This is a genomic window from Nocardia wallacei, from assembly GCF_014466955.1.
Taxonomy (GTDB): domain Bacteria; phylum Actinomycetota; class Actinomycetes; order Mycobacteriales; family Mycobacteriaceae; genus Nocardia; species Nocardia wallacei.
Genome location: NZ_AP023396.1, coordinates 3,684,715 through 3,740,708 on the forward strand (window position 1 = coordinate 3,684,715; position 55,994 = coordinate 3,740,708).

52 protein-coding genes and 1 tRNA gene (1 of these 53 running past the window's edge) are annotated in these 55,994 nt (G+C 71.9%); 25 read left to right on the forward strand and 28 right to left on the reverse strand.

Translation table 11 applies throughout. The features are described 5' to 3' along the window. Positions 1–74: 74 nt before the first annotated feature. Both NWFMUON74_RS16330 and NWFMUON74_RS16335 read right to left on the reverse strand, forming a co-directional pair. Entirely contained in the window at positions 75–1,439 is a 1,365-nt protein-coding gene (locus NWFMUON74_RS16330) for an MFS transporter (protein WP_232111060.1), read from the reverse strand. A 99-nt stretch (positions 1,440–1,538) separates the two neighbouring features. Continuing rightward, a complete protein-coding gene (locus tag NWFMUON74_RS16335; protein WP_187689208.1) occupies positions 1,539–2,807 on the reverse strand; it encodes an MFS transporter in 1,269 nt (422 codons plus the stop codon). 391 nt (positions 2,808–3,198) lie between these two features. Between NWFMUON74_RS16335 and fadD11 the strand changes: the two genes are divergently transcribed. The 4 genes from fadD11 (at position 3,199) to NWFMUON74_RS16355 (ending at position 7,992) form a co-directional block, all read left to right on the forward strand. Beyond that, complete coding sequence (gene fadD11 / locus NWFMUON74_RS16340; RefSeq protein WP_187688626.1) at positions 3,199–4,989, forward strand: fatty acid--CoA ligase FadD11; 1,791 nt, start codon at positions 3,199–3,201, stop codon at positions 4,987–4,989. A 175-nt stretch (positions 4,990–5,164) separates the two neighbouring features. Next, the gene (locus NWFMUON74_RS16345; RefSeq protein WP_187688627.1) at positions 5,165–5,653 is read left to right on the forward strand and encodes a DUF6069 family protein; all 489 of its coding nucleotides are present in this window, start codon (positions 5,165–5,167) and stop codon (positions 5,651–5,653) included. 257 nt (positions 5,654–5,910) lie between these two features. Then, the gene (locus tag NWFMUON74_RS16350; protein ID WP_187688628.1) at positions 5,911–6,597 is read left to right on the forward strand and encodes a Pr6Pr family membrane protein; all 687 of its coding nucleotides are present in this window, start codon (positions 5,911–5,913) and stop codon (positions 6,595–6,597) included. 300 nt (positions 6,598–6,897) lie between these two features. After that, positions 6,898–7,992 (forward strand): methyltransferase, encoded by a 1,095-nt coding sequence (locus tag NWFMUON74_RS16355; protein ID WP_232111061.1) that lies wholly within the window; start codon positions 6,898–6,900, stop codon positions 7,990–7,992. A gap of 27 nt (positions 7,993–8,019) precedes the next feature. Here the strand turns inward: NWFMUON74_RS16355 and NWFMUON74_RS16360 are convergent, their stop codons facing one another. The 6 genes from NWFMUON74_RS16360 to NWFMUON74_RS16385 form a co-directional block, all read right to left on the reverse strand. Next, positions 8,020–10,950, reverse strand: coding sequence for a crotonase/enoyl-CoA hydratase family protein (locus NWFMUON74_RS16360; protein ID WP_232111062.1), 2,931 nt, complete (start codon positions 10,948–10,950; stop codon positions 8,020–8,022). Between the two features lie 126 nt (positions 10,951–11,076). Continuing rightward, on the reverse strand, positions 11,077–12,315 hold the full coding sequence (gene mshC / locus NWFMUON74_RS16365) for a cysteine--1-D-myo-inosityl 2-amino-2-deoxy-alpha-D-glucopyranoside ligase (RefSeq protein ID WP_187688630.1): 1,239 nt from the start codon (positions 12,313–12,315) through the stop codon (positions 11,077–11,079). Between the two features lie 149 nt (positions 12,316–12,464). After that, positions 12,465–13,325: an SCO1664 family protein gene (locus NWFMUON74_RS16370; RefSeq protein WP_187688631.1), complete on the reverse strand. Its 861-nt coding sequence runs from the start codon at positions 13,323–13,325 to the stop codon at positions 12,465–12,467. Positions 13,326–13,329: 4 nt separating this feature from the next. After that, the gene (locus tag NWFMUON74_RS16375) at positions 13,330–13,914 is read right to left on the reverse strand and encodes a DUF3090 domain-containing protein (protein ID WP_187688632.1); all 585 of its coding nucleotides are present in this window, start codon (positions 13,912–13,914) and stop codon (positions 13,330–13,332) included. A gap of 24 nt (positions 13,915–13,938) precedes the next feature. Beyond that, a complete protein-coding gene (locus NWFMUON74_RS16380) occupies positions 13,939–14,700 on the reverse strand; it encodes a histidine phosphatase family protein (protein ID WP_187688633.1) in 762 nt (253 codons plus the stop codon). Between the two features lie 52 nt (positions 14,701–14,752). Continuing rightward, positions 14,753–15,688, reverse strand: a complete 936-nt coding sequence (locus NWFMUON74_RS16385; RefSeq protein WP_187689210.1) for an undecaprenyl-diphosphate phosphatase — start codon at positions 15,686–15,688, stop codon at positions 14,753–14,755. A 236-nt stretch (positions 15,689–15,924) separates the two neighbouring features. Here NWFMUON74_RS16385 and NWFMUON74_RS16390 point away from each other — a divergent pair, with 236 nt between their 5' ends. The 4 genes from NWFMUON74_RS16390 (at position 15,925) to NWFMUON74_RS16405 (ending at position 20,506) form a co-directional block, all read left to right on the forward strand. Beyond that, the gene (locus NWFMUON74_RS16390) at positions 15,925–16,887 is read left to right on the forward strand and encodes an aldo/keto reductase (protein ID WP_187688634.1); all 963 of its coding nucleotides are present in this window, start codon (positions 15,925–15,927) and stop codon (positions 16,885–16,887) included. Between the two features lie 49 nt (positions 16,888–16,936). Continuing rightward, on the forward strand, positions 16,937–18,016 hold the full coding sequence (locus NWFMUON74_RS16395) for a heme/hemin ABC transporter substrate-binding protein (RefSeq protein ID WP_187688635.1): 1,080 nt from the start codon (positions 16,937–16,939) through the stop codon (positions 18,014–18,016). Beyond that, on the forward strand, positions 18,013–19,227 hold the full coding sequence (locus NWFMUON74_RS16400) for a FecCD family ABC transporter permease (RefSeq protein ID WP_197987025.1): 1,215 nt from the start codon (positions 18,013–18,015) through the stop codon (positions 19,225–19,227). The genes NWFMUON74_RS16395 and NWFMUON74_RS16400 overlap by 4 nt, the downstream gene beginning before the upstream one ends. 442 nt (positions 19,228–19,669) lie before the next feature. Further along, a complete protein-coding gene (locus NWFMUON74_RS16405; protein ID WP_187689212.1) occupies positions 19,670–20,506 on the forward strand; it encodes a heme ABC transporter ATP-binding protein in 837 nt (278 codons plus the stop codon). A gap of 280 nt (positions 20,507–20,786) precedes the next feature. Here the strand turns inward: NWFMUON74_RS16405 and NWFMUON74_RS16410 are convergent, their stop codons facing one another. The 4 genes from NWFMUON74_RS16410 to NWFMUON74_RS16425 all read right to left on the reverse strand — a co-directional run bounded on the left by NWFMUON74_RS16410 (position 20,787) and on the right by NWFMUON74_RS16425 (position 24,403). Next, complete coding sequence (locus NWFMUON74_RS16410; RefSeq protein ID WP_187688636.1) at positions 20,787–20,948, reverse strand: hypothetical protein; 162 nt, start codon at positions 20,946–20,948, stop codon at positions 20,787–20,789. A 51-nt stretch (positions 20,949–20,999) separates the two neighbouring features. Continuing rightward, the gene (locus NWFMUON74_RS16415; RefSeq protein WP_425300417.1) at positions 21,000–23,075 is read right to left on the reverse strand and encodes an MMPL family transporter; all 2,076 of its coding nucleotides are present in this window, start codon (positions 23,073–23,075) and stop codon (positions 21,000–21,002) included. A gap of 26 nt (positions 23,076–23,101) precedes the next feature. Continuing rightward, a complete protein-coding gene (locus tag NWFMUON74_RS16420) occupies positions 23,102–23,635 on the reverse strand; it encodes a WKL family lipoprotein (RefSeq protein ID WP_187688637.1) in 534 nt (177 codons plus the stop codon). Between the two features lie 429 nt (positions 23,636–24,064). After that, positions 24,065–24,403 (reverse strand): hypothetical protein, encoded by a 339-nt coding sequence (locus tag NWFMUON74_RS16425; protein WP_187688638.1) that lies wholly within the window; start codon positions 24,401–24,403, stop codon positions 24,065–24,067. 213 nt (positions 24,404–24,616) lie between these two features. Between NWFMUON74_RS16425 and NWFMUON74_RS36570 the strand changes: the two genes are divergently transcribed. The 3 genes from NWFMUON74_RS36570 to NWFMUON74_RS16440 are packed head-to-tail and all read left to right on the forward strand — an operon-like array spanning position 24,617 to position 26,990. Next, a complete protein-coding gene (locus NWFMUON74_RS36570; protein ID WP_269475338.1) occupies positions 24,617–25,651 on the forward strand; it encodes a YncE family protein in 1,035 nt (344 codons plus the stop codon). Continuing rightward, the gene (locus tag NWFMUON74_RS16435) at positions 25,651–25,905 is read left to right on the forward strand and encodes a DUF5703 family protein (RefSeq protein ID WP_187688639.1); all 255 of its coding nucleotides are present in this window, start codon (positions 25,651–25,653) and stop codon (positions 25,903–25,905) included. The genes NWFMUON74_RS36570 and NWFMUON74_RS16435 overlap by 1 nt, the downstream gene beginning before the upstream one ends. A gap of 5 nt (positions 25,906–25,910) precedes the next feature. Further along, positions 25,911–26,990, forward strand: coding sequence for a quinone-dependent dihydroorotate dehydrogenase (locus NWFMUON74_RS16440; RefSeq protein ID WP_187688640.1), 1,080 nt, complete (start codon positions 25,911–25,913; stop codon positions 26,988–26,990). 9 nt (positions 26,991–26,999) lie between these two features. On the opposite strand, the gene NWFMUON74_RS16445 is transcribed toward NWFMUON74_RS16440, so the two are convergent. Then, positions 27,000–27,395, reverse strand: a complete 396-nt coding sequence (locus NWFMUON74_RS16445) for a hypothetical protein (protein WP_187688641.1) — start codon at positions 27,393–27,395, stop codon at positions 27,000–27,002. Between the two features lie 622 nt (positions 27,396–28,017). Here NWFMUON74_RS16445 and NWFMUON74_RS16450 point away from each other — a divergent pair. From NWFMUON74_RS16450 to NWFMUON74_RS16460, 3 genes are all read left to right on the forward strand, one after another. Beyond that, positions 28,018–29,523, forward strand: a complete 1,506-nt coding sequence (locus NWFMUON74_RS16450) for a PfkB family carbohydrate kinase (RefSeq protein WP_187688642.1) — start codon at positions 28,018–28,020, stop codon at positions 29,521–29,523. A gap of 169 nt (positions 29,524–29,692) precedes the next feature. Continuing rightward, positions 29,693–30,418, forward strand: a complete 726-nt coding sequence (locus tag NWFMUON74_RS16455) for a GTP cyclohydrolase II (RefSeq protein ID WP_232111066.1) — start codon at positions 29,693–29,695, stop codon at positions 30,416–30,418. Positions 30,419–30,600: 182 nt separating this feature from the next. Beyond that, positions 30,601–32,436 carry an AMP-dependent synthetase/ligase gene (locus tag NWFMUON74_RS16460; protein WP_187688643.1) on the forward strand — a complete coding sequence of 612 codons (1,836 nt, stop codon included), beginning with the start codon at positions 30,601–30,603 and terminating at the stop codon, positions 32,434–32,436. A gap of 105 nt (positions 32,437–32,541) precedes the next feature. On the opposite strand, the gene NWFMUON74_RS16465 is transcribed toward NWFMUON74_RS16460, so the two are convergent. The 3 genes from NWFMUON74_RS16465 to NWFMUON74_RS16475 form a co-directional block, all read right to left on the reverse strand. Next, complete coding sequence (locus NWFMUON74_RS16465; protein ID WP_187688644.1) at positions 32,542–33,078, reverse strand: YbhB/YbcL family Raf kinase inhibitor-like protein; 537 nt, start codon at positions 33,076–33,078, stop codon at positions 32,542–32,544. A 21-nt stretch (positions 33,079–33,099) separates the two neighbouring features. Continuing rightward, positions 33,100–34,413, reverse strand: a complete 1,314-nt coding sequence (locus NWFMUON74_RS16470; RefSeq protein ID WP_232111176.1) for a M20/M25/M40 family metallo-hydrolase — start codon at positions 34,411–34,413, stop codon at positions 33,100–33,102. Between the two features lie 118 nt (positions 34,414–34,531). Continuing rightward, positions 34,532–34,888, reverse strand: coding sequence for a winged helix-turn-helix transcriptional regulator (locus tag NWFMUON74_RS16475; RefSeq protein WP_187688645.1), 357 nt, complete (start codon positions 34,886–34,888; stop codon positions 34,532–34,534). Between the two features lie 152 nt (positions 34,889–35,040). On the opposite strand from NWFMUON74_RS16475, the gene NWFMUON74_RS16480 reads away from it, so the two are divergent. From NWFMUON74_RS16480 to NWFMUON74_RS16495, 4 genes are all read left to right on the forward strand, one after another. After that, positions 35,041–36,159, forward strand: coding sequence for an alpha/beta hydrolase (locus NWFMUON74_RS16480; RefSeq protein WP_187688646.1), 1,119 nt, complete (start codon positions 35,041–35,043; stop codon positions 36,157–36,159). A 191-nt stretch (positions 36,160–36,350) separates the two neighbouring features. Continuing rightward, the gene (locus NWFMUON74_RS16485) at positions 36,351–36,968 is read left to right on the forward strand and encodes a chemotaxis protein CheB (RefSeq protein WP_187688647.1); all 618 of its coding nucleotides are present in this window, start codon (positions 36,351–36,353) and stop codon (positions 36,966–36,968) included. A 116-nt stretch (positions 36,969–37,084) separates the two neighbouring features. Continuing rightward, positions 37,085–38,491 carry an amidase gene (locus NWFMUON74_RS16490; protein ID WP_187688648.1) on the forward strand — a complete coding sequence of 469 codons (1,407 nt, stop codon included), beginning with the start codon at positions 37,085–37,087 and terminating at the stop codon, positions 38,489–38,491. Positions 38,492–38,547: 56 nt separating this feature from the next. Next, complete coding sequence (locus NWFMUON74_RS16495; protein WP_187688649.1) at positions 38,548–39,297, forward strand: glutamine amidotransferase; 750 nt, start codon at positions 38,548–38,550, stop codon at positions 39,295–39,297. 10 nt (positions 39,298–39,307) lie between these two features. Here the strand turns inward: NWFMUON74_RS16495 and NWFMUON74_RS16500 are convergent, their stop codons facing one another. Continuing rightward, positions 39,308–39,604, reverse strand: a complete 297-nt coding sequence (locus tag NWFMUON74_RS16500; RefSeq protein ID WP_187688650.1) for a hypothetical protein — start codon at positions 39,602–39,604, stop codon at positions 39,308–39,310. A 175-nt stretch (positions 39,605–39,779) separates the two neighbouring features. Here NWFMUON74_RS16500 and NWFMUON74_RS16505 point away from each other — a divergent pair, with 175 nt between their 5' ends. After that, positions 39,780–40,427, forward strand: coding sequence for a response regulator transcription factor (locus tag NWFMUON74_RS16505; RefSeq protein WP_187688651.1), 648 nt, complete (start codon positions 39,780–39,782; stop codon positions 40,425–40,427). A 10-nt stretch (positions 40,428–40,437) separates the two neighbouring features. Here NWFMUON74_RS16505 and NWFMUON74_RS16510 read toward each other — a convergent pair whose 3' ends face one another. The 3 genes from NWFMUON74_RS16510 to NWFMUON74_RS16520 all read right to left on the reverse strand — a co-directional run bounded on the left by NWFMUON74_RS16510 (position 40,438) and on the right by NWFMUON74_RS16520 (position 42,523). Next, complete coding sequence (locus NWFMUON74_RS16510) at positions 40,438–40,800, reverse strand: ArsR/SmtB family transcription factor (RefSeq protein ID WP_187688652.1); 363 nt, start codon at positions 40,798–40,800, stop codon at positions 40,438–40,440. Between the two features lie 4 nt (positions 40,801–40,804). After that, a complete protein-coding gene (locus tag NWFMUON74_RS16515; protein WP_187688653.1) occupies positions 40,805–42,049 on the reverse strand; it encodes an MFS transporter in 1,245 nt (414 codons plus the stop codon). Between the two features lie 111 nt (positions 42,050–42,160). Further along, positions 42,161–42,523, reverse strand: a complete 363-nt coding sequence (locus NWFMUON74_RS16520; RefSeq protein WP_187688654.1) for an ArsR/SmtB family transcription factor — start codon at positions 42,521–42,523, stop codon at positions 42,161–42,163. A gap of 80 nt (positions 42,524–42,603) precedes the next feature. On the opposite strand from NWFMUON74_RS16520, the gene NWFMUON74_RS16525 reads away from it, so the two are divergent. Further along, positions 42,604–44,595, forward strand: coding sequence for a heavy metal translocating P-type ATPase (locus tag NWFMUON74_RS16525; protein ID WP_187688655.1), 1,992 nt, complete (start codon positions 42,604–42,606; stop codon positions 44,593–44,595). Here the strand turns inward: NWFMUON74_RS16525 and NWFMUON74_RS16530 are convergent. Continuing rightward, on the reverse strand, positions 44,573–45,442 hold the full coding sequence (locus NWFMUON74_RS16530; RefSeq protein WP_187688656.1) for an SGNH/GDSL hydrolase family protein: 870 nt from the start codon (positions 45,440–45,442) through the stop codon (positions 44,573–44,575). The genes NWFMUON74_RS16525 and NWFMUON74_RS16530 overlap by 23 nt on opposite strands. Before the next feature lie 430 nt (positions 45,443–45,872). On the opposite strand from NWFMUON74_RS16530, the gene NWFMUON74_RS16535 reads away from it, so the two are divergent. Further along, positions 45,873–46,838, forward strand: coding sequence for a TIGR03557 family F420-dependent LLM class oxidoreductase (locus NWFMUON74_RS16535; RefSeq protein ID WP_187688657.1), 966 nt, complete (start codon positions 45,873–45,875; stop codon positions 46,836–46,838). A 13-nt stretch (positions 46,839–46,851) separates the two neighbouring features. On the opposite strand, the gene NWFMUON74_RS16540 is transcribed toward NWFMUON74_RS16535, so the two are convergent. Further along, on the reverse strand, positions 46,852–47,679 hold the full coding sequence (locus tag NWFMUON74_RS16540; RefSeq protein WP_187688658.1) for an SDR family oxidoreductase: 828 nt from the start codon (positions 47,677–47,679) through the stop codon (positions 46,852–46,854). Between the two features lie 49 nt (positions 47,680–47,728). Further along, entirely contained in the window at positions 47,729–48,493 is a 765-nt protein-coding gene (locus NWFMUON74_RS16545) for a hypothetical protein (RefSeq protein WP_187688659.1), read from the reverse strand. Between the two features lie 402 nt (positions 48,494–48,895). Here NWFMUON74_RS16545 and NWFMUON74_RS16550 point away from each other — a divergent pair, with 402 nt between their 5' ends. Continuing rightward, positions 48,896–49,414, forward strand: coding sequence for a hypothetical protein (locus tag NWFMUON74_RS16550; RefSeq protein WP_187688660.1), 519 nt, complete (start codon positions 48,896–48,898; stop codon positions 49,412–49,414). A gap of 45 nt (positions 49,415–49,459) precedes the next feature. On the opposite strand, the gene NWFMUON74_RS16555 is transcribed toward NWFMUON74_RS16550, so the two are convergent. Beyond that, entirely contained in the window at positions 49,460–50,398 is a 939-nt protein-coding gene (locus NWFMUON74_RS16555; RefSeq protein WP_187688661.1) for a TIGR03620 family F420-dependent LLM class oxidoreductase, read from the reverse strand. A gap of 72 nt (positions 50,399–50,470) precedes the next feature. On the opposite strand from NWFMUON74_RS16555, the gene NWFMUON74_RS16560 reads away from it, so the two are divergent. Both NWFMUON74_RS16560 and NWFMUON74_RS16565 read left to right on the forward strand, forming a co-directional pair. Continuing rightward, complete coding sequence (locus NWFMUON74_RS16560) at positions 50,471–51,028, forward strand: TetR/AcrR family transcriptional regulator (protein WP_187688662.1); 558 nt, start codon at positions 50,471–50,473, stop codon at positions 51,026–51,028. A gap of 87 nt (positions 51,029–51,115) precedes the next feature. Continuing rightward, a complete protein-coding gene (locus tag NWFMUON74_RS16565) occupies positions 51,116–52,573 on the forward strand; it encodes an amidase (RefSeq protein WP_187688663.1) in 1,458 nt (485 codons plus the stop codon). A 44-nt stretch (positions 52,574–52,617) separates the two neighbouring features. Here the strand turns inward: NWFMUON74_RS16565 and NWFMUON74_RS16570 are convergent, their stop codons facing one another. Both NWFMUON74_RS16570 and NWFMUON74_RS16575 read right to left on the reverse strand, forming a co-directional pair. Beyond that, entirely contained in the window at positions 52,618–54,030 is a 1,413-nt protein-coding gene (locus NWFMUON74_RS16570; protein WP_187688664.1) for an MFS transporter, read from the reverse strand. Positions 54,031–54,272: 242 nt separating this feature from the next. Then, positions 54,273–54,776, reverse strand: a complete 504-nt coding sequence (locus NWFMUON74_RS16575) for an SgcJ/EcaC family oxidoreductase (protein ID WP_187688665.1) — start codon at positions 54,774–54,776, stop codon at positions 54,273–54,275. 62 nt (positions 54,777–54,838) lie between these two features. Between NWFMUON74_RS16575 and NWFMUON74_RS16580 the strand changes: the two genes are divergently transcribed. Further along, the gene (locus NWFMUON74_RS16580; RefSeq protein ID WP_187688666.1) at positions 54,839–55,489 is read left to right on the forward strand and encodes a TetR/AcrR family transcriptional regulator; all 651 of its coding nucleotides are present in this window, start codon (positions 54,839–54,841) and stop codon (positions 55,487–55,489) included. A 311-nt stretch (positions 55,490–55,800) separates the two neighbouring features. On the opposite strand, the gene NWFMUON74_RS16585 is transcribed toward NWFMUON74_RS16580, so the two are convergent. After that, positions 55,801–55,886: transfer RNA gene (locus NWFMUON74_RS16585), tRNA-Leu, on the reverse strand. 101 nt (positions 55,887–55,987) lie between these two features. After that, positions 55,988–55,994, reverse strand: the final stretch of a protein-coding gene (gene mihF / locus NWFMUON74_RS16590) for an integration host factor, actinobacterial type (protein WP_187688667.1). 308 nt of this gene lie beyond the right edge of the window; 7 of the gene's 315 nt are visible here — the last part of the coding sequence; its start codon lies beyond the right edge, outside the window — the gene reads right to left on this strand; its stop codon occupies positions 55,988–55,990.

The window sequence follows — 55,994 nt, forward strand, 5'->3', positions numbered from 1 at the left end:
TCGTCCCGGCGCACCGGGTGGGGTCGCGGCCGCCTGCTCGGCCGTGTCGGGGCTGGGAACAGGCAGCGCGCGGTTCAGGTGGTGGTGACCGGGTAGGTGGTGCGGGTGTGTTCCTCGGGCGCGTCGATCGGGGAATCGGTGGAGGTTTCGCGCATGAACCAGTAGGTGATCAGCGAGATGAGGATGGTCGCCGAGACGTACCAGAAGAACACCGACTCGTGCCCGATCTTCTTCAGCCACAACGCCAGTGATTCGGCGGTGCCGCCGAATACGGCCGCGGTGAGCGCGTACGGCAGGCCGACGCCCAGGGCGCGGACCTTGGTGGGGAACAGTTCGGCTTTGACGATGGCGTTGATGGAGGTGTAGCCGGTGATGATCAGCAGCGCGGCCATCATCAGCGCCCAGGCGGCGACGGGGTTGGTGGTGTGACCGAGGACGGTCATGATCGGCACTGTCGCGAGGGTGCCCGCGACACCGAAGAACACCAGCAGTTTGCGGCGTCCGACGCGATCGGACAGCGCGCCGGCGATCGGCTGCAATACCACGAACACCAGCAGGGCGCAGAAGTTGATCCAGGCCACCGTCGATTTGCTGATGCCCGAGGTGTTGATCATGTATTTCTGCATGTAGGTGGTGTAGGTGTAGAACGCGATGGTGCCGCCGAGGGTCAGCCCGACCACGAGCAGGCATTCGCGCGGGTACTGCAGCAGCACGCGCAGCGAGCCGCGCCCGGGGTCGGTGGCGGGGGTGTCCGGTGCGGCGGCGGCGCGGAAGGCCGCGGATTCGTCCATGCCGCGGCGCAGGATCATCACGATGATCGCCCCGGCCGCGCCGATCACGAACGGGATGCGCCAGCCCCAGGTGTCCAGTTGCGTGGTGGTGAGGAATTGCTGCAGCACGATCTGCACCGCGAGCGCGACCAGTTGCCCGCCTACGAGGGTGACGTACTGGAAACTCGAGTAGAAGCCGCGTTTGCCCTGCGAGGCGACCTCGGACAGATAGGTGGCGCTGGTGGCGTATTCGCCGCCGACCGACAAGCCTTGCAGCAGGCGGGCGATCAGCAGCATCGCGGGTGCGGCCAGTCCGATGCTCTGGTAGCCGGGGGTGGCGGCGATGAGCAGGGAGCCCGCGGCCATCACGGTGACCGACAGGGTGAGCGCGGCGCGGCGGCCGAATCGGTCGGCGTAGCGGCCCAGCGCCCAGCCGCCGATCGGGCGCATCAGGAACCCGACCGCGAACACGGCCGCGGTCGAGAGCAGTTGCGCGGTCGGATCTCCTTGGGGGAAGAAGGTTTTGGCGAAGTAGACGCTGAACGCCGCGTAGACGTACCAGTCGTACCATTCGACGAGGTTGCCGATGGAGCCGCGCAGGACGTTGGCGACGACTCGGCGTTCGCTGCCACGGCCCGGCGCACCGTGGCTCGGCTGTGTCGTGGGCACAGGGATCTCCTTCCCGACGCGGCATCGCATCGTTCGCAGACCACTGTGTCGGCAGTCACAGGTCTCGCGACAGTGTCGCGGCCGTTTTCTAACAGTCGCTTAGGACGTTCGGACCTTGGGCACCTTGGGGATCTCGTCGGTGCGCGGGACCTCGGTGCCGCGCAGGGAGGCGCCGACGGTTTCGCGGAGGAACAACCAGGCGATCAGGCCGATGAGGCAGGCGCCGACCATGTAGTAGGCGGGGAACAGGTGCCATTCGGTGCGGTCGATGATCCATTCGTTGATCAGGGGTGCGGTGCCGCCGAACGCGGCGGTGGACACGTTGTAGGCCAGGGCGAATCCGGCGTAGCGGACCTGGGTGGGGAAGATCGCGGGGAAGGTCGCGGAGATGGTCGACAGCTGCGGCACATACAGCAGGCCCAGGATCACGAATCCGAGGATGGCCCAGCCCAGGCCCTGGCCCATCAGCCAGTACAGCGGCACCGACAGCACCGCGAGCGCGGTCAGCGAGAACAGCCACATCGGGCGGCGTCCCCACAGGTCCGACAGGCCGCCGCAGATCGGCAGCACCAGCGCCATCACCAGCTGCCCGATCAGGACCATGGCGGTGGTCTGGGAGTCGCCCAGGCCGATGGTCTTGTTCAGGTAGGTGGGCATGTAGGCCAGCAGTGTGTAGTTGACGACGTTGAGGGCGATGACCAGGCCGCCGAGGGTGAGCAGTTCGCGGCGGTATTTGGTGATCAGTTCGATCAGGCCGGTTTTCGGGTGCTGTTGCTCGGCGACCTCGGTGAACACCGGGGATTCGTCGAGTTTGTTGCGCAGGTACCAGCCGACCAGGCCCAGCGGCACGGCCAGCAGGAACGGCACCCGCCAGCCCCACTGGTCCATCTGGGTGTCGTCGAGCAGTACCTGCATCAGCAGCACCACCGCGGAGCCGCCGATGAAGCCGGACAGGGTGCCGAATTCCAGGAAGCTGCCCATGAAGCCGCGGCGGCGGTCGTCGACGGATTCGGCGAGATAGGTGGCGGCGCCGCCGTATTCGCCGCCGGTGGAGAAGCCTTGGACGACGCGCAGCAGGATCAGCAGGATCGGGGCGGCGACGCCGATGCCGGCGTGGCTGGGCAGCAGCCCGATCAGGCCGGTGGCGCCGGCCATCAGCAGAATGGTGGTGGCGAGGACGGCTTTGCGGCCGATCTTGTCGCCCAGCGGGCCCCACACCATGCCGCCGAGGGGGCGCAGCACGAACGAGATCGCGAAACCGAGCAGCGTGCCCAGGGTGCCGAGGCTGCCGGGGAAGAAGGCGTCTGTGAGGTATCCGGCGGTGGCGGCGTAGGCGCCGTAGTCGTACCACTCGGTGGCGTTGCCCATGGCGGCGGCGGCTACGGATCGGCGTTGCTGTGGTTGCGGGTCGGCGCTCGTCACGCGCGCTCCTCTCCCCTGTTCCTGGTGGTGGCCGGCTCGGGTCCGGCGGTGGACACGAGCGCGAAGTCCGTGGGTACCCGATTGCGGGTGCGGGCAAACGGGGCGTTATCGATGCGGGCCGGTGGGGAAGGCGGGCTGAACTGGCGGGCTGAACGGCACCGACGAAGCTCAATGTGTTTGGTATCACATTGTTTTCGGGTGGGCAACTGTGCATGCGTGGCGTGCCGTCGGGCCGCCACCGGAATCGCCGATTCCGCCCGCCCGTGCCGCCCGCGCGTTCTACCGTCGAGAACAACTGCTGCGACAACAGCGGCGGCCGGGTGGAACGAGGCCTGTGATGAGCGAACCGATCACCTCCTGCGCCGCGTTCCAGCGCGTCGCCGCCATCGACCCCGACGCGGTCGCCGTCCGCTCGGTCGGCGGCGACCGGTCGCTGACGTGGCGCGAGTACGCCGCGCAGGTGCGGGCGGTGGCGGCGGGACTGGCCGCGCTGGGTGTCGGGCGCGGGGACACCGTGGCGCTGATGATGGCCAACCGGGTCGAGTTCTATCCGCTCGAGGTCGGGGTCCAGCACACCGGCGCCACCTCGTTCTCGGTGTACAACACGCTGTCGGCCGAACAGCTCGCCTACGTGTTCACCAACGCCGGGAACCGGGTGGTGATCTGCGAGGCCCGCTACGTCGACACCGTGCGTGCGGCCGGGGTGGCGATGGACACCCTGGTGTGCCTGGACGATCCGGTGCCCGGCACGGTCGGCGTGGCGCAGCTGATGTCGATGGGGCGACCCGATTTCGACTTCGACGCGAGCTGGCGGGCGGTGCGCGCCGACGATGTCCTCACCCTCTGCTACACCTCGGGTACCACCGGCAATCCCAAAGGTGTCGAACTCACCCACGCCAACCTGGCCGCCGAGGTGTACTCCTACGCGTCGGTGATGCCCGTGGCGTTCGGCGACCGGCAGACCTCCTACCTGCCCAGTGCGCACATGGCCGACCGGCTCACCGCCCTGTACCTGCACGAATACTTCGGCACCCAGATCACCGCGGTCCCCGACCGCGCGCAGCTGCCCGCGGCGCTGGCAGACGTGCATCCCACCATCTGGGGTGCGGTGCCGCGGGTGTGGGAGAAGTTCAAGGCCGCCATCGAGTTCTCGGTCACCGCCGAACCCGACCCGGGGCGGCGCGCCGCGCTGGAGTGGGCGCTGGAGGTGGCGCGGCGCAAAGCCGCCGCGCAGCTGGCCGGGCAGCCGCCGGATACCGAACTGGCCGCCGAGTGGGCGCGCGCCGACGCGACGGTGCTCTCGGCGCTGCGCACGAAAATCGGCCTGGACCAACTGAAATGGGCGTTGTCGGGGGCGGCGCCGATCCCGCCGGAGACCCTCGGATTCTTCTTCGGGCTGGGCATCCCCATTTCCGAGGTGTGGGGCATGTCGGAGCTGACCTGCGTGGCCAGTGTCAGCCCGCCCGGCCAGGCACGGCTGGGCACCGTCGGGCGGCTGCTGCCCGGACTGGAGGGCCGCATCGCCGACGACGGCGAATTCCTGGTGCGCGGCCCGCTGGTGATGCGCGGCTACCGCGGCGAACCGGACAAGACCGCCGCCGCCGTCGACGCCGAGGGCTGGCTGCACACCGGTGACATCCTCACCCGCGACGAGGACGGCTACTTGCGGGTGATCGACCGCAAGAAGGAATTGATCATCTCCAGCGGCGGCAAGAACATGTCCCCGGCCAACATCGAGAACGCCGTCAAAGCCGCCACCCCGCTGATCGGAGCGCTCGCCGCGATCGGTGACAACCGGCCCTACAACACGGCCCTGATCGTGCTCGACGCCGAATCGGCGGTCCCCTACGCCGCCCAGCACGGGCTGCCCGACGCCTCCGCCGCCGCGCTCGCCGCCGACTCCGGCGTGCTCGCCGCCATCGCCGCCGGTGTCGCCGCGGGCAACGCCACTCTGTCGCGGGTCGAGCAGATCAAACGCTTCACCGTCCTGCCGGTGTTCTGGGAACCCGGCGGCGACGAGGTGACCCTGACGATGAAACTGCGCCGCAAACCCATCGCCGCCGAGATCGACGCCCTCTACGCCGAACACCCCGGCCCTGCCGTCTGCGAACCGGCCGCCACGGCCTGACCCGCCGGGGGGTTCGGAGTAGAACACCAGATCACCGTGTCGTCCGGGGTCGAGGACACCGCTGCCCGGGTCGCTGATCAGGGCCTGCTCACTCGGCGGACCGGCCGTGACCGGTCCCGTCGCGGGGGCGTGTTCCACGACCGGAATCGCGCGGTCCGGGAGTACGGTCGGGGGTATGGGCGACTACAACGAGCCAGGTCGCGACTACTACTCCCCGCAGCCGCAGCCGCGGCCGGGCGGGCCGCGGGTCGATTTCGCCAGACTGTGGGCCGGTGGCGTCGGCGCCGCGATCGTGGTGGCCCTGGTCATCATCGTCGGTGTGCTGCTGGTGCGGGGCGTGCTCGGGTACGGGCTGCTCGCTCCCGAAGGCGACGGCACCTACGGCAACGCCGGCACCACCGGGTACGCGATCGGCGGCGCGGTGGTGGCGTTGCTGGCGACCGCGCTGCTCACCGTGCTGCTGCTGTTCATGCCCAATCCGCTGACCCTGTTCACCTGGATCGTCGCCCTGTGCACCGCGGTGGCGGTACTGCTGCCGTTCACCCTCACCGCCGACCACGGCGCCCAATTCGCTACCGCCGCAATCAATCTCGTCGCCGGAGTAGCGCTCGCCTCGGTCCTCGGGTCGGCCGCGCGCGCCTCCCTGGACAGCTCCGCGCGCTGAGCGGACCGCATACCGGCGCGGGGCGTGAACCGGTGCACCGCGGCTTCGGCGACGTTGTCGCCGGTGCGGCCACGGCCGGGTGTTCGCGCCGGTCTGGTGACCACACGCGCGCATCCCCGGCCGGGCGCAGGCGCGCCGCCGCGTCGATCGCCGGGCCGGGCGTGGCGTCCGCGCCGCGGCGGATCCGCCGGTTCGCCCGGTCCGTGTCCGGATGGGTAGTTTGTCCAGCGGTGCCGAGGAACGGAGGTGGCTGGGCCGTGTGGAACCGACCGGCATGGTGGTGGCGTGCGCTGATCGTGCTCTCGGCCGGGGCGGGGCTGGTCACGGGGACGAGTTCGCTGGTGTACTTCACCATCGACAGCAACGTCCTCGCGCTGGGCTACTACCTCGGCGCCCTCTACTGGATGACCCGCCGCGCCACCACCGCCGCGCCCGCACCACGGCTGCGCGGCGCGGTCGTGCTCTACACCACCATCACCGGGCTGGTCGCGCACTTCGTCCTCCAGCACGGCGCCAGCCCACTCCCCGGCCTGCTGCACGGGCCCGACCGGCTCGGTCACTGGTCGGACTTCCTGCTGCACTACCTCACCCCCACCCTCGTGCTGCTGGACTGGCTGCTGCTCGCGCCGCGGGGCGCCGCCCGGTGGCGCGATGTGCCGCTGTGGCTGTGCTTCCCGATCGGATACACCGCGCTCGTGCTCGTGCGCGGGGCGCTGTTCCCGGCGTTCCCGCACCGCTACCCGTACCCGTTCCTCGACCCCACCACCCGCGGCTACGGCGCAGTGGTACGCGAAATCCTCACCCTCACCGTCGAATTCGTGCTGCTGGCGCTCGCCGTCGTGGCCGCCGACCGGCTCGGGAGCCGTCTGCGCCCGGATCCGGACGCGGGCCGCGACTCCCGCGGCGACACCACCGCGCCGGACTGCCGCACCCCCGCCTCGTAAGCGGGCGCCGTCCGCGAGAGCACTGCCGGGCCACCGAGTACCAGCGCGGCACGGAAACCGCTGGGCGGCACCACGGCAGCCATACCCGCACCCCGGCCGACCGGCCGGTGCGCCCGGCCCGGTAAACTACGGGAACGCATCCTGGCGAAAGGCACGTGATGACAGTCGGCATGGTTCTGTGCGACCACCGCCCGCGCTTCGACGCGGGCCACGCCACCCGGCGCTGACGCCGGTCGCCTTTCCCGCTCCTCGTCGAAGCGCTCACCGTCCCAGCCACGGTCGATCGCGAGGAGTCCCATCGTGTCCACCCGGACCGCACAGCACCACACCGGAACCGGTGCGCCCCAGCCCCTCCGGCTCGTCACCGCCGACGACCGGACCAGCGCCGACACCGCGCTGCGGCACGCCCGCACCGGCAGCACCCTGCTGTGGCGCGGCGACTACCACAACGCCCGCCAGCTCCTGGCGGCCATGCGCCGCCGGCTCGACCGCACCCGCCGCACCGGTCCGCCCGCCGATCCGGCGCACGCCTACCACCGCTACCGGCAGGCCCGCGCCTGCCGCGCGCGGCTGCTGTCGTGCCTGGTCGTCGAGCTCGGGGCCGAGTACACGCTGGATCTGCGCCGCGCCCCGGACGTGCGCGCCGCCTGCGCCGCGGCCTACGGTCCCGCGGACCGGTCACGACTGGTGCCGCTCACCGAACTGCTCGGCGTCCTCGGCGCCCACCAGTGGCGGCTCAACGGTGTCGAGGTGCCCGCGCTCGGCGCGCGCATCCACCCGCACTACGGTGTGTTCGCCCCCACCCGCAACGACTACACCGACCTCGTCGCCCGGGCGCCGCTACCCCCGGGCACCGAGTTCGCCCTGGATCTCGGCACCGGAACCGGGGTTCTCGCCGCGATCCTGGCCCGGCGCGGCGTGGCCCGCGTGCTCGCCACCGACCTGTCGCCCCGGGCGGTCGCCTGTGCCCGCGACAACATGCGGCGGCTCGGACTCGGCACGGTCGAGATCGGGCACGGCGACCTGTTTCCCGACCTGCGCGCCGACCTGATCGTCTGCAACCCGCCCTGGCTGCCCGGCACGCCGGTCTCCGCACTCGACCACGGCGTTCACGATCCCGGCAGCGCCATGCTGCACGGTTTCCTCCACGGCCTCACCGACCACCTCACAGCCCGCGGCGAAGGCTGGCTCGTCCTGTCCGACCTCGCCGTACATCTCGGCCTGCGCGCCCCCGGCGACCTCGCCGCCCGGATCGCCGCGGCGGGCCTGCACGTCATCGACCGCCTCGACACCTCGCCCCGCCACCGCCGCGCCGCCGACTCCACCGACCCGCTCCACGCCGCGCGCGCCGCCGAAACCGTCTCCCTGTGGCGTCTGGCTCCGCTACCTGGCTGATCGAGACTCGCTACCTGACCCGGTAGGTCAGCGGCCCTGCCACACCGGGTCTCGTTTCTGCGCGAACGCCTGCACGCCCTCGGCCGCGTCCTGCGACGACAGCGCTGGGCCCGCCAGCTCGCCCTGCCGGGTGAACGCCTCGGCGACCGACCAGTCCGGCGACTCGTCGACGATGCGTTTGCTCGCGGCCACGCTCAGCGGCGCGTTCACCGCGATCCGCTGCGCCAGCGCCAGCGCCCCCGCGAACGCTCCGCCCGGCTCGGTCAGCTGGTTGACCAGGCCCAGCTCGGCGGCGCGGGCCGCGGTGATCGGGTCCCCGGTCAGCGCCAGCTCCAGCGCGATCGCGCGCGGCAGCCGCTGCGCCAGCCGCAGCACCCCGCCGCCGACCGCGACCAGCCCGCGCTTGACCTCCGGGATCCCGAACGTCGAATCCGCCGCGGCCACCACCAGATCCGCCGACAGCGCCAGCTCACAGCCACCGGCCAGCGCCGGGCCCTCCACCGCGGCGATCAACGGTTTGCGGGGCGGTTTCGCGGTGATGCCCAGCGGGCCGCGGCCCTCGGTCATCGGCAGCTCACCGCGGGCGGCGGCCTTGAGATCCATGCCGGCACTGAAATATCCGCCCGCGCCGGTGAGGATCGCGACCCGCGCGGCCGGATCGGCGTCGAAGGCGTCCAGCGCCCGTTCGAGACCCACCGCCGCCGCGTGGTTGATCGCGTTGCGGACCTCGGGCCGGTTCACCGTGATGATCGTGACCGGCCCGCGCCGTTCCACCAGCACCGGCGGCGCCGGTGGGGCGGGTAGCGGCACCCGGTCGCGGCCCTCGACCCGGATCCGCCCGCCGCTGACCGTCACCGGCAGCCCGAGCAGATCACCGCCGAGCAGCTCCTCGCGCAGCCCGGAGTCCGCGCAGCGCATCAGGATGCGGGCGCCGTCGGCGGCGATCAGGCTCAGCACCGCCGGTTCGGGATCACCGGTGCGGGTGAACGGCACCGTGTACGCCTCGATCACCGCCGGGCCCTCGTGCCGGTCCCGGGCCGGGCGCGGCGGCGGGGAATCGATCAGCGGCCGCAGATGCCGGTATTCGGCGCGGGGCGGGCGCGCCGAGTACACGCCCAGCGCGTGCTTGGTGACATACCAGCCCAGCGACGTCGCCAGCCCGTAGCTGTCCGGTTCCGCGCGCAGCCGCGGCACCAGCGACGCCACCGCGTGCCCGCCGTAGTTGTTGCCCGGACCGCCGCCGAAGGTCAGCCCGCCGGTCACCGACGGCGTGCGCGCCGGGTCGTCGAGCGGCAACCCCAGCTCGCGCGCCGCGATCTGCACCGCCACCGGGAAACACGCGTACAGGTCGACATGTGCCAGGTCCGCCGCGCCGATCCCGGCATGGTCGAGCGCGGCCGCGCCCAGCGCCCGGATCGCCGGTGACGCCGCCAGCTCCGCGCGCTCGCTGGTGAACCACTCGTCGTGCCCGGACGCGCCGGCGTGCAGGAACACCCACTTGTCCTGCGCGATCCCCGCGGCCTGCGCGGCGGCGGCGCTGCACACGATGATGCCGCTGGCCATGTCCACGGTCAGATTGGCGCATTCCAGTTTGGTGTAGGGAGTCGACACCATCCGGTTGTCCGCCGAGACCGCCGCGATCTGCTCGGCGCTGAATTCCTGGCGCTGCCAAGCGAATTCGTTGCCCGCCGCGACCGCCGAGAGCCGCGACCACAACTGGGCGACCGCCTCGGCGTGCTCCTGCGGGCCACGGCCCAGGCGATGGCGGTTCGCCGACTCCAGCAGCGCGTACATGTTGATCGGCGCGATCAGCCCCGCCGCGGTCTCGGCGGCGTTGTTGGCGGCCTTGTCGATGCCCACCGTCCGCGTCGGCGCCACCCCCGCGTCCTGCTGCGGCCACCCCGGGTCCACTCCCGCCCGCTGCGCGGCGGCCTGCGTGGCGCCCGCCTCCGCGCCGGTGACCAGCACGATCTCGTAGTCGCCGGCGGCCACCGCCGCGGCGGCCTCGTTGATCGCCAGCTGCCCGCCGTCCCCGCCGAACGCACTGGTCTGCACCGTGTCCACACCGGCCGCGCCGACCCGCTCGGCGACCACCGCGCCCAGATCCCGGTACTGCCACGACGTGCACGCCACCGCGAACACCGCCTGCGCGCCGCGCAGCAACGCCTCCCCGGGGCCCGCGTCCTGTGCCGCGCGGCGCAGCGCCGCCACCGCCAGCCCCGCCGGATCACCGAAGGCCGGGTCCGGGGTGCGCTGCACCACCTGCCCGACACCGACCAGCACCGGTGTCTGCGGCGCCAGCTCCACCCCGGACGCGGTGTGCAGCACCGGGTGACGGGCCGGGCCGGTGCGCAGCGGGCCCGCCGCGGCCAGGGCGGCCGGCAGTCGCGCCAGCGACTCGCGCATCGCGTCGCCGAGACTGCGGGCGACCGACCCGCCCAGCGGGCCCTCGATCGGCGGCCCGGCCACCCCGGCATCGAAATGCACCGTCGACCGCGACCCCGTGCCCGATACGCTGATCCAATACCCGATGCGCACATGCTGGGGCGCCTCGCCCCGCAGCTCGAACCCCGAGGCGCTCACCGCGGCCACCGTCCACCCGATCTGCGCGGGCAACCCCATCACCAGCGCCTGCTGGGTGAAGCTCAGGCCCTCCCGCACCGGTCCCGGCGCGCCGTCGCGCCACCCGGTGTGCAGGGTGAACCAGTCACCGAGCCGGTTCAGATCCGACAGATACGCGACCACCGTGTCGCGTGGCGCCTCGATCTCCTGGAAGGCGTGCGCGGTCCGGGTGAACTCCGCCAGTCCCGGTGGCGCCAGGCGTTCCTCCCCGGCCACCGCCTCGGCCCGGGGCGCGTCGCCGCGGCCGCGTAATCCGGCGACCAGCTCCCGCGCCAGGCGCGGATCGCGGCGTATCGCGCCCAGCAGGGCACCGCCCGCCCGGAGCTGCGTGCGCACCGCACGAATCCGATCGCGTCCAGGCACAGGTGCCACCGTCCAACCTCCTCGTCGAGCCTGAGACCATTAATGACCATTTGTCTCGCCGAGTCAAAGCCCGGGCGGGGGCCCGGCGGCGGGCCGGTCTCAGAGGCGGATGCCCAGCAGCGCGTCCACCGCCGCGGCCACCAGTCCCGGCGCCGCGGCGTCCGGGCCGTCGTAGTCCAGGGCCTGCCGCGCCCAGCTGTCCACCGCCGCAAGCGCTTTCGGCGTGTCGAGATCGTCGGCCAGATGCTGCCGCAGCCGCGCCACGGTGTCCTGCGCGGCCGGGCCCGACGCCAGCGCCGCCGCGCGCTGCCAGCGATCCAGCCGTGCCAGCGCCTCGGCCAGCACCTGATCGTTCCACTCCCGGTCCTGCCGGTAGTGCCCGGCGAACAGGCCCAGCCGGATCGCCGCCGGATCCACCCCCGCGCGCCGCAGCCGCGACACGAACACCAGATTGCCGCGCGACTTCGACATCTTCTCCCCGTCCAGCGCGATCAGCCCCGCGTGCACGTAGTGGCGGGCGAAGCGCCGCCCCGCCACCAGCGCCTCGGCGTGCGCGGCCGAGTACTCGTGATGCGGATACATCAGATCGCTGCCGCCGCCCTGAATGTCGAACTCCGCGCCGATCCGGTTCAACGCGATCGCCGCGCACTCGATGTGCCAGCCCGGCCGCCCCGCGCCGAACGGCGCCGGCCACGACGGCTCACCCGGGCGCGCCACCCGCCACAACAGGGCATCGATCGGATCGCGCTTGCCCGGGCGCGCCGGATCACCGCCGCGCTCGGCGAACAATCGCTCCATCGTCGGGCGGTCGTAGCCCGACTCGTACCCGAACTGCTCGGTCGCGTCGTGCCGGAAATACACATCCGGATACTCGGCATCCTCGACCACATACGCCGCCCCCGACGCCAGCAGCTTGTCCACCAGCTCCACGACCTCGCCGATCGACTCCACCGCGCCGATGTAGTCGCGCGGCGGCACCACCCGCAACGCCGCCATGTCCTCGCGGAACAACGCGATCTCACGCCCGCCCAGCTCCCGCCAGTCCACCCCGTCACGCTCGGCGCGCTCGAACAGCGGATCGTCGACATCGGTGACGTTCTGCACGTAATGCACCCGATGCCCGCTATCGCGCAGCACCCGATGCACCAGATCGAACGTCAGATAGGTCGCGGCGTGACCGAGATGGGTCGCGTCGTAGGGCGTGATGCCGCAGACGTACATGGTGGCGGTCGCGCCCGGCGTCACCGGGCGCACCTGCCGATCGGCGGTGTCGAACAACCGCAACGGCGGTCCGGATCCGGGAACGGCGGGCACATCGACATCGGACCAGGACTGCATGATTCGAGAGTAAAGGTGCCCGCGGCGCGCCCCGGCGGCGACCCCGCGCCCCGGCGGCCCGCGACACCCCCGCACACCCGGCACGACCTGCGCCGACACAGCGGCTGCGGAAAGTCAACGGTTGCAATGAGGCAGCGTGGAACGCGCGCTCAGAACGCCGGCCACGGAATCGGGCGCGCGCTGACCGGCAACGGCATCACCGGATCGCTCAGCAACCGCCGCCCGCGCGCGGCCAGCGCGTCGATCTCCGCGTCGGTCAGATGCGCCGACAACTCATCGCCCAGCTCGCCCGGCAGCGCCTCGACCAGCGTGCCGATATCGTCGAGCAGCTCCGCGTCCACCGGCTCGCCCGCCCACCCCCACAGCACCGTGCGCAACTTCGGCTCCGCGTGCAGGCAGATCCCGTGATCGACCCCGTACACGCCGCCGTCGACCCCCTCGAGGGCATGGCCGCCCTTGCGGTCGGCGTTGTTGAGCAGCACATCCAGCACCGCCATCCGCCGCAGCCGCGGATCGTCGGCATGCACCAGCGACACCTCCTCGCCGGTGCCGTCCACCGCGCGCAACACCTCCCGGAACCCCGCCGGCACCGCGCCCGGCGGCACCAGATCCACCAGATCCGGCCGCCCCGACCCGCCGTGCTGGGTATCGACCGACTCCACCCAGCGCTGCACCATGCCCGGACCCAGCGGACCCTCCCGCAGGATCGTCTCCGGAATCACCCCCCAGCCCAGCGCCTGCGACACCCGATACGACGCCACCTCGCGCCCGGCCAGCGTGCCGTCGGGGAAATCCCACAGCGGCCGCTCCCCGCGCACCGGCTTGTACACCACGCGCAACGACGCATCGACTGCCGCGAGATGCTCCGAGGCCGTGCGCCCGTCGGTGCGCACCGAGCCGTCGGCGCCGATCTCGCACACCAGGGTGAGATTGCTGGCGGTGCTCACCCGCCCCAGTACCGACAGCTCGCCGGTGTGGAACGGATCGCCGGCGCCGCCGTCGGTACCCACCGCCTCATTCCTCCAGATCCGCCGCGCCGAAGATGTCGCCGCGCTTGTAACCGTTGGTGCGCACGCACATGTGCCCCTTGGTCGACAGCGGCTCCCCGCACAGCGGGCACGGCGGGCGGCCCGCGGCGATCACCTTCGTCGACCGCAACGCGAATTCCCGTGCCTGGGAAGGGGTGAGGAACACCCGGACCGCGTCCGGGCCCTCCTCGGTGTCGTCGAGCACCACCGACTCGTCCACCTCGGTCTCGGTGATCGCCAGCAATTCCACCACCACCGCGCCCGCGTCGGCGTCCCAGCCCAGACCCATCGTGCCGACCCGGAACTCGGCGTCCAGCGGCATCTGCAGCGGGTCGGTGTCGCTGACCTCGGCCGCCTGCGGCGGCACCTCGGCGCCGAACCGGCGCGCCACCTCGTCCAGCAACAGCCCCATCCGATCGGCGAGCACCTTGACCTGCTGCTTCTCCAGCAGCACGCTCACCACCCGAGGCTCCTCCACGGCTTGCAGATAGAAGGAGCGATCGCCTGGCTCACCGACTGTTCCGGCCACGAAACGATCGGGGGTGCGAAACACATGGATTGCTCGGGCCATCTGCACCTCCTGAAACCGACTGCACTACTCACTACGAGAATCGGGGGCTCCCGCATTCCCATTATCCGTACTCGCCGCGGTCGTGCCCGTCGCGTCGACGGGCCCGACCTCGCCGCCGGGCACCGGACCCGCCCGCTCACTCGCTCGTTGCTCCACCGTTGCCGCCAGCGCCGACAGGTCGGCGCCGGTGTCGTTGACCCGCCACACGTAGGGCGCGGCGGGCGAATAGCGCACCACGCTCAGCGACGCCGGTTCGACCACGATGCGCTGGAACCCGTCCAGATGGATCCCGAACGCGTCGGCCAGCACCGACTTGATCACGTCGCCGTGCGTGCACGCCACCCACAGCACGTCGCGCCCGTGTTGCTCGGCGAGGGCGCGGTCGTGCTCGCGAACGGCGGCCACGGCACGATACTGCACCTGCGCCAGCCCCTCCCCGGCGGGGAACACCGCGCCCGAGGCATGCCGCTGCACCACCTGCCACAGCGGCTCGGTCACCAGTTCGGCGATCCTGCGGCCGGTCCACTCGCCGTAATCGACCTCGAGCAGCCGCGGCTCGGGCACCGGTTCCACGCCCAGCTTGTCCGCCAGCGGCGCCACCGTCCGCTCACAGCGCAACAACGGCGAATGCACCACCCGCGCGATCGGCAACGCCGCCAGCCGCTGCGCCACCGCCTGGGCCTGCTCGCGGCCCCGGTCGGTGAGATCGACCCCCGCACTGCGACCGGCCAGGGTCGCGGCCGTATTCGACGTCGACACGCCGTGCCGCAGCAGGATCACCGTCATGCACGCCAGCCTAACGGTGCGCGCGGGCGGGCCGCGCCCGCTGAACGGGCGATCACGTCGCCGACACCACGCCCCCGGCCAGCAGGCCCAGCAGCACCAGCCCCAGCACGATCCGGTAGCCGACGAACCAGTTCAGCGAATGCCGGGCCACGAACTTCAGCAGCCACGCCACCGACGCGTACCCCAGCACGAACGACACCACCGTCGCCACCAGCAGCTGCGGCCCCGACGCGGTCAGACCCTCCCCGGCCGGTTCGAACGCGTCGGGCAGGCTGAACAGCCCCGACGCCACCACCGCCGGAATCGCCAGCAGGAACGAGAACCGCACCGCCGCCTCCCGGGTCAGGCCGATGAACAGGCCCGCCGACGACGTCGCCCCCGACCGCGACACCCCCGGGATCAGCGCCAGGCACTGCGCGAACCCCATCACCAGCCCGTCGCGGGTGATGAGCTGCTCGAGCGGGCGGCGCTGGCTGCTGTAGTACTCCGCGGCCGCGATCACCAGCGCGAACACGATCAGCATCGTCGAGATCAGCCACAGGTTGCGCGCGCCGGTGCGGATCGCGTCCTTGCACACGAAACCCAGCACCCCGATCGGGATCGTCGCGATGATCACATACCAGCCGATGCGGTAGTCCAGCTCGCGCTGCGCGTCCGCGTCGAGCACCGGCGCCGGCGGCGGGCCCCCCGCGTAGACCGGCAGCTGCGCGGTGACCTGCTCGGACAGCGGCACCCGCCGCGCGGCGCGCCCGCTCACCCGCAGAGAGATCGTGCCGAACCAGGCACACAGGATGCGCCAGATGTCCTTGGCGAAATACACCAGCACCGCGGCCTCGGTGCCCAGCTGGGTCACCGCGGTGAACGACGCGCCCGCGTCGTCGCCGAAGAACACCCCCGACACGATGCGCATATGCGCCGACGAGGAGATCGGCAGGAACTCCGTCAGCCCCTGCACCGCGCCCAGTATCAGCGCCTGCACCCACGTCATCGACGCGCCCACGCCACCTCCATCACGACCGGATCCGTTGCCGCCGGGCGTGATCGGTGCCCGGCGAAGTCCGGCAGCGACCCTACCCCGCGACCGCCCCGCTGTCCGAGCTGGTGTCGTGCGCGCTGCTCGCGGCGGGTGCACCCGGATCGGCGCGGCGGTTCGGGGTGCCGTACCCGGACTCGAAGCGGTTGGGGCCCTAGGCTCTTGCGTGTGACGGAAGCACGGGCACTGTGATGGAACAGCGGGCGGTGGGGCGCAGCGGCTTACGGGTCTCCCGGATGGGACTGGCCACGCACACCTGGGGCAAGGAAACCGACGCCGACGAGGCAGCGGTACAGCTGGTGGCGTTCGCCGAGGCCGGCGGCACCCTCGTCGACACCTCACCGGCCTACCACGGCGGCGGCGCGCAGCGCATCCTCGGCGGGCTCGTCGGCGAACTCGTGCCGCGCGACGACCTGGTGTTGAGCGGCTGCGCCGGACTGGCCGCGGTCACCGGCGCCACCGACCCCGCCGGCGCACCGGCCACCGAGCTGCGCTGGACCGTCGACGCGTCGCGGCGCACCCTGATGCGCCAGCTCGACCGCACCCTCACCGAACTCGGCACCGACTACCTCGACCTGTGGAGCGTCGCGGCCTGGGACCCGCGCACCCCGCTCGAGGAGATCGCCGCCACCGTCGAATACGCGGTGCGCTCCGGGCGGGTCCGCTACGCCGGAGTGCGCGGGCACAACGCCTGGCAACTGGCCACCCTCGCCGCGGCGGCGCCGATCACCGCCGCGCAACTGCCCTACTCGCTGCTCGCGCGCGGCCTCGAAGCCGACGTGGTGCCCGCCGCCACCCACCACGGCATCGGGCTGATCGCGTCCGCGCCGCTGGCCGGGGGCATCCTCACCGGCAAATATCGCGACGGCGTGCCCGCCGACTCGCGCGGCGCCGACGAGGACACCGCCGCGGAGATCCGCGACCGCCTCGACGACCACGCCGCCCGCGTCGTCGACGCCCTCGTCACCGCCGGCGACGGCCTGGGCACCTCGCCGCTGGCGGTGGCGCTGGCGTGGATCCGCGACCGGCCCGGCGTCGCCAGCATGGTCGTCGGTGCCCGCGACATCGCCCAGCTCACCGGCATCCTCGCCGCCGAGACCCTGGAACTGCCGCGCGCCATCGCCGCGGCCCTCGACGACGTCAGCAGCGGCTGAGCGGCGGCCCGATCACACCCGCCGCCGGGCACCTCTTAGGCTTGCCTGCATGAGCAGCACCGACCGACCGGCCCGCACGCGCGCGACGGCCGGTGCGCGGCGCCCCGGGCGGGCCCGGCGCGCTCCGATCACCCGGATCGTGCCGGCCGTGCTCGCCCTGGTCCTGATCGCCGTGCTCGCCGCCTGCGGGAGCCCCACCGCCGGCGCCGGGCACGGCCCCGCCACCGCCACCCTCGACCAGCTGGACCCGGTGCCGGTCGGGCCCGCGCCCGCCCCCGTCCTGCCCGCGACCGTGCGGTCCTTCGACGGCAGCGAGGTCACCGTCACCGACGCCGCCCGCATCGTCGCCGTCGACCGCTACGGCACCCTCGCCCAGACCGTGTGGGCGCTGGGGCTGGGCGCGAACCTGGTCGGGCGCTCCACCTCCGCGTCGTTCCCCGCCGTGCGGCAGGTGCCCAACGTCGCCGGCGGCAGCGGCAGCATCAACGTGGAAGCCGTTGCCGCACAACGGCCCACGGTGTTCCTCACCGACACCGTCAGCGCCACCCCCGCCCTGCGTGACCAGCTCAAAGCGCTCGGCATCACCGTGGTCTACTTCGACCCCGACCGCCGCCTCGACACTGTCGGGCCGCAGATCGAGGCGGTCGCCGCCGCCCTCGGCGTCCCCGACCGAGGCCGCGCGCTCGCCCAGCGCACCGCCGCCGAGATCGCCGCCGCCACCGCCGCGGTGCCCCGCCGGCAGCCACCGCTGAAAATGGCGTTCCTGTACCTGCGCAGCAGCGCGATCACCATGATGGCCGGACCCGGATCGGGCGCCGACACCCTGGTCACCGCCCTGGGCGGCACCGACGCCGGGAGCGCCGCGGGCCTGACCGAACCGTTCACCCCGATCACCAGCGAGGCCATGATCGCCGCCGCCCCGGACGTGTTCCTGGTCATGACCGACGGCCTGAAATCCGTCGGCGGCGTCGAGGGCCTCACCAAGATCCCCGGCGTCGCCCAGACCCCGGCCGGGCGCGACCGGCGCGTCGTCGACATGTCCGACGCCGCCCTGCTCAGCTTCGGCCCCAACACCGGCCACGTCCTCGCCGCCCTGCGCGACGCGATCTACTCCCCGCACACCGCATGAGCGACGCCGACCCACCGGCAGGCGAGGCAGCCGCACCGGACGCTCCCGCCGCCGGCCGCCCGGCAGCCACGCACGGGTCGTCACCGGAACGCATCCGCGTGGAACACGCTGTGCCGCAGCGCAATCCGAGCCGCCACGCCGCGGACGCGCCGGACGGGCACGGGGCACCGACGCGGCGCTGGTCGAAGATATCGATCGTGTTCACCGTGTCGGCGCTGCTGCTGATCCTGCTGGCCATGTACTCCGCCGCGGTCGGGCAGGTGCCGACCACACCCCTGGAAGTCACCGGCAGCGTCCTGCACAAGATCGGCCTGCCCTGGGGCCCGCTCCCGGCCCACCCCGCCGGTGAGGTCACGCTGTGGCAGGTGCGGTTCCCGCGCGTGGTGCTGGCCGTGCTCGTCGGGGCCGCGCTGGCCACCGCGGGCGCGCTGCTGCAGGGCGTGTTCGCCAACCCGCTCGCCGAACCCGGCGTCATCGGGGTATCAGCGGGAGCCGCGGTGGGAGCCGGGATCGTCATCGTCGTCGGTGAAGCGTTCGTGGCGGCGTGGTCGGTGGCCGCGGGCGCGTTCGTCGCCGGACTGGGCACCACCCTGCTGGTGTATCTGCTGTCGCGGTCGGGCGGGCGCATCGAGACCGTCACGCTCGTACTCACCGGCGTCGCGGTCAACGCCTTCGCCGGCGGGCTCATGGCGTTCCTGCTGTTCACCGCCTCCCCGCAGGCGCGCGACCAGATCGTGTTCTGGCAACTGGGCAGCCTCAACGGCGCCACCTGGCAGTCGGTGGCCGTGGTCGCGCCGCTCACCGTGCTCGGCATCGCCGCCGCCGTCGCGATGGCCCCGCGGCTGGACCTGCTCGCACTCGGCGAAGCCGCCGCCCGCCACCTCGGCGTGGACGTGGAACGCTTGCGCCGCAACGTCATTCTCGCCGTCGCGATCCTCGCCACCGCCGGCGTCGCGTTCACCGGCATCATCATGTTCGTCGGGCTGATCGTGCCGCACCTGGTGCGCATGCTGGTCGGCCCCGGCCACCGCGTCCTGATCCCGCTGTCGGCGCTGATCGGCGCACTCATCCTGCTCGCCGCCGACGTCGGCGCCCGCACCCTGGTCACCAACGCCGACCTCCCCCTGGGCATCCTCACCTCCCTCATCGGCGGCCCCTTCTTCTTCTGGCTGCTGCGCCGCACCCGCGCCCGCGCAGGAGGCTGGGCATGAGCGCGACGCCGAGCGTCGGCGAGCGGCCCGGCATGGGCGCGACGCCGCACACGCCGGACAGCGGGCAGAACCGGGCAGCCGAGCGTGGGCGGGTGGCTGTGCATGAGTCCGAGACCGCGCATGCGGTTGACCGCGGGCCGCGGGTAACCGGGCATGAGCGGGACGCCGCGCACACGCCGAACGGTGGGGACGGGTGGACGGCCGAGCATGGGCGGGCAACCGGGTATGAGTGCGAAACCACGCACACGGCGAACCGCGGGCAGCGGGCAACCGGGCACACGCGGAACGGCACGCACACGCCGGACTGTGGACAGGAGCGGGCGGCCGAGCATGGGCGGGTGGCCGGGTGTGCTGGAAGCCGCGCACGAACAGAACGCGGGCAGGAACGGCCGGCCGTGAACCGCAGCGCGGCCAGGACCGGGAGGGTGCGGTGACCAGTGTGATGCACCGGGTGGCACAGGTTCTCGCGCGGCAACACGAAATGCCGGAACCGCCCGCGGCCGGGACGGTCACTCTGCGGGCCCGGCAGGTCAGCGTCGACCGCGGCGCCGGGGGCCGCGTGCTCGACCACGTGGACATCGACGTGGTGGCGGGCCAGATCCTGGCGCTGGTCGGCCCGAACGGCGCCGGGAAATCGACGCTGCTCGGGGCACTGTCGGGGGAACTCGACACCGCCACCGGCACAGTCGAACTCGACGGCCGGCCGATCCAGCGGTGGACGCCGGTCGACATGGCCCGCCGCCGCGCCGTCCTGCCCCAGACCCACACCGTCGGCTTCCCCTTCACCGCCCGCGAGGTCGTCGCCATGGGCCGCGCGCCATGGGCGCGCACCACCCGCCAGGACGACGACGAGACCGCCATCGCCGCCGCGCTGGCCGCCACCGACACCGAACACCTCGCCGCCCGGCCCTTCCCCGCCCTGTCCGGCGGCGAACGCGCCCGCGTCGCCCTCGCCCGCGTCCTGGCCCAGGACACCCCCACCCTGCTGCTCGACGAACCCACCGCCGCACTCGATCTCGGCCACCAGGAACAGGTCCTGCGCCTGGCCCGCGCCCGCGCCGGACACGGCGCCGCCGTCGTGGTCGTCCTGCACGACCTCGGCATCGCCGCCGCCTACGCCGACCGCGTCGCCGTCCTGGAATCCGGCCACCTCGCCGCCTGCGGCCCCCCGCGCGACATCCTCACCACCACCCTGCTGTCCCGCGTCTACCAGCACCCGGTAGAAGTCTTCGACCACCCCCGCACCGGCGCCCAACTGGTCCTGCCCGCCCGCGGCTGACCCCGGCGCGGGCCGACCGGTGCCCGGGACACCTCGAGAGGCGACGCCCGCGCAGACCGAGCGCGCGGCACGGCGCCGCTGCGGTCCCGCTCGCCTCGGCGACAAGCGCTGTGCGGGCCCCCACGGCAATCGGCCCGGGCGGTATCGCCCAGCCCCGGACAGCATTCCGGGCGGGGCACAGGCCGCCCCGCCCGGAATGGACGTCATACCAGCTCGTCACGGTGTCGTGCACCTGGCCGCGCCGTCGTAACAGGTTGTCGCGCCGAGGTTCTCGGCTCGCCTACCGGTCGGGCCGGTCGTCGTCCTCGTCCGGGCGGGCATGATCCGGGACGCCGGGGTTCGGATCCCGGGCGAGATCGATCAGCGGATGCACGCCGGCGCCCTCCGGCGCCGCGTGTTTGCCGTGGCTCGTCGTCTGCTGCGTATCCCCGTCGTTGGTCACGCCCTTCAGGTTAACGGAGCACCGTGCTCCGGTTGCAACCCGCCACGCGTGTCACCGCCACACCAGCTTGAGCACCGCCGGGGTCAGCAGCATCCGAATCACGGTGGCGTCCAGCACCAATGCCGCGATCATCCCGTAGGCGATGTATTTCATCAGCACCAGATCCGAGAACCCGAACGCGCCGGTGACCACGATCAGGATCGCCGCGGCCGAGGTGATCACCCCGCCGGTGTGGGCGACACCGTACCGGATCGCCTCCGCCGGCTCCGCCCCGTTCGCCCGCGCCTCGGCCATCCGCGACTGCAGGAACACCTCGTAATCGGTCGACAACCCGAACAGCACCGTCACGATCAGCACCAGCACCGCGAACATCAACGGCCCCGGCGTGAAATGAAACAGCCCCGCCCCGTGCCCCTCCACGAAGATCCAGGTCAAAATGCCCAGCGTGGCACCGAGACTCAGCGCGCTCATCACCACCGCCTTCACCGCCAGCACCAGCGACCGGAACGCCGCATACATCAGCGCCACGGCGGCGAGCACCAGAATCGCCGCCAGCAGCGGCAGACCGTCGATCAGACCGCGGATGGCGTCACGTTCCAGCGCCGGCACGCCCGCGACCATCACCCGCACCCCCGGCGGTTCCGCGATCGCGCGCAGCGCCGCGATCGCCGCGTCGGCGTCGCGCTCGTCGACCAGCCCGGTCGCCAGCACGTTCACCCCGTTGGTGGTCGGCGCGGACGCCTCGAACGGCCCGGTCAGCCCCGGCACGAAATTGGCCTGGAACCGGATGTCGGACAACTGCTGCGCGTCCGCGCCCACCACCACCAATTTCAATGGCTCGGTACGGAATTCGGGGAACAGGGCGTCGAACTTCTCCTGCGCCACCCGCGCCGGGGCGTCCTGGGCCAGATAGCGTTCACTCAAACCGCCGAAAGCGATGTGGCGGAACGGGATCAGCAGCGCGAGCAGCGCCAGCACCACCGGCACGATCACCCGCGCCGGGCGACGCATCGCGAAACTCGCCAGCCGGGCGAAGAACCCGTCGTCGAGCTGCTCGGCGGTGCGGATCCCGGCGAACCGGCCCCACCCCCACAGGTCGATGCGCCGGCCCACGATACCCAGCGCCGCCGGCAGCGCCGTCACCGACAGCAGCGCCGCCAGCAGCACCGAGCTGATGCCGCCGTAGGGCACCGACCGCAGCACCCCGTTCGGGTAGATGAACAACGCGCCCAGACTCACCGCGATGATCGCCGCCGAGAACAGCACCGTGCGGCCCGCGGTGGCGACCGTGCGGGCCGTGGCCTCCTCCACGCTGCGCCCCGCCGCCAGCTCCTCCCGGAACCGGGTCACCGCGAACAGCCCGTAGTCGATGGCCAGGCCCAGACTGACCAGGGTCACCACCGCGCTGGCGAACACGTTCACATCGATGTAGCCGGTCAGGGTCCGCATCATGCCCTGACTGCCCAGGATCGTCATACCGCCGATCAGCACCGGCAGCAGCGCCCCCACCACACCACCGAACACGAAATACAGCAGCACCGCCACCAGCGGCAGCGCGATCAGCTCCGCGCGGTGGATATCGCGCTGCATACCGATATTGATGCCCTCCACCACCGGTTGCAGGCCCGCCAGCTGCACCGTCGTCCCGCCCGGCCCGCCGCCCGCGACCCCGGCGGCCAGTTCGTCTTTCACGGCGAGATAGTTGTTCACCGACTCGGTGTCCTCCCCGCGCAGCCCGATACTGGCGAAGGCGTGCGTGCGGGAGGCGTCGGCGAACTGGCCCATCATCGAGCCGTCGAAGTAGCTGTCGATCTTCTGGATGCGGTCGGGATATTTCGCGCGCAACTGTGCCAGCGCGGTCGTGACCGCGGCCCGCACCGGCGGGTCGTCGACGGTGCGGCCCGGCGGGGCGGTGTAGAGGACGATGATGTCGGCGTCGCGGTCGCGGCCGAAGGTCTCGTCGGCGATCTTGGAAGCCACCACCGATTCGCTGTGCTCGTCGAACCAGCCGCCCTGGGTCAGCCGCGGGCCCAGGTCGCGGCCGAACAACCCCGACAGCGCGACCACCGCGAGCGCGACGGCCAGCACCACGAACCGGTGGCGGTGCACGAACCGGCCCCACCGCATCGACAACTGCCGCACCACAGCCGAACTCAGCCGCAGGCCGCGGTCTTGTAGTCCGCCGAGCGCAGGATCCCGCACAGGTCTGCGCGGGAGATCTTCCAGGTGCCGTCCCTGTCGACGAAATGCACGATCGTGGTGCGCACGTTGGACCCGGTGCCGTCCTTGTCCAGGCGCATGGTGGCGGTGAGGGTGCCGTCGCGGTTGTCGAAGACCGGATCGGTGACGCCGTAGACCGCGTGGGGGTTGTCCTGCATCGCGCGGTACATGTCGGGGATGGCGTCCTTGAACGCCTCGCCGTCCTCGATCAGGGCGGTGCGCTCGCTGTCGGGCAGCGACGGGTCCAGCGCGCGCTTGATCTGCGCGTCGAGTTCGGCGGCGGTCGGGATCGGCGGGCGCAGCGCCCGGCTGGTCGCGGCGGCCTGCGACGAGGACGTCATGGCGGCATACGCCGAGGAGCGGGCCGCGGCCACCGAATCCTCGTCGGTGTCGCTGCCGCACGCCCCCGCCAGCACGGTCAGCGTCAGCAGCGGCAGCAGCGCCGCTGCCGATCGTCGCAATGCCATCTGCGTCCTCACCGTCGTCGAAAGTTACCGGTAGTTCTCCTACAGTCTGTCATGCGCCGCGCCCCACCCCACGCATCTCCGGCCCTCCGACGAAATGCCTTGGCGGGCAACGGGTTACGAAAGTATCGGCGGCAAGACGGTGCGAGGGCCGTGGGCAAGCTGCCGAAGCACCGTGGGCAAGAAGCTGCCGAAGCTGCGGGGGCAAGGAGCTGCCGAGCACCGTGGGCGAGGAGCTGCCGAAGCTGCGGGGGCACAGAGCTGCGGGGGCAAAGAACGGCGCCGGGTGCTGGTGGGTGCGAAACATTGGGGCGAGGAGTTGCCGGAGTATTCGGGGACGAAGGCTATGGCCGGTGAGGACCGGGGTGTTCGGGCGAGGAGTGGTCGCGGTGGCGCCGGGTGCGGAATTGCCCCGGTGTCGGCGGTGAGGGGTTACCGGCCGTCGAGGACGGCGCCGAGGCGGCCGAGCAGCCCGCGGGCGGTCGTGCTGGCGCGGTCGGGGACCGGGGTGGCGGCGGCGATCAGGTCGCGTACCGCGGCGACGACACTGCGCTCGTCGCCGAGGTCGATATCGGTGACCCCCGCCGCGGCGACGGCCGTCACGTCCTCCGGGCCGGGCACCGCGGTGGACCGGGCGGCCTCGGCGCGGTAGATCTCGAGGGCCAGCGTGGCACCGACCGTGCGGAAGGCGAACCAGCGCCCGTCACCGGTGACACCGAAACCGTGCGCGAACGGACCGACGGTAATGTCCTCGACGATGAATCCAGACATGCGGTCTGTTTTCAACGCGTCTCCCTGGCTCGGCAGTGATGCACTGTCCACGGTAACCCGCCGGTGCGACAGAATGGCACGGCCGTCCCTGACGTGTCGCCGAAACGCGATGCCCGGGAAAGACCCCGGCGCGCGGTGACCGTCCGCGACCATGGTCAGATGAAGACGCACGCATGAATCGTCGGCAGTCGGCGCGAGTGAGGAGTTCGGGGCATGGGTGGTCGCGGGAACCGGCCGGGCGGCCGCAGGTGGCGGGGATGGCCCGTGGCGCTCGCCGCCGCCGTCGCGGTGACCGTCGCGGGCTGCTCGTCGGGCGGCGATGACCACGCCACCGGTCCGGGCGCCGCCCCCGCCACCGCCGCGGTCGCACCGCCCGCCGCCACGCCCGCCGGGACGGTGACCCCCGCCGGACCCGTCGCGGCCCTGCTGGCCGAGCCCGCGACCGGGCGCGTCGCGGTCCTCGACACCGACCGCGTGACCCTGCGGCTCCTGGACGCCGCCGCGCCCGCCCGCACCCTCACCCTGCCCGCCCCGGCCACCACCCTCGCCGCTGGCGCCCCCGGGCAGATCCTCGCCACCGCGGGCCGTGTGCTGGTGCGGATCGACGCCGCCACCAGCGAGTTGCGCAGCACCCCGCTCGACGGTGAGGGCCGCGCCGCGGCCCGGCGCGCCGACGGCACCGTCGCGGTCGGCCTGGCCGGGGGCCGCGTGGCGATCCTCACCCCGGAAGGGCAAGTGGCACAGACGATCTCGGACCTGCCGGGCATCGACGCGCTCGCCGCCGCCGGCAACGCCGTCGCCGTGCTCGACCGCGCCCAGACCGTCCTCACCCAGCTCGACCTCGGCGACGGCGCACCCGGACTGGCCCTGCGGGCCGGCCTCGGCGCCACCCAGCTGACCGCCGACCACTTCGGCCGGCTGCTGGTCACCGACACCGCCGGGGGCGCGCTGCTGGTCTACACCGCCGATCCGCTCGTCCTGCACCAGCGCTTCCCGGTAGGCTCGTCGCCCTACGCGATCGCCTACGATCAGCGGTCCGAGACCGTGTGGGTGACGCTGACCGCGAGCAACGAAGTGGCCGGCTTCGACCTGTCGACAGGTATACCGGAGGAAGTGGGACGCTTCGCGACGGTACGCCAGCCCGACACGCTGACCATCGACCCACGCACCGGCGACATGTTCGTGGGATCCGCCACCGGCGACGGCCTGCAGCGGATCGGCGCGGACGAGAGGAAGAGAGGGCAGTGATGACTCGGGCCTCGGCGCACCGCAGGTCGATCCCCGCCGACTGGGAGGAGACCAGCGAAGAGGGAGAATACGAATACGTCCCGCTCCGACTACCTCCCGAGGTCACCCGCGTGACCGCCTCGATGCGGCTGGCGATCCAGGCCGAATTCGGCGGCTGGGAACTCTCGCGCGTCCGCGCCTACACCGACGGCAGCCGCAAGGTGCTGCTGCGCCGCCGCAAGACCACCTTCCCCGTCGCGGAAACGGGGATGTGACACCCATGTACTCCTTACTGCTGCGGCTGATGTTCCTGCTGCCCCCCGAACGCGTCCACCACCTGGTCTTCACCGCGCTGCGGCTCGCCACCCGGATCGCGCCGCTGCGCGCGCTGCTGGCCCGCCTCACCGTGGTCGGCGACCCGATCCTGCGCACCACCGCCTTCGGCGTGGAATTCCCCGCGCCGCTGGGCCTGGCCGCCGGATTCGACAAGGACGCCGCCGGGGTGAACGCCTGGGGCCCACTGGGTTTCGGCTACGCCGAGATCGGGACCGTCACCGCGCAGGCACAGCCGGGCAACCCGGCGCCGCGGCTGTTCCGGCTGCCGCCGGACCGGGCGCTGATCAACCGCATGGGATTCAACAACCAGGGCGCCGCCGCGGCCGCCGAACGGCTGCGCGCCCGCCGCCCCGGCGGCGTGCCGCTGGGCGCCAACATCGGCAAGACCAAGGTGACCCCCGCCGAGCAGGCCGCTGCCGACTACGCCACCAGCGCCACCCTGCTAGGCCCGCTCGCCGACTTCGTCGTCGTCAACGTCAGCTCCCCCAACACCCCGGGCCTGCGCGACCTGCAGGCCGTCGAATCGCTGCGGCCGCTGCTGCGCGCGGTGCTCGACTGCGTGCAGGTGCCGGTCCTGGTCAAGATCGCCCCGGACCTGTCCGACGACGACATCGACGCCGCCGCGGACCTGGCCGTGGAACTGGGCCTGGCCGGGATCGTCGCCACCAACACCACCATCCGCCGCGACGGCCTGGCCACCCCCGCCGCCGAGGTCGACGCGATGGGCGCCGGCGGGCTGTCCGGTCCGCCGGTCGCCGCCCGCTCCCTCGAGGTGCTGCGGCGGCTCTATGCCCGCGTCGGCGACGACCTCGTGCTGATCTCGGTGGGCGGCATCGAGACCGCCGACCAAGCCTACGAACGCATCCTCGCCGGCGCCACGCTGCTGCAGGGCTACACCGGCTTCATCTACGGCGGCCTGCTGTGGACCCGCCGCATCCACCGCGGCCTGGCCCAGCGCCTGCGCGCCGACGGCTACACCACCCTCGCCGAAGCTGTCGGCGCCGCCCACAAAGCCCGTACCTGAGCCGCGCGCTCAGCCCGACAGCCGCGGCGGCTCCGCGATCGCCCCCGTGCGGCGCAGCGCCGAGCCCGACAGCACCGGTTCGGCCGCACGCCGGGTGCGGCCGCCGGAATGGCGGCGCAGCCGCTCGATCATCCGGCGCGACAACAGGATCACCGCCTGCTCGTAGCGCACGCCCAGGGCGGCGGCGCGGTCGGCGACCCCGCGCTGCGCGGTCCGGTCGTGCACGGCCGTGGGATCGCTGAGCAACTCGTCGAGTTCCATGCCCGCCAGCGCCTGCTCGCGGGTCAGCCGATGTTCGGGCAGCCAGCTCAGCCGCCACACCGCCGCCCCGGCGCCGTCCACCCGGAACGCGTGCTCGGGGGTCCGGTCACTGATCATGGCCCAGTCGGTCGTTTCGATCGTCACGGCTGTCTCCTCTCGGGTCGCCGCGCCCTGCCCCGCGGTGTCACCGCGGTGTCCGGGCGGCTACCCAATACATCGGCGCCAGTAGCCGAAAAGTTGCGGAATGTGTCGCCGGCGTCGGCGACGTGGTGTCGAGGGTCGTGGTGTCGAGGGTCGTGGTGTCGAGGGACGGAGCCTCCCCGCCGGCGCGGTGCCGGAGGTGCCGTGCCCCGCAGCGGGTGCGCGGCCGGGGCACGAGGCCGGGGTCCGCGCGGCCGGCGATACGCTCGGCCCGTTCGGTGCGGTGTGGCGGCGCGCCCGGCGCGACCACCGTGCGCGGGCGGCGTCGGCGGTTCGGTCCGCTAGCCGCGATATGCGGCCACGTCGGCATCGCGCTCGGCGGCTTCGGGCATCCGGCGGCGGTGGATGCGCCGTTCGGGCGGAGTTGCTCCGACCATCAGAACCTCCTGGAGACGCCGGCGACAGAACGCCGACCCCACAGCGTCACTTGCCGGTTCCATTCGGGCAAATGCCGCGATAGGTTATAGATAGCCGGAATTGCCGCCCGCTAAACCGCGCAAAGCCCGGCCGTTTCGCTTATGGTCTCCCCAAGATCACCGCGCACCGGACGGAGGTGGCCGCCCCGATGGCGGGACAGGACGATGCGGTCGCCGCCGTGCGCACCGTGCTCGCCCGGCTGTGCAAACGCGCGGGGCTGAGCCCGAAACGCTTGCGCAGCACCGAGATCGACGTGCGGCCCCTGCTCGGGCTGTACGTGATCGACCAGCACGCCCGGCTGACCGGGACCGACCCCGCCGAGGCCGCGCTGCCCGTCGTCGCCGACCTCGCCCGGCAATTGCCGCCACCACACCGGCTCATCGTCGATGTCGGGCTGGCGCTGGGCCTGCTGCGCGGCGGGCTGCCCGACACCGTCGACCCCGCCCGGCTCTACGCCCCCGACCTCGGCCGACGCCGCGACTACCTCAGCGCCCACTGGCCCGCCCTGCTGCGCGCGGCCGGGACCGAGAGCACCGCCGCGCCCACCCCCACCACCCGGCAACTGCGCGGCCGGCTCGAACACGAGGCGTTCACCCTGCTGGCCCAGCGGCTCGTCACCGCCTCCGGCTACGCCTCGGTGCTGCCCACCCGGCCGGCCGGGGCGGCGGGCGAGGGCCGCGCCGGCACCGTGACCGTCATCGGCGACGCCGTGCTGGACAACATCTGCAGCATCATCGACCATTTCCCCGGACCCGACGACCCGGCCACCGGCACCTTCCGCGACCGGCCCGGCGGCAAGGGCCTCAACCGGGCGGTCGCCGCGGCCCGCCTCGGCCTGCACGTGCGGCTGATCTCCGTGGTCGGCGACGACCTGCGCGGTCGCCGCGTCCTCGACCACCTGCGCGCCGCGGGCGTCGACACCGACCTCGTGCGCGTCGTGCCCGGCGCCGACACGCCCGTGGCCGTCGTCCTGGTCACCAGCACCGGCGAACCGCTCAACATCGCCTGCCCCAACGAGCGGGTCCGCCTCACCCCCGAGGACCTGCACACCACCGCCGCCCGCCACGCCATCGCCGACGCCGACGCGGTCCTGCTCACCTTCGAACCACCCCCCGCGGTGATCGAGACCGCCCTCGAACTCACCGCCCGCGAACAACGCCCCCGCCTGCTCGTGCAACCCGCGCCCGCCGCCGACGGCCCGCAGCGGTTCTACCGCCACTTCGACGCCATCGACTACCTCATCGGCACCCGCCGCGAACTCGCCGCCCTGGCCCCCGCCGGTGAACCCGGCGACCTCGACGACGCCGAGCTGTGCCGCCGCCTGCGCGCGCTCGGCGCCCGCACCGTGTGCATCGCCGAGGGCTTCGCGGCCCACGTCCGCTCCGACGACCTCGACCTCGACATCGGCCGATTCCCGGTGGTGCTCGAGGACTCTCCCGGCGCGCCCGCCGCCTTCGTCGCCGCGCTGGCCCACCGCATCGTCGCCGCCGACGGGCGCCGCCCCGGACCCGACGACTTCCGCTGGGCGACCGCCGCCATGGCCGCCACCCAGTCCACCGGCGACATCTCCGCGGCCATGCCCACCGCGGCCGCCGTGGACCGCATGGTCGAACTCGCCGCCGAAGCGCACGCCCACGGCGCGCGGTCCCGGTGACGCTCGATGTTCGCCAGACTGTCGCGGCCCGGTTGACGGGGCCGCGTGCGGGCACTCCCGGAAGGCGGCTATCGTCTGCTGCCATCGTGCTCGACCCCCTCGTCGCCGGGGACGCGGACCTCCGCACCCGGCTGCCCGCGGTAGGACCTGCGATCCCTCGGAGGAGCATTTGACAGCCCAGCTGGACCAGACCGGACCCGGCACCGACGACCCGGGACACCACCCGGACGACACCGAACACCGCATCCGCCGCAAGGGTGGCGAACTCACCGTCCGCGTCCGCCAACTCCACGACACCAGCGACGGCGGCACGATCCTGCTGTTCGGCCCCGTGGCCGACGGTTGCCTGGTGCGCATCCACTCCCGCTGCCTCTACGGCGACGTCCTGCAGAGCGACGACTGCGACTGCGGCCCGGAGCTGGACAAGGCCATGGACCTGATCCAGGCCGAGGGCGCCGGTGTGCTGATCTACCTCGAGCAGGAGGGCCGCGGCTCCGGGCTGATCGCCAAGGCCCGCGGGCTGCGCTACAGCGAGCGCCACGGCGTGGACACCTTCACCAGCTACCGCGAGCTGGACTACCCGCTCGACTGCCGCTCCTACGCGCCCGTCGCCGCCGCCCTGCGCGAGCTGGGCCTGCGATCGGTGCGGCTGCTGACCAACAACCCCGAGAAGATGGCCGCGGTGGCACAGGCCGGGATCGCGGTGGAACCCGTGCAGCTGATCACCGTGCCGCGCAGCGAACGCGCCCGCGCCTACATGCAATCCAAACGCGAATTCCGCGGCCACTGGCTGCCGGAGTTCCGCGTCGACCCCGCCGCGGCGCTGCCGCCCGACGCGCTGCCCGCCGCCGGCACCTGCGCCCACCCGGCGGGCGTCGTTCCCGCCACCGGGTAGACCCCGGCCGGTGTCGGATACGTCACATTTGCCGCATCGCACCGATAGGATGGGTGAGCCGCGTCACTCGGTGCCGCGACCGCCAGCCGTGCGTTTCCGATCTCCCTTCGGCGAGTTCGCGCCGTCGCCTCTGGCGGAGCGTCCCCCAGGCTCGGTTCGTCCACCGATCGGGAACAAGGGAAATGACGACAGACATCGGCTACACACACCAATCCGGCGTCACGGTCCGTACCGTGCCGGAGGCCTTCCAGCAGACCCTGACCCTGCGCCCGCACCAGGTGGCGCTGCGCACGGTCGGCGGCACCCAGCAGATCACCTGGGCCGACTACGACCGCCGGGTGCGGGCGATCGCGGCGGGCCTGGCGAAACTGGGCGTCGGCCGCGGCGACACCGTCGGGCTCATGCTGACCAACCGGCCCGAGTTCAACCTCGTCGACACCGCGGCGCTGCATCTGGGCGCGGCGCCGTTCTCGGTCTACAACACCAGCTCCCCCGAACAGCTCGCGCACGTGTTCGCCAACGCGGGCAACACCCTCGTCGTCACCGAGCGCGCCTTCCTCGACGCCGTGCAGCGCTGCGGCACCGAGTTCGCGCACATCGTGCTCGTCGACGGCCAGGCCGCCGGCACCGTGTCGCTGGCCGACGTGGAAGCCGACCCGGCCCCCGGCTTCGACTTCGACGCCGCCTGGCAGGCGGTGCGACCCGGCGACCTGGCCACCCTCATCTACACCTCCGGCACCACCGGCCCCTCCAAAGGCGTCGAGATCACCCACGCCAACATCGTCGCCCAGATCGCCGGGTTGACCGCCCAGGACGGCCCGCTGGTGGTCGGCATCGACGACCGCGCGGTGTCCTACCTGCCCGCCGCGCACGTCGCCGACCGCATCTCCGGGCACTGCGCCAACCTGTTCACCGGCGTCGCCATCACCTGCGTGCCCGACCCCCGCGAGATCGCCGCCGCCCTGCCCGACGCCCGGCCCACCGCCTTCTTCGGTGTGCCGCGGGTGTGGCAGAAGATCAAGGCCGGTATCGACGCGAAACTGGCCACCGAGGCCAGCCCCGTGAAGAAGGCCCTCGCCGGCTGGGCCATCGGCACCGGCGTCGCAGCCGCCCGCGCCCGCCTCGCCGGCGGCGGCGTCAGCCCGCTGCTGCGCGCCCAGCACGCCCTCGCCGACGCGCTGGTGCTGTCGAAACTGCGTGCCGCGCTCGGCCTGGACGAGCTGCAGGTCGCCGCCTCCGGCGCCGCCGCGATCCCCCCGGAAACCCTCGAATACCTGCTCGGGCTCGGTTTCACCGTGACCGAGGTGTGGGGCATGTCCGAAACCACCGGCGTGGGCACCTTCACCGAACTGCACAGCCCGCGCCCCGGCTCGGTCGGCCGCGCCCTCGACGGCGTCGAGCTGCGCCTGGACAGCGACGGCGAACTGCTCGTGCGCGGCGCCGTCGTCACCCCCGGCTACCGCGGCATGCCCGACAAGACCGCCGAAGCCCTCGACGACGACGGCTGGCTGCACACCGGCGACGTCGCCACCATCGACGGCGACGGCTACGTCACCATCGTCGACCGCAAGAAGGAACTCATCATCAGCGCGGCCGGCAAGAACATCTCGCCCACCAATATCGAGAACGCGGTCAAAGCGGCGTCCTCGCTCGTCGGGCAGGTGGTCGCGGTCGGCGACGCCAAGCCCTACATCACCGCGCTGATCGTGCTCGACCCCGACACCGCCGCGGTGCGCGCCAAAGCCCTCGGCACCCCCGACGCCGATGTCGCCGCCCTGGCCACCCGCGCCGAGATCGTCGAGGAGATCCGCGCCGCGGTGGTCTCCGGCAACACCCGCCTGTCCCGGGTCGAGCAGATCAAACGGTTCCGCATCATCGCGCAGGCCTGGGAACCCGGCGGCGAGGAGATCACCCCCACCCTCAAACTCAAGCGCAGCCCGATCGCCGCCAAATACGCCGCCGAGATCGCCGAACTCTACGGCGACCCGGTCCCCGAAGGCGTCATCGACCTGCGCTAGCGCCCACCGGACGAAACGGCGCCGCGCGCACACCCGCACAGAGCGCGGAAAGACCTGTGGCCCGGACACCTTCGGCCCGGGCCACAGGTCTGCGAGGAGCGCGGCCTACTTCACCTCATAGGTCGCGGTGATCTGCGCGCGGGCGATGGCATGTGAGAACAGATTGAACCCCAGGAACGCCGGCGTGGCGTTCTCGTCGAGACCCAGCGACTCCACATCCACCGCGTGCACGGTGATGAAGTACCGGTGATAACCGTGCCCGGCGGGCGGCGCGGCCCCGACATACCCGGCGAACCCGCCGTCGTTGCGCAACTGCACCGCCCCCGCGGGCAGCACCCCGCCCTCGCTGCCGGTGCCGCGCCCCAGCGTCGTGATCGACGCCGGGATATCCGCCAGCGCCCAATGCCAGAACCCCGACGCCGTCGGCGCGTCCGGATCGAACACGGTGACCGCGAAACTCTTCGTCTGCGCCGGGAATCCCGACCACGACAGCTGCGGCGAGATATCCTTGCCGCCCGCCCCGAACACGCCACTGACCTGGTCGTTGCCGAACGGCTGACCATCGGTGACATCCTCGGAGGTCACGGTGAACGCCGGCAGCTGCGGCAGCGGCGCGTAGGGATTGTAGGAATAGTCGGGCACGAGACCGTCCTTTCGAGATCGTCAGCTGTGCAGGAGGAAATGCTCCAGGACCCGGGTGCCGAATTCCAGCGCATCGACCGGGACCCGCTCGTCCACACCGTGGAACAGCGCCGAGAAGTCCAGATCCGGCGGCAGCCGCAGCGGCGCGAAACCGAAGCAGCGAATCCCCAAGCGGGCGAACGCCTTCGCGTCCGTGCCGCCGGACAGCATATAGGGCACGGTACGTCCGTGCGGATCGTGCGCGAGGATCGCGTCGTTCATCGCGTCGACCAGATGCCCGTCGAAGGTGGTCTCGTAGGAGTCGAGCTTGGTGATCCACTCCCGCTCCACATCCGGCCCGATCAGCTCGTCCACTTCGCGCTCGAACGCCGCCTGCCGTCCCGGCACCACCCGGCAGTCCACCACCGCCTCGGCGGTCTGCGGAATCACGTTCGCCTTGTACCCGGCGCGCAGCATGGTCGGATTTGCCGTGTCGCGCAGGGTGGCGCCGATGATGCGCGAGATGGTGCCCAGCTTCGCCAGCTGGCCCTCGATGTCGGGCCCGGCCGGATCGAACGCGAGACCGGTCTCCTCGCTCACCGCCGCCAGGAACTCCGCCACCGAATCCGACAGCACCAGCGGGAAGGTGTGGGTGCCCAGCCGCGCCACCGCCTGGGCCAGGATGGTCACCGCGTTGTCCGCGTGCAGGAACGAGCCGTGCCCCGCACGGGCCTTGGCGCGCAACCGCATCCAGCCCAGGCCCTTCTCCGCGGTCTCCACCAGATACAGCCGCCGCTCGGTGCCGTCGCGGCGCGGCACGGTCAGCGAGAAACCGCCGACCTCGCCGACCGCCTCGGTGACACCGTCGAACAGATCCGGGCGATTGTCGGCCAGCCACTGCGACCCCCACCGGCCGCCGTTCTCCTCGTCGGCGAGGAACGCGAACACCAGATCCCGCGGCGGCACCGTGCCCTCGATCTTGAACTGGCGCGCCACCGCCAGCATCATGCCGACCATATCCTTCATATCGATCGCGCCGCGGCCCCACACATAGCCGTCGCGCACCGCGCCGGAGAACGGGTGCACACTCCAGTCCGACGCCTCCGCGGGCACCACGTCCAGATGCCCGTGCAGCATCAGCGCGCCGCGGCCGGAGTCCGCGCCGGGCAGCCGCGCGAACACGTTGCCCCGGCCCGGCGCCCCCGATTCCACGTACTCGGTGGTGTAGCCGGCCTGCTGCAGCTGATCGGCCACCCACTGCGCGCATTCGCGCTCGCCCTTGGTGGTCTCCAGCTCGCCGGTGTTGGAGGTGTCGAACCGGATCAGCGTGCTGACCAGATCGACCACCTCCGACACGGCGCGGGACACGGGTTCGGCTCGGGACTCGTCACCAGGTGCAGACACGTTCCCCTTCCTACCATCGCCCCGGCACCCCACCATGCGTTGGCCGCACCGTGCGCGCAATCGGCCGCGCTCAGCCCGGCACGGTGATCTTCTGCGCGCCGATGCGCGCCATGCGCTCGCGACCCCACGCCCCCAGCGGCGCCAGCGCGCGATCGAGTGCGCGGCCCTGCTCGGTCAGCGAGTACTCCACCCGCGGCGGCACCTCCGGATACACCTCGCGGTGCACGATGCCGTCCTGCTCGAGTTCGCGCAGCTGCTGGATCAGCATCTTCTCCGACACGCCGGGCAGGTTGCGGCGTAGCTCACCGAACCGGCGCACCCCGTTGTTCTCCAGCTCCCACAGGATCAGCACCTTCCACTTACCACCCACCACATCCATTGCCGCATCGATACCGCAGAAATACGGCCCGGATCTGTTCGCGCCCATCGCCCCAGCCTAGCCAGCGCGACACCGTTGTGGCCGATACCAGCGCGAGCACCCCGCGGCGGCGACAAGTCCCAAACCTGCCCGCCGCGCCTTGCCCGGCCCGGTGCGGCGGACCTAGCGTCGGCGCAGGCGACCCAGAAGGGAGGCGGCGCATGAGTGTCCGTGCCCGCCAACGCGTCCGGCGCCGCACGACCGCGCCGCCGCGTGCCGCCGCCGCGCTGCTGCGTGCCGCCGCCGCGCTCGTCCTGGCCGCCGCCCTCGCTTGCGCGGCCGGACCCGCCGCCGCCGACCCGCCCGCCCGGTCGGATGCCGCCGCGCGGGCGCTGGCCGCCGCCCGGCCCGCCACCGACGGCTCCCGCCTGGTGGCCGCCGTCCCCGGTCCCGGCCGCGTCGTCGAACTGACCGTGCACTCCGCGGCGATGGGCCGCCCGGTGACCGTCGCCGTCGCTCCCGCCGCCGACCCCGCGCGGCCCGCCCCGGCGCTGTATCTGCTCAACGGTTTCGACGGCGGCACCGGCGCCGGCGGCTGGCGCGCGGGCGGGAACTGGTTCACCCGGACCGACGCCGTGGACTTCTTCGCCGACCAGCAGGTGACCGTGGTGATGCCGGTCGGCGGGGGCGGCAGCTTCTTCACCGACTGGCGCGCCGACGATCCCGTGCACGGCCGCCAGCGCTGGACCACGTTCCTGGCCCACGAACTGCCCGCCGTGATCGACTCCGCGTTCACCGGCACCGGCGCCAACGCCATCGCCGGGCCGTCGATGGCGAGCATTTCGGTGCTGCAGCTGGCCATCGCCGCGCCCGGGGTGTTCCGCGCGGTCGGCTCCTACAGCGGCTGCGCCCGCACCAGCGACCCCTTCGGCCAGGTCATGGTCGACACCATCGTCACCGGCACCCAGGGCAACACCCTCAACATGTGGGGACCCCCGACCGACCCCGCGTGGGCGGCCAACGACCCCTACCTGCACGCCGAGAAACTGCGCGGCACCGCGGTCTACATCGCCTCCGGCAACGGCGCCCCCGGGCCCCTGGACACCCTCGGCGGGCCCGGCATCGGCGACAACCCGGCGACCCTGCTCGACCAGCTCGTCATCGGCGGACTGCTCGACGCGGTCGCCGGGCGCTGCACCGTGCAGGTGCGAGATCGGTTGCGGGAGTTGAACATTCCCGCCACCGTCGACCTGCGTCCGAACGGCACCCACTCGTGGGGTTACTGGCAGCAGGACCTGCGCAACTCCTGGCCGATGTTCGCCGCGGCGCTCGGGCAGTGAGCGGCGCACCCGTCGCGCCGCGCTCGTGTCCGAACCTGTTGGTGGACTTGATATTTCGTACGCCACACCGCATCGGACGGCGCGCGCGCCGCACCGCCGACCGCCGGATCGGCGGCGCACCGACGCTAGGCTGACCCTGTGCCCGGATCACCCCCTCCCCGCCGCCGGTTCGGCCGCGGCGCCGCGCCGACATGACCGGCGCGGGCGACCGGCCCGCCGGTTCGGCGCCGGGCGGCGATTTCGAGGTCGTGGCGATCGCGTCGTCGGCCGGCGGCATCACCGCGCTCAGCCGGATACTGGGCGGGCTGCCCGCGGACTTCCCGGTGCCGGTGCTGGTGGTACAGCACCTGCACCCGCGCCACGACACCATCATCGCCGACGTCCTGAACCGCCGCACGGCACTGCCGGTGCGGCTCGCGACCGCCGGCGAGCGCGCCGAATCCGGCGTCGTCCACATCGCCCCACCCAACTTCCACCTGCTGGTCGAATCCGATCGCAGGCTGGCGCTGACGAGCAGCGAACTCGTCCACTTCGTGCGGCCCGCGGCGGATCCGCTGTTCGAATCCGTCGCCGCCGCCTACGGCCCGGGCGCGATCGCCTGCGTGCTCACCGGCTCGGGCAGCGACGGCGCACGAGGCGCGAGCGCGGTGAAATCGCGCGGCGGCACGGTGATCGTCCAGGACCCCCGCGACGCGCAGTGCACCGGCATGCCCGCAGCGGCGCTCCGCACCGGCACAGCCGACCTCGTGGTGACCCTGGCCGAGATCGCCCGCACGATCCGCGACCTCGTCGGGCGATCGGCGCGCTGACCGATCCGCCCACATCGACGCCCGCCGCCGCACAGCCCGCCGCGCACCCTGTCCGACCGCCGCCGCGATGCCTATGGTCGATACGGCACCACGCCGCCACCGGAGAGGCACGCAGCATGACCGACACCGTCCACACCTTCACCGACGACGCCCTGGGCACCCTCGATGCCGTCGCGCTGGCCGCCGACCTCCGCGCCGGCCGCCGCGGCCACCGCGAGGTGCTGGAAGCCGCGATAAACCGTGTGCGACAAGCGAATTCGCGACTCGACGCGGTGCAGGCCGAATGCTTCGACCGCGCCCGCCGCGCCGCCCCGGGCACTGGCGACTTCGCCGGGGTGCCCGCCGTGATCAAGGACAACACCGACGTCGCCGGGCTGCCCACCTGCCACGGCTCGGCCGCGTTCGTGCCGCGCCCCGCCCGCCGCAGCAGCGGACCCGCGGCACAATTCCTCGCCCAGGGATTCGCCCTGCTCGGCAAGTCCACCCTGCCCGAATTCGGGCTCACCGCCAGCACCGAATACGTCGACCGGCCCCCCACCCGCAACCCCTGGAACACCGAGCATTCCGCCGGCGCCTCCTCCGGCGGCTCGGCCGCCCTGGTCGCCGCGGGCGCGGTACCGATCGCGCACGCCAACGACGGCGGCGGCTCCATCCGCATCCCCGCCGCCGTCAACGGCCTGGTCGGCCTCAAACCCACCCGCTGCCGGCTGCTCGACCAGCCCGGCGTCCGGCAACTGCCCGTGCACCTGGTCGCCGAGGGCGTCCTTACCCGCACCGTCCGCGACACCGCGCACTATCTGGCCGCCGCCGAACGCTTCCGGCCCAACCCCGACCTGCCGCCGATCGGACTGGTCGAAGGACCCGGCGATCGGCGCCTGCGCATCGGCATCGTGCGCCACGACATCCTCGGGCGCGCCGTGCATCCCGAGACCGAGGCCGTACTCGACTCCGCCGCACGCACTCTCGCCGCCGCGGGCCACGACCTCAGCGAGACCCGCCTGGCGGTCGACCCCGGATTCGCCGAGGACTTCAAGACCTACTGGGCACTGTTCGCGGTCGTCATGACCGCCTCGTTCACCACCACCCACCCCACCTCGTTCCGGCCCTGGAAACTGGACCCGTTCACCCGGGGACTGGCCCGCAAGGTGCTGCGCGACCCGCGCGCCGTGCCACCGGCGATACGGCGGCTACGCACCGGCACCGCCCTGTACGACGCGCACTTCACCGACGTCGACGCCCTGCTGTCGCCGGTGCTGTCCCATCCCGCGCCGCGCCTGGGCGAGCACGCACCCGACCAGCCGTTCGAGCGACTGTTCGACAAGCTGATCGACTACGTCGGCTTCACCCCGTTCAACAATGTCGGCGGCGGTCCCGCCATCGCGGTGCCGCACACCCTGATGAGCGGCAACCTGCCCGGCTCGGTGCAGCTCTGCGCGCCCCGCGGGCACGAACGCGTCCTGCTCGAGCTGGCCTACCAGATGGAACAGGCCAGCCCCTTCCCGACGATCGCGCCGCAGCCGTAACGCCGTGCTGCGCGTGCTCGGACGCCGGGCGGCGGCCGCGCCCGATAATCGAAGGCATGCCCCTACCGTTCCTGCTGTTGCAGCTGCGGCCCGAACACTCGGCCGCCGACGACGAGTACCGTGCGGTGCAACGCATCTCGGGACTGGCGCCGGACCGGCTGGTGCGCATCCGGATGGACCGCGAACTGCCCGACCTGGCACTCGACGATTTCGCCGCCGTCCTCGTCGGCGGCGGACCCAGCAACGTCAGCAACCCCGACGCCGCCAAATACGACTACCAGCGGCAATTTGAGCCGATCCTGCGCACACTGGTCGCCGAGATCGTCCGCCGCGACTTCCCCTACCTGGGCGCTTGCTACGGCCTCGGCATCCTCGCCGACGTCCTCGGCGGCCGGGTCAGCCGCGAACGCTACGCCGAGACCGCCGGCGCCCAGACCATCGAACTGACCGCCGCCGCCCGCACCGACCCGCTGCTACGGGGCCTGCCGCGCTCGTTCCGCGCGTTCGTCGGGCACAAGGAATCCTGCCAGGACGTCCCGCCCGGCGCGGTGCTGCTGGCCGGTTCGTCCGGCTGCCCGGTGCAGATGGTGCGCGTCGGCGACCACGTCTACGCCACCCAGTTCCATCCCGAACTGGACGGCGACGGCCTCGCCCTGCGTATCGAAACATACCGGCATGCGGGATATTTCGACCCGGACGAGGCCGACGACCTGATAGCGCTGGGCCACCGCGAGACGATCACGGCGCCCGGTGAGATTCTGCGCCGGTTCGTCGCCCGCTACGGCGACGACCGGCATCGGGACTGAGCCGCGGAACCTATTCGGCCGCCGGGGCGCCCTGGGTGCCCAGCACGAAGCTGCTCTGGCCGTTACCGTCCACGCCGGCGTCGAGGATCTTGTCGTCCAGGAAGGCCGCGGCCTGCTGGTCCAGGAAGATACGCGAACCTTCGGCGGACATCACCTGATCGTCGGCCGCCGGTTCGGCGGCCAGCGCCAGCTGCAGCGTCTCGGCGCCGTCGTCGGTGAAGATGCGCAGGCCCGCATCCTGAGGGGTGCCCTCCGCGGAGGTGATCGTGCGAACGACCTCGATGGCGGTGGGAGTGAGCATCAGCATTGTCGGGTTCCTTCCCGCGGTTGTGGGAGTTCTCGGTCGGCAGTGCGTTCTCCCCCGAGTAGCCAGGCAGTCGCGGACGAAACACAACTTTCGCGATCCACGACAGATCCCCTGCTCGAGCGAACAGCCGACACACCGCCGGGGCAGGGAATTCCACAGAAGGTGAAGGCGCATCATGATCAAGGTGTTCCTGGTCGACGACCACGAGATCGTCCGGCGCGGACTGGTCGACCTGCTGTCGGAGGATCCCGAACTGACCATCGTCGGCGAGGCCGGCGACGTGGCCCACGCACTGGCCCGCATCCCCGCCCTGCGCCCCGACGTCGCCGTACTCGACGTCCGGCTGCCCGACGGCAACGGCATCGAACTGTGCCGCGACCTGCTCTCGCGCATGGACGAGCTGCGCTGCCTGATCCTCACCTCCTTCACCGACGAACAGGCCATGCTCGACGCCATCCTCGCCGGGGCCAGCGGCTACGTGGTCAAAGACATCAAGGGCATGGAACTCGCCGCGGCGGTCAAGGCGGTCGGTGCGGGCCGGTCGCTGCTGGACAACCGCGCCGCGGCCGCCCTGATGGACCGCCTGCGCCGCAGCACCGAGCCCGACGGCCCCCTGGCCGCCCTCACCGACCAGGAACGCAAACTCCTCGACCTGCTCGGCGACGGACTCACCAACCGCCAGATCGCCGAACGCATGTTCCTCGCCGAGAAGACCGTCAAGAACTACGTCTCCCGCCTGCTGGCCAAACTCGGTATGGAACGCCGCACCCAGGCCGCCGTCTACGCCTCCAAACTGCGCACCGGCCAGACACCGTCGCACTGACACGTGCTGTTCAGCCGTGCGGAGGCTCCCCCGTCACCACGTGGTCGGCGTGGTTGAGGCCCTCCCGGACCAGCCGCGCCAGATGACCGTCGCGAATGCGGTAGACGACCCGCCTGCCCTCGCGGCGGGTCGCCACCAGCCCCGTGAAGCGAAGTTTCGCCAGATGCTGACTGACCGCGGTACGCGAGGCCCCGCACGCCTCGGTCAACGCGCTGACATCGGCCTCGGTCTGCGCCAGCAGCCACAGGATGTGCAGCCGGGTCGGATCCGACAGCATCCGGAAGGTCGCCGTCGCCGCGTCGAGATGGCTCTGATCGGGTGCGACCGGATGCACCAGGCTCGGTGCCCGATCCGCGGGCGCGCCGTCGGCCATCCGGTCACCGCCCTCTCGCCACCGCCATACCGATCCCTGCCGCGGCGCCCGCAGGCCACACCCGCGCCGCCGCACTGGCAGCCAGTGTAGCCACGCCACCCAGCGCGACCGCCGCGATCGCCTGCCCCGCGGTCGCGCCCAGCCAGCCCGCGACGGGATAGGTCAGCAGGAAACCCGCGTGCGACAACGAGAACTGCGCGGTGAACACCGCAGCCCGCGTCTCGGGCACCGAGCGGGCACGCAACAGCCGCGCCGAGGGCGTATTCACCATCGAAGTCCCCGCACCCAGCGCGATCCACACCACCCCCAACAGCATCCACCCCACGGCGGGACCCGGCCGCAGCGCCGCGAGCCCGGCCGCGACCAGCAACCCGATCGGCAGTACCGCACACCCGGCGAGCATGAGCCGCCGGTCGGCCACCACCGCCAGCAGCCGCGGCACCGACAGCGCCACCACCATCGACCCGCCACCGAAACAACCCAGCGCCACCGCCATCGCGGCCCCCGACCCGCCCAGCAGATCCCGCACGTACACCACGGTATTCACCACCACCAGCGCCGTCGCCGCGGCGACCGCGAGGTTCATCGCCAGCAGACCACGCAGCACGGGATCGGCCAGCATGATCCGCCCGCCCCGCGTGATCCGCCCGATCAACGGCCCCGCGTCCTCGGCGAGCACCGGCCGCGGCAGCCGCGTGCGGGCCACCAATGCCGCCGAGGCGGCGAATCCCGCCGCGGTACCGACGAACAGCACGTGACATCCCGCGACGGCGAGCACCACCGCGGCCAGTACCGGGCTCAGCAGCGATTCCAGATCGTAGGCCAGCCGCGACAACGACAGCCCCCGCGTGTAGTCCGCCTGCTCGACCAGCACCGCCGGGATCACCGACTGGAACAACGGCGTGAACGTCGCCGACGCCGACTGCAACACGAACACCAGCACATACACCTGCCACACCTGCCCGACCCAGGGCAGCGTCAGCGCCACCACCGCCCGCGCCACATCCGCCGACACCAGCACCCGCCGCCGCGGCAACCGCTCGGCCAGCGCCGAAATCACCGGCGCCACAGCCACATACGCCACCATCTTGATCGCCAGCGCCGTGCCGAGCACCGCCCCCGCCGCACCCCCGGCCAGGTCGTAGGCCAGCAGACCCAGCGCCACCGTCAGCAGCCCGGTCCCCACCAGAGCCACCACCTGCGCGGTGAACAGCCGCCGGAATTCCCGGCACCGCAGCACACCGATCACAGCTGACCTCACTCCCAACCGCCGCACACATTAGGTGCGCACTTGCGCACATAATGTACTCAGTGCGATCCGCCGACCGCAATGCCGTAAGTCCCCGCCCGGCCGCAGCCGTCAGGCCGAGTCGGCAGGCTCGTCGGTGATGGCCAGACCGAGATGCTCGATGTGATAGACCGCCTCGTCGAGCAGCATCGCGACATGGTTGTCGTAGAGGCTGTAGATCATGCTGCGCCCCTGCCGGGTGGCGGTCACCAAGCCCAGGGCGCGCAGCAGGCGGAGCTGATGGGACACCGCGGACTGCTCCATCTCCACCGCGTCGACCAGGTCGCCGACCGAGCACGCCCCGTGCCGCAGGCGCGTGAGGATGCGCAGGCGGCTCGGCGTGGCCAAGGCCTGCAAGGTCGCCGCGACGGTGGCGGCCGAGTCGGCATCCAGCTGTGCGGGGGGCGTCGTTCTGCCCTGGACTCCGTGTCCCACAGGCGCTACTGTACCGCCCTGGGTTCACATGAAGACGTCTTCATGTATTCCTGTAAGGTCGGATCGAGGACGGAGTAGGTATGACGACATCGCTGCTGGACCGCCCGCACACCGACCGCGCCCGCCCCGGGCACGGTGGGCGGACTCGCGCCCTCGCGCTGCCCGAGGTGCGCTGGGCCGCGATCGCGACCGCGTTGTTCGTCGCCGGGGCGGTGGCGCACGCGACGGGCGCACCGCCGTGGCTGTGGTGGGCGCTGTATCTGGCCTGCTACGGGTGCGGCGGCTGGGAGCCGGCGCTGGCGGGCCTGAAAGCGTTGCGGGACAAGACACTCGACGTGGATCTGCTGATGATCGTCGCCGCGCTCGGCGCCGCGGCGATCGGTCAGGTCTTCGACGGCGCGCTGCTGATCGTCATCTTCGCGACCTCCGGCGCGCTCGAGGCGGTACTCACCCAGCGCACCGCCGACTCGGTCCGCAGCCTGCTCGACCTGGCGCCCGACCGCGCGACCGTCCTCGACCAGGGCCGGGAGCGACTCGTCGACGCGGCCGCGGTGATCCCGGGCCAGGTGCTGGTCGTGCGTCCCGGCGAGCGCATCGGCGCCGACGGCACGGTGCTCTCCGGCGACAGCGACGTCGACCAGGCCTCCATCACCGGCGAACCGCTGCCGGTCGCCAAGCACACCGGCGACGAGGTGTTCGCCGGGACCGTCAACGGCACCGGAGTGCTGCGGGTGCGGGTGGATCGCGCGGCCGCCGACTCGGTCGTGGCCCGCATCGTCGCCATGGTCGAGCAGGCCTCCGCGACCAAGGCCGGCGCGCAGTTGTTCATCGAGAAGGTCGAGCAGTGGTATTCGGCCGGGGTGGTCGCGGCCACCCTCGCGGTGCTGCTGGTGCCGCTGGCATTCGGTGCGCCATTGCAGTCCGCGCTGTTGCGCGCGATGACATTCATGATCGTGGCCTCGCCGTGTGCGGTGGTCCTGGCGACGATGCCGCCCCTGCTCGCCGCGATGGCCAATGCCGGCAGGCACGGCGTACTGGTCAAATCGGCGGTCGTCATGGAACGGCTCGCCACCGTCACCACCGTGGCGTTCGACAAGACCGGAACCCTCACCCAGGGCACTCCCGAACTCCGCGACATCCACTGCCTGCACCCCGACCTCGACGCCGACCGGCTGCTCACCCTCGCCGCGGCAGCCGAGCACCCCAGCGAACACCCCCTGGCCCGCGCCATCGTGGCCGCGGCCGACGCTCGCGGCCTGACCCTGTCCACCGCAACGGATTTCGACTCGATGCCAGGCCGCGGCGTCCGTGCCACGATCGGCGCACACGCGGTCGAGGTAGGCAACCCGTCCCGCCTCCTGCCCGCCGCGCAATCATCCGGCCGTGTCGCCGAGGTGGTCGCGGCGGCGGAGTCGGCGGGCCGGACGGCCGTGGTGGTCCTGCTGGACGGCGCCGCTGCCGGTGTCCTGACCGTCGCCGATCGACTGCGCCCGGCGGCGACCGGCATCGTGCCCGCGCTCACCGAGCTCACCGGGACCCCGCCGATCCTGCTGACCGGCGACAATCCCCGCGCGGCGCGGGCACTCGCCGAGCAGGTGGGCATCACCGACATCCGCGCGGGCCTGCTGCCCGAGGACAAGGTCGCCGCGGTGCGGGAACTCGAATCCGCCGGGCGCCGCGTCGCCGTCGTCGGCGACGGAGTCAACGACGCACCGGCCCTGGCCGCCGCCCACACCGGAATCGCCATGGGCCGCACGGGTTCCGACCTCGCCCTCGACACCGCCGACGCCGTGATCGTGCGCGACGACCTGACCACCGTCCCCGCCGTCCTCACCATGGCGCGCCGCGCGAAACGCGTGGTGGTGGCGAATCTGGCCATCGCCGCCACCTTCATCGCCGTCCTCGTGATCTGGGATCTCGCCGGGCACCTGCCCCTCCCGCTGGGCGTCGCCGGACACGAGGGCTCGACCGTGATCGTCGGCCTCAACGGCATGCGCCTGCTGGCCACCCGCGCCTGGACCGCCGCCGCCCGCATCGGCCGGTCGGGCTCTACATCCCCAGCCGCGCGATGATCCGCTCGGCGACCTTCTCGGTCCCCACCACGTTCGGGTGGTACAGACCCGCCACAGCGGTCGGATCGGTGCGTTGCGGCAGATGCCGGAAGTCGAAGACCCACGGATCATCGGTGCACGCGGTGTGTTCCTCGGCCTCGGGGACGGTGACGGTGTGCGCGCCGGTGGCCCGAGCGGCCTGCTCGGTGGCGGCGAGGAGGCCGTCGTAGGTCCGGCGCGCCGCGACCGCCTGCTCCGGAGTCATGGGCGCCGCGGCGCAGGTGGTCGCGGTAGCGGAGAGCACCGGCAGATACTGGACCAGCAGCACGCGCGCCTGCGGCGCCCGGTCGCGTACCGCCCCGACGATATCGGCCAGCGACCGGGCGACCGCGGCGAAGTCGTCCTGCGTAGCCGGAGCGGTCCGGGTCACCCGATCACACAGCCCCGACACACCGCCCGCCAGCAACTCGCACCCGCTCCCGGCCAGCATCGAACCGACCAGATTCAGGTCGTTGCCACCGACGGTGACGGTGACCAGCCGCGTATAGGAGGTGACCGCGCCGATCTGCGGCGGCATGACCGTGCCCGCTACGGTCTGCGAGCGGTTCAGGACATCGGCCGTCGTCGCCCCCGAACAGCTCGCGTCGACCAGATCCAGCCCGGCCGCCGCGGCGACCCGATGAGCGTAGTTCTGCCCGGACCGCGCACACGGCCCATCCTCCACCGGCTCCAGTCCCGGCCCCGCGGCGTACGAACTGCCCAGCGCCACATAGCGATCCCCGCTCGGCGCGGTGACCCCCTGGGCCGCCCCGCCGCACAGCGCCACCGCCAGCACCGCACTCACGGCCGACAGCATTCGTGACTTCACATCCACCTCCGCGTCCACCCCGCAGCCGAGTGGGTACGAGCGTACCCGCCGCCCCCGACAAGACGATGCCTCACCGCGCCCCGCACCGACCGCTCGGTGCTCCTCACACGAATTCTGCAGGGGGAGAACGAGTTCCGGTGCGAGGAGGGTGTGCGAGGCGCTCGAGATGCCGCGCCCGGTGCGGGTAACGGTCGAGGTGTACCGAGGACGTGGGCGTGCTAGAGTGCTTGTCGATGGCTTCCGCGCCCGGGTGATTCCTGGTGTAGCGCGTGACCGCGCCGTCGCAATCCTTCTCGATATCGCCGGAAACGAAGTATGTGTAACTCCCGGTTACAGATAACTCTGTGCCGTTTGCTGACCCGAGGGCCGGGTAGCACCGGGGATGTAGCAGGTACCCACTCGGCACGGTCGGCGACAGGAGGAGGTTGCGGTGCAGATCGGATACAAGCTGGCGGCAGAGGCGTTCGGACCCACGGAACTGATTCGGCAGGCGGTGCGGGCCGAGGCGGCCGGTTTCGACTTCGTCGAGATCAGCGACCATTACCATCCCTGGCTGGACAATCAGGGCCACTCCCCGTTCGCGTGGACGGTGCTCGGCGCCATCGCCGCCCGCACCGAACGCATCGGGCTGGCCACGGGCGTCACCTGTCCGACCGTCCGCTACCACCCCGCGATCATCGCCCAGGCCGCGGCCACGCTGGCGCTGATCTCCGAGGGCCGCTTCACCCTCGGTGTCGGCTCCGGTGAGCGGCTCAACGAGCACGTGGTCGGCACGGGGTTCCCGGACTCGGTACACGAACGGCACCGGCGGCTGCGCGAGGCGCTCGAGATCATCCGGCTGCTGTGGCGCGGCGGCTACCAGTCCTACCACGGCGAATACCTGCAACTGTCGGACGCGCGGGTATTCGACCTGCCCGACGAACCGCCGGTGATCGCGGTGGCCGCGGGCGGCCGCGCCGCCGCCCACCTGGCCGCGGAACTCGGCGACGGCCTGTTCGCCACCGAGCCGAAGGCCGACATCGTCGAGCACTACCACAGCTCCGGCGGCAAGGGCCCCCGCTACGCGGAGGTGCCGATGGCATGGGCCGAGGACCCGCACACCGCGGCGCAGGCGGCCCTGGACACCTCCCGCTGGGCGCTGACAGGCTGGAAAGTCATGAGCGAGTTGCCCAATCCGGTCAACTTCGCCGCGGCCACCACCACCGTGCGGGAAGAAGACATCCGCAACCAGTTCGCCTGCGGCTCGGACCCGGAGGACTACCTGAACGCGGCGCGCCCCTACCTCGAGGCGGGCTTCGATCACCTCGTCATGCAGAACGCCGGACCCGACCCGGACGGCTTCATCGACTTCTTCCGCGACGACCTTGCCGACCGGCTCCGGGCCCTCGACGCCTGAACCGGGTAGGCCGTTACCCCTTGCGCCACCGGTCGTCGGGGAGCCGCTCACTGGCCTGCGGTCCCATCAGCAGCATGCCGCCGTCGACCACATACGACGCGCCGGTCACGTAACCCGCCGCGGGGGTCGCCAGGAACGCCACCACCGCGGCGACCTCCCGCGCGTCGCCGGGACGGCCCAGCGGATAACCCGGCCGCGCCTGCGTCTGCGGGTCGACGTCGCCCTGACCGGTCATCGGAGTCGAAATCTCGCCCGGCGCAACCGAATTCACCGTGATGTCGTATTCGGCCAGCTCCAGCGCCAGCACCTTGGTCAACGCGCCGAGCCCCGCCTTGGCGGCGCAGTAGGGCGCCGCGCCGACCCGCGGGACGTGCTCGTGCACGCTGGTGATGTTGATGATCCGGCCCCCGGCGCCCGCCTCGATCATGTGCCGGGCGGCCCGCTGCGCGCACAGGAACGCGCCGTCCAGATCCACCGACAGCACGTGCCGCCAGGTGTCGAAGTCCATGTCCATGACGCGCTGGGCGCTGCCGGTGCCCGCGCAGTTCACCAGCACGTCGATTCCGCCGAGTTCCTCGGCCAGTTCGTCGATGACCGCCGCCGCGGTGGGCAGATCGCCGAGATCCAGCCGCCGCACGGCCGCCCGGGACCCTGCGGCACGCACCTTCTCGGCGGTGTCGTGGGCCCCCGATTCGTCACTGTGGTAGGTGATGCCGACGTCGACGCCGCCGCCCGCGAGAGCCACGGCGATCGCCTCGCCGATACCCGAGTCCGACCCGGTCACGACCGCCCGGACCGGGGCGCCGGCACGTTCCTGCGTGGAGCGAGCAATTGTGGTCATGCCGGGCGACTACCCGGGCCGCACGGGTGTATGCCGCGAACCCGCGCACTCAGCGCCGAAGACCGCGTAACCGCTTGGAGCGCAACGTCGCCCACACCACCTTGCCCAGCGGCCAGCGCGGCGCGCAGCCCCAGGCGCGGGCGATCCCGGCCACGACATGCAGCCCGCCGGAGAACTCCGCGCCGGGCCCGGGCTCGCGCAGGACGGCCTCGCGCGGATCGGTGTCGGAGACGGCCACGGTGAGCAGATGCCGACGCAGCTCCAGCCGGAGTTCCATGTCGTCGCCGTCCTCGGCGTGGATCAGCGAATTCTCCACCAGCTCGGTCGCGACCAGGCAGGCGTCACCACGGAATTCGGGAATCGACCAGCGTTCGCAGGTCTCGGTGACCAAGCGGCGCGCGCGCCGCCCGCACGCCGGAGTGCGCGCCAGCGACAGCGAGGTGCGCCGCCGGGCGGGCTGTTCGGACAGGCTGTCCAGCGCCGACTCGACCGTCCCGAAAACCGGGAGGAACCGATCCACGCAACCGGAGCGCAACCGCTCGCGCTGCTCGGCCGACTGCGCCACCATCAGCAGCGGCACGGTCGGCCAGGTATCGATGCGCATCCGCGCGCTGGTGAACGCCGTCAGCAGCGGGTCCGCGGCAATCACCAGATCGTCCACCGCGACGATGACCGCGCGCGGCTGGTCCACCGCGTACTTCACCAGATCGTCGCGCAGCCGCCGGTAGGTGACCCCGGTCAGTTCTCCGCGGGGCCGGACGATCGAACAGTTCTCGAATTCCGTTCGAGTCCAGCCGATTCCAGTGTCTCGCATGCGACCTCCGTGTCACCCGCGTCGTCGTATCCGGCCCGCACCCGACGGTCGGCGCGGGGGCCTGCCATACGCTGGCGAGCTACCCAGCCGCACCCGCCACAAACGACGAGTGGCCCGCACCCCGGGGCAGCATCGCCTCGAATCATCGCCTCGCATCCTCCGCCGAGGCACGGCGAGAAGAGCTGCGCGCCAGCGGAATCACCGTCGCCCCGGACACCGGGCAACCTTCCCGATTTCGACCGAATTTCCGCCCCTGACCGGGCGGATCGAAATTTTCCGGGCAAGACCGCGCGGCGGCGGGTTTCTCCTCGGCAACCCCGGGTAGGCGTTCACATGCCAGGAATTGCCAACGCACAACCCACTCCAACGGGATCACTGGAGATCGAGAAGGAGAGGATTCACATGGCAAGATCCGCGAAAATCGGTATCGTCGCGGCGGCTGCCGCCGCACTCGCGGCGCCCCTGCTGGCTGTCCAGCCCGCCGGCGCGGAGCCGTTGGGCGGCTGGTGCGGCGGCGGGGACATGGGCTTCAGCAGCAACCCGCTGGGCATGAACACCGTGCCCGTCCGCGCGACCTTCGACGCCGACGTCGGTGGCTGCGTGGGCGTGCCCACCTCCGAGGTCTCCTTCCACGGAGACTTCACCGGCAACGGCAGCTGCAACGACGCCCTCGGCTACATCGACGGCGTCCTGCGCTGGGCCAACGGCGAGGTCAGCCGCGTCGCCGGACAGTGGCACGTCCCCGGCGGCAACCCCGCCGCCCCGGTGACCAACATCCTCGACATCACCGACGGCCCCGGCTCCGGCGGCAAACTGCACGTCGATCAAGCCCCGGTCGACAGCCAGCCCCTGGCGAACGCCTGTATGAACGGCACCGCCGACCGCGGCCACATCCCCATCAACACCCTGCACTTCAACTGAGCCCCCGACCCCGTGCCCGGCGCGATCACCCGCGCCGGGCACACCTCATGCCACACCCGCCCCGAACTGCCGCGAAGACGGTGCGAGCGTGGCCAGTTCACGCCACTCGGCAATCGGGGCGACGTCCGGCCGGTCAGTGAGAACCTGCAGGCAGAGCTGATCCGCGCCCGCATCGAAGTGCGCTCGCACCCGCTCGGCGACGGCATCGAGGGCCCGGCGGCCACCGCCCGCGACGAGCGCGTCGACGACCCGATCGGCCGGAGTGCCGGACAGTTCGTCGCTCGTGAACCCGAACCGCCGCATGTCCTTGACGTGCGCGCCCCCACCCGCCAGGTAGGCCCCGACATGGGCGCGTGCCAGCTCGCGGGCCGTGACCGGATCGGAGTCGAGCACGACGGCCTGCTCCACCGCCAGCAACGCGGCGGGCCCGAGCCGGGCGCGGGCGTCGCGGGTATGGGCGACCGGGACGAGGTAGGGCAGTGCGCCGTCGGTCCGCGCCGCCGCCAAGCCGAGCATCTTGGGCCCGAGCGCACCCAGGACCCGGCGGCTCGGGACGGTCGGCGGCGGGCTCTGCAGCGGAACCGCGTCCATCGCGTCGAGGTAGGCGCCCATCGTCGCGACCGCGCGCCCGCCCGAGGGGACCCGATGCCCCAGATGGGTCAGCGGGCGGTCGTCGACCCGATGCCCACCGAGGCCCAGGATGAACCGGCCCGGATGCGCCTCGGCGAGTGCGCGTTCCGCGGCGGCCATCGCGATCGGATCGCGAAAGTAGATGTTCGCTATCCCCGTACCGACCGTCAGCGCGTTCGTGGCGCCCAGCAGGATCCCCGCCTGCGTCAACACGTTTCGGCCGAATTCCTCACCGACCCACAGCGTCGCGAACCCGAGCTCCTCGATCTCGGCGGCGAGGTCGCGGACACGCCCCGCGGGCTGCTTGTCCAAGGCCAGGGTCCACAGGCCGAGGCGGCCCACCGTCGTGCTCATTCGTCCTCCAATATAATGAGAGCCACTCACCTTAACCATAGTGAGAGGCTCTCACCTTGTCGAGGAGGTCGTATGCCCCGACCCGCGGCCAGGCGTGCCGACGCGCGCCACAACCGCGAGCGGATTCTCGTGGCCGCCGACGCGGCCTTCCGCCGCGACGGCGTGCGGGCCTCGCTGGCGGAGATCGCGCGCACCTGCGAAATCGCCATAGGCACGCTCTACAAGCATTTTTCGACCCGCGAGGCACTCCTGGAGGCCCTGATCCACGACCGGGTCGTCAACCTGCGGCAGCACGCGGAACAGCGCCTCGGCTCCGACACCCCGTACGAGGCGATGATCGAGTGGTTGCAGGAGTTCGGCCGCTGCGCCTCCGCCTACCAGGGCCTGGCCGAGTCGATCCTGGCCGCCGCGGCGGCCGACGGCTCGGACCTCGATGCCGCCGTCCGAGATATGCGCGCTGCCGCCGGTTCCCTGCTGGCCCAGGCCCAGCGGGCCGGAGCCGTCCGGCCCGACGTCACCCCCGCCGAGGTCTTCGCGCTGGCCTGCGGCGCGGGCGCGGCGAGCCGATACACCGTCACCGACCCCGACCGCCTGCTCCGGCTCGTGGTCGACGGGCTGGCGCCCCGGTGACGACGCGGCGGGCGGCGGCAGGCTCTGAAACCTGTTGCGCGAACTCGCGTTTTATGCCCACCGCGGCGGCCCGTTAGCGTCGGATGCATGGAGTGGAGTTATCGGTCGGCCGTGGAACTTTCGGCCGCGTTGCGTGCTGGTGTGGTGAGCTCGGTGGAACTGACCGAGGCGGCGATCGCGCGGATCGAGCGCGACGACAAGGCGATCAACGCCATCTGCGTGCCCGACTTCGAGCGGGCGCGCGCCGCGGCACGGCAGGCCGACGCGGCACGAGCCCGCGGCGAGGACCGCCCGCTGCTGGGCATCCCGATGACGGTCAAGGAGTCCTACAACATCGCCGGGCTGCCCACCACCTGGGGCATGCGGGAATTCGCGGACTATGTGCCGGCCGAGGACGCGGTCCAGGTGGCGCGGGTGAAGGCCGCCGGCGCGGTGGTGCTCGGCAAGACCAATGTGCCGGTGCTGCTCAAGGATTGGCAGAGCTTCAACGACATCTACGGCACGACCGGCAACCCGTGGGATCTCGACCGCACGCCGGGTGGGTCCTCCGGCGGCTCGGCGGCGGCGCTGGCGGCCGGATTCGGTGCGCTGTCCCTGGGTTCCGACCTCGCCGGTTCGCTGCGGGTGCCCGCGCATTTCTGCGGCATCTACGCACACAAGCCGTCCTTCGGATTGGTCGCCGCACGCGGTATGGTCCCGCCCGGTGTACCGGCCTTGCCGAGCGAGGGCGACCTCGCCGTCGTCGGCCCGATGGCCCGCACCGCCCGCGACCTGGCGCTGTTGCTGGACGTGATGGCCGGGCCCGACCCCCTGACCCACGGCGTCGCCTACGAGCTCGCACTGCCGCCCGCCCGGCATCGGCGATTGCGTGACTTCCGGGTCCTGGTTCTCGACGAGCACCCGCTGCTGCCGACGGGTTCGGCCGTGCGGGCCGCGGTGACCCGCGTCGCCGACGCGCTCGCCGCCGACGGCGCCCGGGTCGAACGCCACAGTCCGCTGCTGCCCGACCTGACCGAAGCCGCCACGCTCTACACGCGGTTGATGGTGTCGAACATCGCCGCGGGGTTCCCCGCGGAGCGGTACGAACAACTGCGCGCCGCCGCGGCCACACTCGATCCCGCCGACCGCGGGCGCGACGCGGAATGGTTGCGCGCCAGCGTATTCAGCCACCGCGACTGGATCGAGGCGAACAACCGCCGCGAACAGCACCGCCACGCCTGGCGGCAACTGTTCGCCGAGTTCGACGCCGTGGTTTGCCCGATCACGCCGACCCCCGCCTTCCCCCACGACCACAACCCCGATCCGCGCCGACAGCACATCGACATCGACGGCACCGCCCACCCCTACGGCGACCAGATGATCTGGCCCGGCGTAGCGACCATGCCCGGACTTCCCGCCACCGCCGTCCCCGCGGGCCGCTCCCCCGAGGGCCTCCCCGTCGGGGTCCAACTGATCGGCCCGATGTTCGAAGACCGCACCCCCCTACGCCTGGCCGAACTCCTGGAGCAGCGAATAGGCGGCTTCGAGGCGCCCGGCGCGCGATGAAAGGTAACGAGCCGAGCCGGGCCGTGAACCGTGCGCCCGGCGGCTCATCCGCCCGTATTGGCTTCTGCCGCAGCGGTTTTCATCGCGGCGCGCGGAATCAGCAGCCCGGCGATCACCGTGCCCACCGCGATGAGCGCGCCGCCCAGCAGGAACGCGGTGGAGTAGCCGTCGCTGAGTCCCGCCGGTGACCGGTCGCCCCCGGTGACCGTGGCGGCCACCGTGGTCAGCACGGCCAGGCCGAGTGCGCCGCCCAGCTGGCGCGAGCTGTTCAGCAGCCCCGACGCCATGCCCGCCTCCTCCCCGGCGACCCCCTGCATGGCGATGGTGCCCATGACCACGAAACTGACACCGATGCCGATGCTGGCCACGATCGAGGGACCGAGGATGTCGGTGAGGAAGGTGCCGCCCGGCCCGCCCGCGCCGAACCAGCCGATCCCGACCGCGCCGAGCAGCCCACCGGCCACGAGTGCGGTGCGGTGGCCGAACCGGTCCACCAGGACCGCCGCCAGCCGCATCCCGACCACGGCGCCGAGCGCGAACGGCACGAAGCAGACACCGGCGATCGCGGGCGTGTACCGCAGCACCGACTGCATGTGCAGCGAGACGAAATAGAAGGCGGTCAGCTGACCGGCGGTGATCATGAAGCCGAAAACATTGGCTCCCGCGACACTTCCGTGGGCGAGCAGCCCCAGCCGCATGAGCGGTTCCCGGACCCGCGTCTCCACCACGATGAACGCCGCCAGCAGCACTACGCCGCCGGCGAGCGTCCCGATCGTCACAGCCGAGGCCCAGCCCTGCTCGTCGGTGCGGACCACGCCGAGAATCAGCAGCAGCATCGCGGCGGTGACCAGCAGCGCGCCGACGATATCCAGTCGCGGCCGCGTGCCCTCGACCGCTCCGCCGATGCCGCGCACGGCCGTGGCCAGCGCGGCGACGACGATCGGCACGTTGATCAGCAGCACCCACCGCCAATCGGCGAAGTCGGTGAGCAGACCGCTGGCCACCACCCCCAGCGCCCCGCCGAGCATGGTCGCGGCCGCCCACATGCCCACCGCCTTGGTGCGCGCGGGTCCCTCCTCGAAGGTGACGGTGATCAGCGCCAACGACAGCGGTGACAGCGCGGCCGCGCCCAGACCCTGCACCGCCCGCGCGCCGATGAGCACCGACTCGTGGGTGGCCAACCCACCCGCGAGGCTGGCCGCGCCGAACAGCACCAGCCCCGCGACCATCGTGCGGCGGCGGCCGATCACGTCACCGAGCCGGCCACCCAGCAGCAGGAATCCGCCGAACACCACGGTGTAGGCGTTGACGACCCATTGCAGCGTGGTGGCCGACAGTCCGAACTCGCCCTGGATCGCCGGTAACGCCACATTCACCACGGACAGATCCAGAGAGACCATGAACTGCACGATCACCACGGTTGCCAGCACGGCGGCCGGTTTGTTCGATTGCGACATCTGCCTCTCCAGAACTGCTGCACGCTTTTAGTAACGTGTCTTTTTAATATGGCTAGCACAGCCCGGCACCCCTGTCGAGAGCGCGGATGGCGACCCTCCACCGATCGAAAACGGATGCGAGGCATCGACTCCGGGCCGCACAGCGCCTCGCAGCGGGCACGACCAGGTTCGCCGTGTCGGCCCGAGCGGCCGGCGCAGAGCTGGTGGCGAGGCGAAATCCGTTGCCGGGCTTGGTGATTCCGTTATGCCGGTGGCGGGCTGATCCGGCCGTTGTGGAAGGCGGTGAACAGCCAGTGGCCGTCGCGCTTGATCGCGGTGCGGGTCTGGATGGACAGGTCTTGCGGGCGGCATTCGGTCGCTCCGGGACGGAGAACGCATACACCGCTGGAGATCACGATCGCCAGGTCCGGTGACAGGAACCTGACCCGGCGATCCTGTGCCGGTCGCACGCGGGTGCCTGCCATGAAGGTGTCGAACCCTTGCTGCATGCTCTCGGCGATCGCTCGGCGGCCGTGAATGTGCTCGCCGGTGACGGCCACGAAATCGGCGTCCTCGGTGAACGTGGCGGCGAACCCCCTGCCGTCGGCCCGCTCCCAGGCGTGCCACTGCCGCTGTTCCAGGTCCGCGAGCGCCGCCTCGTCACCCGCATCCGCCCCGCCGGAGCCCGAGCCGTCTCCCGAACATGCCGTCACGGCCGCCGACGTCAGCGCGGCCAGCGCGACGGCGAGGTACACGGTCTTACGCATAACACACTCCCGATTCTTAGAGTCCAACTCTAGACTCTAACTCTAGAGATAAACTCCAGTCCATGACGGCCAGAAAACAGAGCGCACGGGCACGGCAGACCCGCCGCCGCATCCTCGACGCGGCGGCGGAACTGTTCATCCGGGACGGTTACGGCGCGACCACTCTGCAGGCCATCGCCGACCGCGCCGGCGTGTCGGTCCAGTCCGTCTACTTCGTCTTCGGCAACAAGCGCACGCTGTTGCGGGAACTGGTCCGAACGACCGTGACCGGCGACGACGAGAACACGACCGTGCGCGAACAGCAATGGTTCGACGACGCCCTGGCGGCGGGCACGGCCCCCGACCTCTTGCGGGCAGCGGTCCACGAAGGCCGGCTGATTCTCGACCGGGTCGCACCCATCGCCAAAGTGGTGGACACCGCGATCGCGACCGATTCCGAGGTCAAGGCGGCACTGAACCAGGACGGCAACAGCAGATACACCAACATCCACACGGTGGCCGACGCCCTGGCCGGCAAACCGGGGTTCGCCACGGGTATCACGACCGAGGCCGCCGCCGACGTGCTGTACTGCCTGCTCAGCCCCGAGCTCTACCTCTTGTTCGTCCGTGACCGCGGCTGGTCGCCGGAGCGGTGGGAGAAATGGACCTACCTCACCCTGTGCGCCCGCCTCTGCGACCCGTCCGTCCCGACCGAGAACGACTCGGCCCCTTGATGAACCGCTCCGCACTGCGCTTCGCGAACGGATGGTCGGATCGCCACCGAAGCGCGAGGACCACCGTCACCGGCCGCGCGGCCGCTACTCGGTGGGGATGTCGTCGACGACGGTGTCCAGATGTGCCGAGGGGTCGTCGACGAGGCGTCGCGGGACAGTGGCCCGTGTACCAAAAACCCGGTGCCACAGCCGAATTCGAGCATTCCCGGCATGATCACGGCTCGGAGCGCGCCGAGCCCGGCGTGAAGTCGAACCTCGGCGCGAGACTGGAGCGAAAATGTTGACCGAAATCGGCCCGTAGGCCTGATGTGTGTCCGGAGGGGGACTTGAACCCCCACGCCCATTAATAGGGCACTAGCACCTCAAGCTAGCGCGTCTGCCATTCCGCCACCCGGACCGGTGGTGCTCAGCAAGGTTATCGGATCCGGTCGCAAGGTCCAAATCACGGTTGTTCGTGCAGGTCCTCGGTGATCCGATTGCTGAGCGCCGCCGCGAGTTCTAGTTC

Excerpts from the sequence above, each read along its gene's own strand:
- NWFMUON74_RS16335 (WP_187689208.1), bottom strand. The coding sequence starts at position 2,807 with ATGGGCAACGCCACCGAGTGGTACGACTACGGCGCCTACGCCGCCACC.
- NWFMUON74_RS16345 (WP_187688627.1), top strand. The coding sequence starts at position 5,165 with ATGGGCGACTACAACGAGCCAGGTCGCGACTACTACTCCCCGCAGCCG.
- NWFMUON74_RS16460 (WP_187688643.1), top strand. The coding sequence starts at position 30,601 with ATGACGACAGACATCGGCTACACACACCAATCCGGCGTCACGGTCCGT.
- NWFMUON74_RS16390 (WP_187688634.1), top strand. The coding sequence starts at position 15,925 with ATGGAACAGCGGGCGGTGGGGCGCAGCGGCTTACGGGTCTCCCGGATG.
- NWFMUON74_RS36570 (WP_269475338.1), top strand. The coding sequence starts at position 24,617 with ATGGGTGGTCGCGGGAACCGGCCGGGCGGCCGCAGGTGGCGGGGATGG.
- NWFMUON74_RS16435 (WP_187688639.1), top strand. The coding sequence starts at position 25,651 with ATGACTCGGGCCTCGGCGCACCGCAGGTCGATCCCCGCCGACTGGGAG.
- NWFMUON74_RS16565 (WP_187688663.1), top strand. The coding sequence starts at position 51,116 with ATGGAGTGGAGTTATCGGTCGGCCGTGGAACTTTCGGCCGCGTTGCGT.
- NWFMUON74_RS16395 (WP_187688635.1), top strand. The coding sequence starts at position 16,937 with ATGAGCAGCACCGACCGACCGGCCCGCACGCGCGCGACGGCCGGTGCG.
- NWFMUON74_RS16475 (WP_187688645.1), bottom strand. The coding sequence starts at position 34,888 with ATGGGCGCGAACAGATCCGGGCCGTATTTCTGCGGTATCGATGCGGCA.
- NWFMUON74_RS16505 (WP_187688651.1), top strand. The coding sequence starts at position 39,780 with ATGATCAAGGTGTTCCTGGTCGACGACCACGAGATCGTCCGGCGCGGA.
- NWFMUON74_RS16425 (WP_187688638.1), bottom strand. The coding sequence starts at position 24,403 with ATGTCTGGATTCATCGTCGAGGACATTACCGTCGGTCCGTTCGCGCAC.
- NWFMUON74_RS16510 (WP_187688652.1), bottom strand. The coding sequence starts at position 40,800 with ATGGCCGACGGCGCGCCCGCGGATCGGGCACCGAGCCTGGTGCATCCG.
- mshC (WP_187688630.1), bottom strand. The coding sequence starts at position 12,315 with ATGCAGTCCTGGTCCGATGTCGATGTGCCCGCCGTTCCCGGATCCGGA.
- NWFMUON74_RS16400 (WP_197987025.1), top strand. The coding sequence starts at position 18,013 with ATGAGCGACGCCGACCCACCGGCAGGCGAGGCAGCCGCACCGGACGCT.
- NWFMUON74_RS16375 (WP_187688632.1), bottom strand. The coding sequence starts at position 13,914 with ATGGCCCGAGCAATCCATGTGTTTCGCACCCCCGATCGTTTCGTGGCC.
- NWFMUON74_RS16495 (WP_187688649.1), top strand. The coding sequence starts at position 38,548 with ATGCCCCTACCGTTCCTGCTGTTGCAGCTGCGGCCCGAACACTCGGCC.
- NWFMUON74_RS16380 (WP_187688633.1), bottom strand. The coding sequence starts at position 14,700 with ATGACGGTGATCCTGCTGCGGCACGGCGTGTCGACGTCGAATACGGCC.
- NWFMUON74_RS16550 (WP_187688660.1), top strand. The coding sequence starts at position 48,896 with ATGGCAAGATCCGCGAAAATCGGTATCGTCGCGGCGGCTGCCGCCGCA.
- NWFMUON74_RS16440 (WP_187688640.1), top strand. The coding sequence starts at position 25,911 with ATGTACTCCTTACTGCTGCGGCTGATGTTCCTGCTGCCCCCCGAACGC.
- NWFMUON74_RS16420 (WP_187688637.1), bottom strand. The coding sequence starts at position 23,635 with ATGGCATTGCGACGATCGGCAGCGGCGCTGCTGCCGCTGCTGACGCTG.
- NWFMUON74_RS16405 (WP_187689212.1), top strand. The coding sequence starts at position 19,670 with ATGCACCGGGTGGCACAGGTTCTCGCGCGGCAACACGAAATGCCGGAA.
- NWFMUON74_RS16485 (WP_187688647.1), top strand. The coding sequence starts at position 36,351 with ATGACCGGCGCGGGCGACCGGCCCGCCGGTTCGGCGCCGGGCGGCGAT.
- NWFMUON74_RS16555 (WP_187688661.1), bottom strand. The coding sequence starts at position 50,398 with ATGAGCACGACGGTGGGCCGCCTCGGCCTGTGGACCCTGGCCTTGGAC.
- NWFMUON74_RS16540 (WP_187688658.1), bottom strand. The coding sequence starts at position 47,679 with ATGACCACAATTGCTCGCTCCACGCAGGAACGTGCCGGCGCCCCGGTC.
- NWFMUON74_RS16450 (WP_187688642.1), top strand. The coding sequence starts at position 28,018 with ATGGCGGGACAGGACGATGCGGTCGCCGCCGTGCGCACCGTGCTCGCC.
- NWFMUON74_RS16545 (WP_187688659.1), bottom strand. The coding sequence starts at position 48,493 with ATGCGAGACACTGGAATCGGCTGGACTCGAACGGAATTCGAGAACTGT.
- NWFMUON74_RS16560 (WP_187688662.1), top strand. The coding sequence starts at position 50,471 with ATGCCCCGACCCGCGGCCAGGCGTGCCGACGCGCGCCACAACCGCGAG.
- fadD11 (WP_187688626.1), top strand. The coding sequence starts at position 3,199 with ATGAGCGAACCGATCACCTCCTGCGCCGCGTTCCAGCGCGTCGCCGCC.
- NWFMUON74_RS16525 (WP_187688655.1), top strand. The coding sequence starts at position 42,604 with ATGACGACATCGCTGCTGGACCGCCCGCACACCGACCGCGCCCGCCCC.
- NWFMUON74_RS16385 (WP_187689210.1), bottom strand. The coding sequence starts at position 15,688 with ATGACGTGGGTGCAGGCGCTGATACTGGGCGCGGTGCAGGGGCTGACG.
- NWFMUON74_RS16500 (WP_187688650.1), bottom strand. The coding sequence starts at position 39,604 with ATGCTGATGCTCACTCCCACCGCCATCGAGGTCGTTCGCACGATCACC.
- NWFMUON74_RS16490 (WP_187688648.1), top strand. The coding sequence starts at position 37,085 with ATGACCGACACCGTCCACACCTTCACCGACGACGCCCTGGGCACCCTC.
- NWFMUON74_RS16570 (WP_187688664.1), bottom strand. The coding sequence starts at position 54,030 with ATGTCGCAATCGAACAAACCGGCCGCCGTGCTGGCAACCGTGGTGATC.
- NWFMUON74_RS16480 (WP_187688646.1), top strand. The coding sequence starts at position 35,041 with ATGAGTGTCCGTGCCCGCCAACGCGTCCGGCGCCGCACGACCGCGCCG.
- NWFMUON74_RS16575 (WP_187688665.1), bottom strand. The coding sequence starts at position 54,776 with ATGCGTAAGACCGTGTACCTCGCCGTCGCGCTGGCCGCGCTGACGTCG.
- NWFMUON74_RS16580 (WP_187688666.1), top strand. The coding sequence starts at position 54,839 with ATGACGGCCAGAAAACAGAGCGCACGGGCACGGCAGACCCGCCGCCGC.
- NWFMUON74_RS16415 (WP_425300417.1), bottom strand. The coding sequence starts at position 23,075 with ATGCGGTGGGGCCGGTTCGTGCACCGCCACCGGTTCGTGGTGCTGGCC.